Here is a 57308-nt window from a genome sequence, read left to right as displayed (position 1 = left end):
CATCGGGAGCATCAGCATCCCCGACTCCGCCACGGATGCGCCCAGGCCGTACCCGGTCGAGGTCGGCGTCTGCACGAACCGCGGGAAGAAGGCGAAGATCGCGAACATCGATGCGCCGATGAAGACGGCCGCCGCGTTCATGGACCAGACGCCGGGTTCGCGCATGAGCCGCATGTCGACGAGGGGATGCCGTGAGCGGAGCTCGACGATGATCCAGCCGGCGAGGAGCAGTGCGGCCGCGACGAACAGGCCGATCACGCCCGGCGACGACCAGCCCCACTGCGCGCCGGTGCTGAGCGGCAGGAGGAGGGCGACGAGCCAGCTGGAGAGCAGAACGGCCGCCCACGGGTTCACGCCACCGGTCGCCCGGGTGGGCGATTCGGGGATGAAGATCAGCGCGAGCACGGCGGCGGTCACCGTCAGGGCGACGGGGAGCAGGAACAGGCCGCGCCAGCTGAGCGCGTCGGCGAGGGGTCCGGCGAGCACCGTCCCGAGCCCGCTGCCGATGGCGATGATCGAGGCGATGGCGCCGATCGCGGACGGGAGGCGGCGCGCGGGGAACTCGTCGCGGATGATGCCGAAGGCGAGCGGGAACATCGCCCCGCCGAGACCCTGGATGACGCGACCGGCGATGACGACGCCGATCGACGGCGCGACGGCGGCCACGACGCTTCCGAGAGCGACGGCCAGGAGCGCGAGGACGAGGATGCGGCGCTTGCCGACGAGGTCGCCGACGCGACCGAGCAGGGGCGTCGCGACCGCGGCGGCGATGAGCCACGCGGTCATGGTCCAGGTGACGCCTGCGGTCGTGGTGTGCAGGTCGGACTGGATGACGGGGAGGACGGGGACGACGAGCGACTGGAGCGTCGCGAAGGAACCGACGCTGAGCGCCAGGATGGCGAAGGTCAGTCCGGGATGGGATCGAGACATTGTCCGGGGTTTCCGTTTCTCGAGAGGTGCCGAAAGGCGTAGAATTGGAGGGAGGCTCCGTTCGGAGGGTTCCTCCGGTTACGCTCATAACATTACCGGAGGGTGCCTCCGCTTCGCAACCTCGAGTTTTCGACCCCCCGAGGTCCGACCCGAAAGGACAGTTGCCGTGACCGGCACCGAGACCACAGCACCGAGCGTCGCCCGACCGCAGAGGGCGGATGCCCGACGCAACTTCGACGCGCTGCTCGCCGCCGCACGCGAGGCCTTCGCCGAGCAGGGACCGAACGCGTCGCTCGAGGACATCGCCCGCCGCGCCGGGGTCGGGATCGGGACGCTGTACCGCAACTTCCCCACGCGCGACTCGCTGGTGGAGGCCGTGTACATCGACGAGGTCGCCGCCGTCGTCCGCGCAGCGGAGGAGGCGGGATCGCTCGAGCCGTGGGAGGCCGTCCAGGCCTGGCTCCGCCGCTTCATCGCCTACGTCGGCACCAAGCGCGCGCTCATCGAGGGCCTCAACAAGGACTCCCCCGTCCTCCTCAGCTGCCGCACCTCGCTCTACGACGCCGGCGAGCCGCTGGTCCGCCGTGCGCAGCAGGCGGGTGAGCTGCGCTCCGACGCCACGATCGGCGACGTGATCCGCATGGTGTCCGGGATCGCCGGGGTCGCCTTCGACGACGACCAGCAGCGCGACCGCGTCCTCGCCATGGCCATCGACGGTCTCCGCCCCCGCTGACCCGGGCGCCCCGCCGGACGGCCCCGTACGCTTAGAGGATGGAGCTGGGCGTCTATGCGGTGATCGCTGTGGCGGTCATCGTCGGCGTGGCCGCATTCTCGCGGAAGCTCGGCATCGCCGCTCCGATCATCCTCGTCATCGTCGGCGTCACGCTGTCGTTCCTGCCCGGCGTCCCCGACATCGAGGTGCCGCCCGAGATCATCCTCGACGGCCTTCTCCCGCCGATCCTGTACGCGGCGGCCATCAGCGTCCCGCTGACCGACTTCCGGCGGAACCTCGCCCCGATCGCCGGCCTCTCCGTCGTGCTCGTCGTGATCACGGCCTTCGCCTCGGGCTTCGTGCTGTACACGATGCTGCCGGATCTCAACCTCGCGGCGGCCATCGCGCTCGGCGCGATCATCAGCCCGCCCGACGCCGTCGCGGCCACGTCGATCGGCCGCAAGCTCGGCCTCCCGCCCCGCCTCCTGACCGTGCTGGAGGGCGAGGGCCTGGTCAACGACGCCACCGCCCTCGTGCTCCTGCGGACGGCCCTCGCGGCCGCGCTCGGCGCCCTCGCGACTCCGTGGGCGGGCGTCGTCGACTTCATCTCGGCCGTGGTCATCGCGCTCGTCGTGGGTCTCGTCGTCGGCTTCGTCTCGGTCTGGGTGCGGTCCAAGCTCAGCGACCCGGTGCTCGACACGGCGCTCTCCGTGGTGGTGCCGTTCGCCGCGTTCGCGCCGACCGAGGCCCTGCACGGCTCCGGCGTCCTCGCTGTCGTCATCACCGGCCTCTACACCGGGCACGCCGCACCGCGTCAGTTCAGCGCGCAGGCGAGGATCAGTGACCAGATCAACTGGCGCACCATCCAGTTCCTGCTCGAGAACGGCGTCTTCCTGCTGATCGGGCTCGAACTGCGGACGCTGGTCGGCGACGTCGAGAACCCCGAGGTGCTGAGCGTGTGGAACGCCGTCGGCCTCGGGCTCATCGCCGTGCTCTCGCTCATCGTCATCCGGTTCGTGCTCATCGTCCCGCTCATCTTCGGCCTGCGAAGACGCGCGGAGCACGCCGAACGCTCCGTGCTGCGCGAGTGGCTGATGATCAGCTACTTCCGCGACCATCCCGTCCGCTATCGATGGCAGGCTCTGCGGAAGCAGCGGGCGGAGCAGCGATACGAACGGCATCGCACCGACCTGGAGGAGTACCGGCAGGAGGCGATCGACTGGAAGGGCGGCGTCGTCCTCGGCTGGGCCGGGATGCGCGGCGTCGTCACCCTCGCGGCGGCGCAGTCGCTGCCGAGCGACATCCCCTACCGCCCCCAGCTCATCCTCATCGCATTCACCGTCGCGTTCGTCAGCCTGGTGGTGCAGGGCGGGACGCTGCCCTGGCTGATCCGCACCCTCGGCCTCCAGGGCGCGGACGCCCGGGAGGACCGCCGGCTGCTCGCGCAGCTCCTCGACGACCTGAGCGAGGCCGGACTCGCGGTGCTCGACGACCCGGAGACCGCGGCCCAGACCACGACGACGATCGACCCTGAGGTGGTCGAGCGGGTGCGGCAGTCGTCGTACCTGCGCGCGGAGTCCGCGTGGGAGCGCACCCTGCTGAGCGACGCACCCCAGGACAGCCGCCCGCACCACGTCTACCGGACGCTGCGGCTCGCCGTCGTGGACGCCGAGCGCGAGCGGCTGCTGCTCGAACGCTCCCGCGGGTCGTATCCCTCCCGCGTCCTCACCGAGGCGCAGGCGCTGCTCGATCTCGAGGAGACCCGCCTCCGCTCCCGCTCGCGGTAGCGATTCCTGACAGACCTCTGCGAACGCCGGCCTGCCGCGTCACGACCGCCCCGTCCTCTCGTCTCAAGTGGATGAGACCCGCAGGGGGCGGGAGGAAGAGGAGCGTCATGGAGCTCACCGTGATTCGCAACCGCGACCGACGTCGCATGGTCGTCGCCGTCGAGGCCGAGACCGAGGGCGACGCCCTGCGCGCGATCAGCAAAGCCATCGGCCCGGTCACCGTCGCGCATGAGAAGCTGCCGGTCCGCCGGTCGCGCGCCGAACTCGGGCGGCGCCACGCCCGGGTCATCACGTATTTTTAGTTATTCAAAACATCGCGCTAGTGTCGAGTCATGGACACGGCACGGCTCGAGAGCGCACTGCGCGATGCCGGCCTGAAAGCGACACGTGGCCGGGTCGCGGTGCTGGAAGCGCTGACCGACCGGCCGCACGCGAATGCGGAGACCGTCTTCCGGACGCTGCTGCCGACCCTTCCGGGCACGTCGATCCAGAACGTCCACAACGTTCTGGGCGACCTGACCGCCGCGGGACTGCTGCGGCGGATCGAGCCGGCAGGCTCGGCCGCGCTGTATGAGCGGCGCATCGGAGACAACCACCACCACGTGGTGTGCACCGGATGCGGTGCGGTCGCCGACGTCGACTGCGTCGTCGGTCACGCGCCCTGCCTGCATCCCTCGGATGCGGGCGGCTTCGCGATCGACACGGCCGAAGTCACTTTCTGGGGTCTGTGCCCGTCCTGCCAGGAGCGCGCCGCGCGTGCTCAGCAACCCTGAACGCTCAGCACTCGCGAGCGCTCACCGACACCGGGAGAACAATGACGGACGACTACACAACGACCCAGACCGGAACCCCCGTCGCCAGCGACGCCCACTCGCTGACGGCCGGCCGCGACGGCGTCACCGCGCTGCACGACCGCTACCTCGTCGAGAAGCTCGCCCAGTTCAACCGCGAGCGCATCCCGGAGCGCATCGTCCACGCGAAGGGCGGCGGCGCGTTCGGCGAGTTCGTCGTCACCGGCGACGTGACGGCCTACACCAAGGCGGCGGTCTTCCAGCCCGGCACCGCCACCCGCACCCTCCAGCGGTTCTCCTCCGTCGCCGGCGAGCAGGGCTCGCCCGACACCTGGCGCGACGTGCGCGGCTTCTCGGTGAAGTTCTACACGACCGAGGGCAATTACGACATCGTCGGCAACAACACTCCCGTCTTCTTCATCCGCGACGGCATCAAGTTCCCCGACTTCATCCACTCGCAGAAGCGCCTCCCCGGATCCGGCCTCCGTGACGCCGACATGCAGTGGGACTTCTGGACGCTGTCGCCCGAGTCCGCCCACCAGGTCACCTACCTCATGGGCGACCGCGGTCTCCCCCGCTCATGGCGGACCATGCCGGGCTACGGCTCGCACACCTACCAGTGGATCAACGCCGCGGGCGAGCGCTTCTGGGTGAAGTACCACTTCCACTCGCTGCAGGGCAACGAGGAGATCACGGGCGTCGAGGCCGAGCAGCTGGCCGGCGCCGACGCGGACCACTACCGCCGCGACCTGTACGAGGCGATCGAGCGCGGCGACTTCCCGGCGTGGCGGGTGTCCGTCCAGGTCATGCCGTACGAGGACGCCAAGACGTACCGCTTCAACCCGTTCGACCTGACCAAGGTGTGGCCGCACAGCGACTACCCGCTGATCGAGGTCGGCATCCACACCCTCAACGAGAACCCGCAGAACTTCTTCGCCGAGATCGAGCAGGCCGCGTTCTCGCCCGCCAATACCGTTCCCGGCATCGACATCAGCCCGGACAAGATGCTGATGGCCCGCGTGTTCTCCTACCCGGACGCCCAGCGCTACCGCGTCGGCACCAACTACAACGAGCTGCCGGTGAACCGCCCGGTCGCACCGGTCCACAACTACTCGCAGGACGGCGCGGCACGCCACGGCTTCAAGCCCGCGGACGCCCCGGTGTACGCGCCCAACTCGTTCGGCGGTCCGTCCGCCCAGGCGGAGCGTGCGGGTGAGGGCTCGTGGGAGTCCGACGGCGCGCTCGTCCGCTCGGCGGCGACGCTGCACGCGGAGGACGACGACTTCGGCCAGGCCGGCGCGCTCTACCGCGAGGTGTTCGACGACGCGGCGCGAGCCCGGTTCCTCGACACGATCGCCGGCGCCGTCGGCGGTGTGAAGCGCGAGGACATCCGCGAGCGCGCCATCCAGTACTGGACGAACGTGGATGCGTCGCTCGGTCGTGCGCTGCGCGACCGTCTCGACTCGGCGGCGCAGACCCCGGACGAGGCCGCGGAGTACGTGGGCGTCGCCGAGTAGGCACGCCCCATCCCGAACGCAGCACGCCGTCATCCCGCTCGGGATGGCGGCGTGCCGCGTTTCGGAGACCGCTGCTAGAGCGTCGCCTCGATGGTCCGGTCGTAGACCGTGGTTCCGCCGACGCGGATACGGCCGTCGCCCAGCGGCTCGGTCGCCAGCTGCGACCCCTCGCCCTGCAGGATGCTGAGCGGCCGGCCCAGGCGTGCCGTCAGCGCGATGGCCGCCGCGCCGGTCGCCTCGTCCTCGATGATCCCCATGTCCGGCGCGAACATCCGCGAGCGCAGCGTCCCCGCCGCCTCGTCGATCCACGCGTAGGCGTAGTGGTGGCCGGAGGTGAACGCGAACGGGTCGAGCGCGTCCACGTCCTCCGGCGACTGCAGCTCGAGCCACTCGAAGGTGGGCGCCCACTCGGCCCGGGCGGTGATCCACGCGGTGTCGTCGTCGACGGTGGCCTCGACGTCCCCGGCGGCCTCACGAAGCACGTCGACCGGGGTCCGCTGATCGGACAGCCACCAGGCCGTGCCGACGCTCGGGTGGCCCGCGAACGGCAGCTCGCGCGCCGGTGTGAAGATTCGGATCGTGGCGGCACGCCCCGCCTCGTCCAGCGCATCCACGAACACGGTCTCGCTGAAGCCGAGCGCGTTGGCGATGTCCTGCTCGCGGGACGCCGTGGCCGGGGAGCTCGTGATGATGCCGAGCTCGTTGCCGTTACGGCCGCTCTCGTTCGTGAACACTCGAACGACGACTACTTCGATGGTCTCATCCATGGCATCAGCCTGGCAGAAGGCCTCCACTTCGTTAACCCGGCGGGTGCATAATCGCGCCATGACGATCGACGACCGCCAGAACGCCAGCGAAGAGGACCTCGCCGTCGAGCACGCCGCCGAGCGGCTCGCCGAGCGCTATCCGCAGGTGCCGCGCGAGCGCATCGACGAGCTGGTCGAGAAGCACCACGAGGAGTTCGAGGGGGCGCCGGTCCGCGACTTCGTCCCGGTCCTCATCGAGCACGACGTGAAGCAGGAGTTGAACGCAGAAGAGCGCGCCGACTGATCGGCGCGCTCTCCCCCGTCGTCCCGGTCAGGCCGGGATCAGCGTGTACTTCGTGCTGAGGTACTCGTGGATGCCCTCCAGGCCGCCCTCGCGGCCCAGGCCCGACTGCTTCACGCCGCCGAACGGCGCAGCAGCGTTCGACACGAGGCCCGTGTTGAGGCCCATCATCCCGGTGTCGATCCGGTCGATCATCCGCTGGCCGCGAGCCAGGTCCTGGGTGAAGACGTATCCGACGAGGCCGTACTCGGTGGAGTTCGCCGCGGCCACCGCCTCGTCCTCGGTCGAGAAGGTGGTGATCGCGAGGATCGGCCCGAAGATCTCCTCGCGGAGGATCTCGCTGCCGGGCTGCACATCCACGATCACGGTCGGCTCGAAGAAGGAGCCGTCGCCCTCCGGCGCGGCACCGCCGGTGAGCACGCGGGCGCCGCGGCCCACCGCATCCTCGACCAGGGCCGACATGGATGCGACGGCACGGTCGTCGATCAGCGGCCCGATGGTGACGCCCTCCTCGGTGCCGCGCCCGATCCGCAGCGCCTGCACCTTCTCGGTGACACGGCGGGCGAACTCGTCGGCGACCGACTCGTGGACGATGAACCGGTTCGCCGCCGTGCAGGCCTGGCCGATGTTGCGGAACTTCGCGAGCATCGCGCCCTCCACCGCCTTGTCGAGGTCGGCGTCGCCGAACACGACGAACGGCGCGTTTCCGCCCAGCTCCATCGAGGTGCGCAGGACGTTCTGGCCGGCCTGGGCGAGCAACGACCGGCCGACCGGGGTCGATCCCGTGAACGACAGCTTGCGCAAGCGCGGGTCGGCGATGATCGGTTCGGACACCGTACGCGCCGTGCTCGTCGGGATGACGTTCACGACGCCGGCGGGCACACCGGCGTCGGCGAGCAGCTGAGCGAAGAACAGCGTGGTCAGGGGCGTCAGCTCGGCGGGCTTCACCACGACCGTGCAGCCCGCGGCGAGCGCTGGCGCGATCTTCCGGGTGGCCATGGCGAGCGGGAAGTTCCACGGGGTGATCAGGAAGCACGGGCCGACCGGACGCTGCGAGACGACCATCGTGCCGGTGCCCTCGGGGTTCTGGCCGAAGCGGCCGGAGATGCGCACCGCCTCCTCCGAGAACCAGCGCAGGAACTCGCCGCCGTAGGTGACCTCGCCGTTCGCCTCGGCGAGCGGCTTGCCCATCTCGAGCGTCATCAGCAGGGCGAAGTCGTCCCGGCGCTCCTGCAGCAGGTCGAAGGCGCGGCGGAGGATCTCGGCGCGGACGCGGGGCGCGGTGGCGGCCCACTCGTCGGCGGCGGCGACCGCGGCATCCAGCGCGCGCATCCCGTCCGAAGGATCGGCGTTGGCGATGCGCTTGATGACGCGCCCGGTGGCCGGATCCTGCACCTGGATCGGGTCGCGGGAGCCCGCCTCCCAGCGGCCCGCGATGAACAGGCCGTCGGGCACGCGGGCGAGCAGCTCGGCCTCGCGTGCGGTCAGCTCCGCGGTGGTGTCGACGATGGTCATGCGCCCGCCACCGCCTCTGCGATGACGTCCAGTCCCTCGATGAGGAGGTGGTCCGGGATGCTCAACGGAGGGAGGAAGCGGATGACGTTGCCGTATGTGCCGCAGGTGAGCAGCACGACACCGGCCGCGTGGGCCGCGGCGGCGACCTTCGCGGTGAGCGCGGCATCCGGCTCACCGGTTGCGGGGTCGACGAGCTCGATCGCGACCATCGCACCGCGGCCGCGCACCTCGGCGACGCGGGCGTCCGCGTCGCGCAGGGCGCCGAGCTTCTCGAACAGGATGTCGCCGATCTGCCGGGCGCGCGCCGCCAGGTCCTCCTGCTCGTAGGTCTCGATCGCGGCGAGCGCGGCGACGCAGGCGAGCGGGTTGCCGCCGTAGGTGCCGCCGAGGCCGCCGACCTGCGGGGCGTCCATGATCTCGGCGCGACCGGTGACGGCCGACAGCGGGAGGCCGCCCGCGATCCCCTTCGCGGTGACGATGAGGTCGGGGACGATGCCGAACTGCTCGGAGGCGAACATGGTGCCCGTGCGGGCGAAGCCGGTCTGAACCTCGTCGGCGATGAAGACGACGCCGTTGGCGTTCGCCCACTGCTGCAGGGCGGGGAGGAAGCCGTCGGCCGGGACGATGAAGCCGCCCTCGCCCTGGATCGGCTCGATGATGAGCGCGGCCAGGTTGGCTGCGCCGATCTGCTTCTCGATCATGGTGACGGCGCGCTTCGCCGCCTCGGCGCCGGAGAGCCCGCCGTCGCGCAACGGGTAGCTGAGCGGTGCGCGGTAGATCTCCGGGGCGAACGGTCCGAAGCCGTTCTTGTAGGGCTGGTTCTTGGCGGTGAGGCCCATCGTGAGGTTGGTGCGGCCGTGATACGCGTGGTCGAACGCGACCACGGCCTGCTTGCCCGTGTAGTGGCGGGCGATCTTGACGGCGTTCTCGACGGCCTCCGCCCCCGAGTTGAACAGGGCGCTGCGCTTGGCGAAGTCGCCGGGGGTCAGCCGGTTGAGCGCCTCGGCGACGTCGACGTACGAGTCGTACGGGGCGACGGTGAAGCAGGTGTGGGTGAAGGCCGCGACCTGCGCGCTGACGGCGTCCACGACGCGCGGGGCCGAGTTGCCGACGCCCGTCACGGCGATGCCGGAGCCGAAGTCGATGAGGGAGTTGCCATCCACATCCACCAGCACGCCGCCTCCCGCTGCGACCGTGTAGACGGGGATGGTCGTGCCGACGCCGGCGGCGACGGCCTGGGCCTTGCGCTCGGCGCGCTTGCGCGACTCGGGGCCGGGGATCGGGGTGACGAGCCGGCGCTCCTGCGGGAGCGAGGGTCCGCCGACGGGGGTGTCGATGGCGGTGTCGAGGATGGTCATGTGTCGAATGTAAGAAGTCGGCGCGAACCGCGACCTGGACGCGACGTACAATCACAGCGTCGGGGATCGACACCCTGGCAGATGGAGCACGATGCCCGCCACCCTCACCCAGCTGCTCGCGCGCGGCGAGCTGGGCCTGCGCCTGCTGACCCCCGCCGGAGTGGGCGACCCGGATGCGTCCCTCGCCTGGGCGCACAGCTCGGACCTGCCCGACCCGACGCCCTTCCTGTCGCGCGGCCAGGTGCTTCTGGTGACGGAGCCGCCGGAGGACGCAGAGCCGTACGTCGGCCGGCTGGCCGAACACGGCATCGCGGCGCTCGGCTTCGGGACGGAGGTGGTCCGTGACGGGGCGCCGGCAGCGCTCGTCGAGGCGTGCACCCGGCACGGCCTCCCGCTGTTCGAGGTGCCCTACCGGACGCCGTTCATCGCGATCGCGCGTTTCGTGGCCGACCGCGTGGCGGCCGATGCGTACGCCCGCAGCACCTGGGCGCTGCGTGCGTCGCGCGCGATCTCGCTCGCGGCCCTGCGGCCGGATGCCCTCGGCGCCGTGCTGTCCGAGCTGTCGCGGCAGATCGAGCGACCGGTCGCGCTCGTCGGCGGCGACGGCGCCGTTGCGCGCAGTTACCCGTCGGGTGCGCTCGACGCGCGGGCACGCAAGGCGCTCGCGGACGCCGCCGACCCGCTGCTGCGGAGCGGCCGTCGCGCGGCGGGCACGGTCGGGACCGACGCCGGACCGTTCGCCCTGCAGACCCTCGGCGCCGCCGGGCGCCTCCGCGGCGTCCTGGCCGTCGGGTCGGACGGGTTGGATGCCGCCGCACAGCAGGTCGTGACCGGCGTCGTCGCCCTGGCCGGGCTGGCGCTCGAACAGTCGCGGGCCGCCGACGCGGCACGGGAACGCCTCCGCACGGCGGTGTGGCGCGCCCTGCTCGCCGGGGACCTGGGTGTCGCCGCGTCCGTCGCCGAGCCGGTGCTGGGGGCGCTCCCCGCCGCGCCGCTCCGCGTCGCCGTGCTGAGCGGCCCGGCGATCGCCGCCGCGCTCGACTGGCTCGAGAGCAACGCATCCGGCTTCTTCGCGCGGGAGGGTGCCGACCTGCTCGTGCTCGGCGACGACGACGCGGCCTCGGCCATCGCGGTGCGGTTCGACCTGCGCGGCGGGCTGTCGGCTCCGGGCGAGCTGGATGCGCTGCCCGCCGCTCTGGAGCAGGCGATCGCGGCGCGCGGCCGCGCAACCGCCGATGACCCCATCCCGTCGTTCGAAGACGTGGCCGGGGCCGGGATGCTGGCGCTGCTGCACACGCCGGACGCCCGCGCGGTGGCGCAGAGCGCGCTCCGCCCGCTGACCGCCGCGGATCCGTCGCTGCCGGGCGTCCTACGCACCTGGCTCGACTCGGACGGCGTGTACGACGTCGCCGCCCGGAAGCTCGGCATCCACCGCCACACTCTCCGCGCGCGCGTCGCCGAGGCGGAGCGGCTGCTCGGTCGCGACCTCACCTCCTTCGCCGCCCGCGCCGACCTCTACGCCGCCCTCCGCGCCTCCGCCTGACGCAAGCCAGCAGCTCCTGAGTTTTTCGGTCTCAAGCGACTCATTCGCCCGAAAAACTCAGGAGCTGTTGGCTTGGGTGCATCGTTGGAGAGAATGGGCGGATGAGCACACCCATCTCCGGTACCCACTTCGGCCTCACGGCGGGCGACTACCACGCGACCATCGCGTCGGTCGGCGCCACCCTGCGGACGCTCCAGTTCGACGGACGCGACCTCGTCGTCCCGTTCGAGGCCGACGAGGTGCGTCCCGCGTTCCGCGGCGCCACCCTCGCACCCTGGCCGAACCGGGTCGTCGACGGCCGTTACACCTTCGACGGCGTCGAGCAGCAGCTCGCGCTCACCGAGCCCACCCGCGGGCACGCCCTGCACGGACTGGCGGCGTGGCTCGACTTCGTCGCGGTCGATCGAGCCGCGGACAGCGTGACGTTCGCCGCGACCATCGAGGCGCAGGCCGGCTACCCGCACCGCGTGGAGGTGACGGTCGCGTTCTCCCTCGACGAGGAGGGCCTGCACACGGCGGTGACCGGCACGAACACCGGGCCGACGCGCGCCCCGTGGGGCACCGGCCCGCACCCGTACCTCGTCGCGGGCGACGGCCGAGTGGACGACTGGACGCTGTCCCTCCCCGCCGACCAGGTCCTCACCGTCACCGAGGACCGCCTGATCCCGACCGGCCTCGCCGACGTCGCGACCGAGCAGGACGGCGACTGGGACTTCCGCACGCCCCGGACCATCGGCGACACCTTCATCGACCACGCCTTCACGGGCCTCAGCCGCTCGGCGGACGGCGTGGCCGTCGTCCGTGTCACGACCGCGGAGGGCACCGGAGTGGAGCTCGCCTGGGGCGAGGACTGCCCGTGGGTGCAGATCCACACGGCCGACCAGCCCGTCCCCGAGCTGAACCGACTCGGACTGGCCGTCGAGCCGATGACGTGCCCGCCGGATGCCTACAACTCGGGCACTGACCTCATCGTGCTGGAACCGGGAGCATCGGCCACCGCATCCTGGACCATCCGCGCCGTCTAGCGAAGGCCGTCCAGGGGAAGAAGGTGCGCGCGGCCTTCCACGACGGGCCGCGCGCACTGCGATGCTAGGCGGAGCCGGCCGTCGGCAACGCTGTACGCGGTGTCGAGCGGGTCATCCCGCCGTCGACACTCCGTCGGATGCGCTCACAGGGACAGCCACGCGAAGCCGTACGGGCCGAGCACGCGGCCGTCCCAACCCTCCGCGAGCGGCGCCTCCGGCTCGCCACCCAGGTCGAGGTGACGGCCGAGATCGAGCTCGACGGACTCGTCGGACAGGTTGTGCACGGTGAGGAGCCCGTCCCGCCGCAGGGCGAGGACGGAGGGGGCGCCCACGTCGAGCGCCGTCCATCCGGCTGCACCCGCCCCCTTCTCCCGGCGGAGCTCCGCGATCCTCCGCACGAGGGTCAGCAGCGACGCCGGGTCGCCCTCCTGCGCCCGCACGTTCACCTCCCGGAATCCGTACGGCCCGTCGACCTGCGCCGGCAGGGTGAGGGGCGACTCCTCCGCGCTCGTGAACCCGCCCCACCGCGAATCGTCCCACTGCATCGTGGTCCGGGCGGCTCCGCGACCCTTGATGCTCAGGTCGTCGCCGACTCCGAGCTCCTGGCCGGCGAGCAGCAGCGGGACGCCCGGCAGCGCGTACAGGAGGCTCAGGGTCATGCGCACCCGCTGATCGGGCTGCATCATCGGCGCCCAGCCACGACGGATGCCGCGCCCGTAGATCAGCATGGACGGCTCGGGCGCGAAATGCTCGAACGCCTCCTTCCGCTCGTCGTCGCTCAACTGCTGCAGGTCGAGCTCGTCGGCGTTGTGCACGAAGTTGAGCCGTGCGTCGGGCGGAATGGTGTCGTCGAGACGCCGGAGGGCATCCACGAGCGGCTGCGCCCGACCCCGGGTGAGCGCGAGGATGAGTGAGTTGTTCAGTGTGAAGTCGATGACCGCCTCGAACCGGCCGCGTTCGACGAGGGCCGCCATGAGTTCGGGCGACTCGTCCGCCTCGGCGATGAGCGCCACATCCTGCTTCACCTCGCGGAGGCGTGCGCGCAGGCGGTCGAAGAAGGAGCCGTCGTCCACGTCGGTGTCCGGCCGGCCTTTGCCCTGCACGATCAGGAGGGCCGCATCGATGCGAAAGCCGTCGACGCCGACCTCCAGCCAGTAGCTCAGCACCCGGACGATCTCCTCGAACACGTCCGGATCCGTGGCGTTGAGGTCCGGCTGGAATTCGTAGAACTGGTGGTGGTAGTACCGGCCGGCCCGGGGCTCGTACGCCCAGACCGCGTCGTCCTCGCCCGGGAACATCGGATGGTCGCCCGGCTCGACCGAGTCGTCCTCGCTCCAGATGAAGAAGCGTCCGGCGGTGGAGTCCGGCGCGTCGACGGCCGCGCGGAACCAGGCGTGCCGGTCGGAGGTGTGGTGCAGTACCGCGTCGATGAGGACGCGCATCCCCCGCTCGTGCGCCGCGTCGAGGAAGGCGCGCAGGCTGTCGAGGTCGCCGAACCGCGGATCGACGGCGAGATGGTCGTCGACGTCGTAGCCGTTGTCACGGCGGGCGCTGGGATAGAACGGCAGCAGCCAGATCCAGGTCACCCCGAGCGAGGCGACGTAGTCGAGGTGCTCGATCGCCCCCGCGAAGTCGCCGAACCCGTCGCCGTCGCCGTCCGCGAACCGCGACAGGTCGAGTCCGTACACCAGTTCGCCGGGATCGCCGGCCCAGGCGCCCGTCCAGTCGTCGGTGGTGGCAGCAGTGTTCGTCATGCTCCAGTCATACGCCCCCCGGTTCGGCGGGGCCTCGATCAGGCATCACTCCCGTCGTCAGGCGGGCGGCGGCGCCGTGCTCTCGCGGATGACGACGGTCGGGCGCTCCGAGGAGAACTTCCGTACCTTGCCGCCCGCGATCACGCCCTCGAGCAGATCGTAGGCGCGGGAGCCGAGCCCGACGAAGTCCTGGTCCACCGTGGTCAGCGGCGGGCTCCACATCCGGGCGAGAGGATGGTCGTCGAACCCGACGACGCTGACGTCCTGCGGCACGCGCTTCCCCTTCTCCACGAGACCCCGGATGACTCCCATCGCGATCTCGTCGTTTCCGCAGAACACGGCGGTGACCGACGGGTCGTCGGCGAGGGCACGTCCGATCTCGCGCCCGGACTCCGGCTCCCAGGTGGCGTCGACCGGCGGGGGAACCGGGGCTCCGTGGACGGTCAGCGCCCGCTTCCAGCCGGTCGTGCGGCCGTCCTCCTTGCGCGACGGCGGTACTCGGACGTGATGGACGGTGGAGTGGCCGAGTTCGAGGAGGTAGTCGACGACCTCTTCCGCGGCGTCCGCCTCGGCGAGCACCGCCTGGGGAACCCCCGACTCCCGGACGCCGGAGATCGACACGGTCGGGATGGACTTCGGCAGCCGATGCAGCGCCGCCACTCCCGGCGGGTCGAATTTGAGGACAACGACGCCGGCGATCGGCTGGTCGAGGACGAGCGACACGGCCCCGTCGACGGTCTCATCGTCGGCGGACTCCACCACGGTGATGCTCACGGTGTAGCCGGCCGCGCGGGCGCGTTCCTCGATACCGCGGATGGTCTCGGCGTACCCGTATCGGGAGGTGTTGCCTGCGATCACGGCGATGAGCCGCGGCTGACGGGCCACCAGCGCGCGTGCGGCGGCGGAGGGACGGAAGTCGAGCTCCCGGATCGCCTCCATGACACGTGAGCGCTTCTCGTCGGACACGTACGCCGCGCCGTTGAGGACGCGCGACACCGTCGGGACCGAGACGCCGGCGCGGCGCGCGACGTCGCTGATCACGGGCGGTTTCGGCGCGTTGTTCGGCATCGCCCTCAGCATAGCCACGCGCCCCGCTCCGTCACTTCACGGCCCCGCTGGTGATGCCCGAGATGATGCGGCGCTGCATCACCGTGAAGGTGATCAGCAGCGGAAGGCTCATCAGGATGATGTAGGCGAAGATCAGGTGCCAGTTCTGCAGGTACAGACCGGCGCTGGCGACCTGGTAGAGGTTCAGCGGGAGGGTGTCGAGCCGTCCCCCGACCACGAACAGCGCGTAGAAGACGTCGTTCCAGATGTACAGGCAGATGAGGATCGTCGCCGTCGCGAGCGTCGGGGTCAGGAGCGGCAGGATGACACGGAAGAACACCTTCACCGGGCCGGCGCCGTCCACGCGCGCCGCCTCCTCCAGTTCCACCGGGATGGTGCGGACGAAACCCGTCACGAAGAAGATGACGGTCGACATGTACATGCCCATGTAGACGCCGATCATCCCGACGGCCGTGCCCGCGAGCCCCAGCTGGCGGAGTAGGAGCACGATGGTCACGACGGCGGGCGGGAGCACGATCCCGCTGATGCCGAGCGCGTAGACGAACGATATCGCGCGCCCGCGCCGTCGGCCCAGGATCCACGACGCCATCGCGCCGAGGAGGAGGACGCCGAACACCGACGGCACCATGATGAGCAGGCTGCCGAAGAAGGCGGGGACCATGCGTCCCTGGTCCAGGACGGTCGCGAAGTTCTGCAGCAGGTGCCAGCTGGTCGGCAGCGCCAGGCTGGGGTTGAGGGCCTCGGCCTGGTCTTTTCCCGCGGTCACGACGACCAGCCAGAAGGGGATGCCGAGCAGGAGCACGACCAGCAGGATGGCGACGATCGGCTGGACGACGCGCGACGGCTTCAGGGGCCGGCGGCGACGGCGGGTGGTGGAGGCGAGCGCGCTCACAGCACGTTCTCCCTTCTGCGGAGGAAGTAGATGACCGGGAAGGCCAGGACCGTCACCATGAGGAACAGGGTGAGGCTCATGGTGGTCGCCTGCGCGAACAGTCCCTGCCCGAACGTGCGGAAGATGAAGATGTTGAGCAGCTCGGTCGTTCCACCGGGGCCGCCTCCCGTCGTCGCCTGGACGATGTCGAAGCCGTTCATCGAGCCGAGCAAGGCGGTCGCGACGTTGAACGTCACGGCGGGGGCGAGGAGGGGGAACCGGATGGTGCGGAACGTCGTCCACCAGCCGGCGCCGTCGAGGCGCGCGGCCTCCAGGATGTCCTCGTTGATGGTCTTGAGGCCGGCCAGGTAGATCAGCATGGAGAGGCCCATCCACTTCCACGCGTGGATGAGGGCGACGACCACGATGGTCCAGGTGGTGCTGCCGAGCCAGGCGATGGACACGTGCTGGCCGGTGACGAAGCCGAGGATCTGGTTGAGCGCGCCCTCGGGCTTCAGCATCGCCTGGAAGATGTAGCCGACGGCGAGCGCCGACATCACGACGGGGACGAAGAAGGCGACGCGCGCGAAGCGGTTGATCGGGGTGTCGCGCTCCAGCACGAGCGCGAGGACCAGGCCGAACACGTTCTGGAACACGGCGACGAGGATGGCGTAGACGAGCGTGATCCGGAGGTCGTTCAGCAGGCTGCCGTTGGTGAAGAGAGCCGCGAAGTTGTCGGTGCCGACGAAGCCGATGTCGCTGTGGAAGCTGGACCAGTTCGTGAACGCGTACACGAAGTTGAAGATCGTCGGGACGAAGAAGAAGACGATCAGGACGAGGAGCGCGGGCACCAGGAACCAAGCAGGGTGGTCCTGCCGTCGGCGGCCTCGCGGTCGCGGCGCACTCGGGCGGGCCGTCGGCGCGGCCGCGCGGGCGGGCGGGGCGAGTTGGGCGGTCACGGTGTCTGCCTTTCTGCGAGTGGTCGGGGAGCGCCGGGGCGGGTGGGGAGTCCGCCCCGGCGCCCGTCGGCTAGAAGCCCTTGACTCCCTGCGCCTTCGCGAGCTGTGCGAACTGCGCCTGTGTCGCCTCTGCCACCTGGACCGGGGTCTTGGTCCCTTGGATCATGTCGGCGAGGTTCAGGTACAGGTCGGGGTTCGCGACGGCGAGCGCCTGCATCGAACCGACCGACCCGTCGAGGGATGCCGCCACATCGGTGAGGGCGGTGGGGACGCTGCTGGGGGTGTCGACGCCCTTGATCAGGGACACGGTCGACTGCGCCTTCACGAAGTCGGCGTACCCGTCTCCGAGCCAGTAGCTGAGGAACTGGCGGGCGGCGGCCTCCCGCTTGCTGTCACCCGTCTTGAAGGCGACGAGGGCGTTCGACTGATCCGGGATGTACGTGCCGACGTTGCCCTTCGGCGAGATCGGGAAGAATCCGATCTTCTTGTTCAGCTCCTCGGTATTGGAGGTGGCCTGCAGTTCGCCGAAGAATGAGTTGACCTGCATCGCCATGGCCGCCTTTCCGCCGAGCAGGGCGTTCCCCTGGTCGACGAATGTCGCGGTCTTGATGTCGGCGTTGAACAGCCCCTGCTGGATCAGCTTCTGATAGTTGTCGATCGCGCCCTGGATGGTCGGGTCGGTGAACTTCTCCTCGTTCTTGTTCACCTTGTCCCAGAGGCCGTCCTTGGCGGCGTCGGCCAGCTGCGCCTGCACCCACCACTGGGTGGCCCACTTGTCGCCGCCCATCTCGTAGAAGGGGTCGACTCCCTTGGCCTTCAGCTGCTCGGCCAGGGCGATGAACTCGTCCCAGTTCTTCGGGGTGGCGGTGATCCCGTTCTTCGAGAACACCTCCTTGTTGTAGTAGACGCCGATGACGGCCGGGGTGGTCACCAGGGCGGCGTAGCGCGTGCCGTCCAGCGTGCCCGTCATGTCGGCCAGGTTGCCGGTGTAGTTCTTCACCCACGGAGCGCCCTCCAGCGACTGCAGGTTCTGCGTCGCGTTGAGCGCCGTGAGCTCGGAAGCCGTGGGCTGCCAGAAGGCGAGGTCTGGCTTGTCACCCGTCGCGACCTTGGTCTGTACGCCCTGCTCGTACGGGTCGGGGATGGTGACGACCTTCACCTTCGCGCCGGTCAGTTTTTCGAAGCCCGTGATCACGCTCTCGGGGGTCTTGTTCGAGTTCTGCGCGGCCCAGATGGTGAGGTCGACGCCGTCGAGTTTGGTGTCCTGCGCCGGCCACGACGCGCTGCCCGCGCTGCCGCCTCCGGATCCGGGGTCGCTGCACCCCGACAGCACGAGCGCCGCGGCGGCGGCGATGGCCGCGATCGAGGCGGCTCCCTTCCAAGCGATCTTCATTGAACTGCTCTCCTTGAGTGACGTAGCGACGGTAGCGCTACTGGGTTCGGGTTGCGGAATGCGGTGCGGACGCGATGTTCGTCGCGGCCTGGAGGCGGAGGACCCGCGCGCCGACCTCGCCGGTGGGGCTGGTGACGGTGAGTTCTCCTGTCCCCGCGTCCCAGTGGGTCTCCCAGTCGGGAAGGGATCGCGGGAAGACGGTCGAGACCGTGAGCTCCCGTCCGGCGAACGCCGGAAGGGAGAGCCGGGTCTCGGGTGTCGCCGGGTCGCGGTTCCAGACGGTCACCAGGGCGCCGTCGTCGATCGCGAGCCCCAGCGAGGTCCACCCTGCGTCCCAGGTGGGGATGCCGAGCGGCCAGAAGGGGGTGGATGCGGTGAGCTCGCCGCGCAGCTGCTTGGCGACCCCGACCGCGTCGGCGACGAGCGCCAGTCGCTCGGCGTCCATCCGCGCCAGATGCCCGGACACGTAGTAGCGGCCGAGGAGTCCGGTGGCGAGGCAGAAGGCGACCTCCTCCATCGTCATCTCCGGCTGCGGATACGCCCAGCTCGCCGCCTGCTCCGGCAGCATCGCCGCGGGCGCGCTCGCCGCGATCGGCGGGTACTTGAGGAAGTCCTGCTGGTCGGAGGTGGACTGCATCTGCAGCCGGGAGAGCATGGCGTAGTCGGAGCGCATCGCCCCGGAACCGCAGTTCTCGAGCACGAGACCGGGGTGGCGGTCGAGCACGCCGTCGAGCCAGTCGAGGTGGGCGCGGTTGTGGGCCAGCAGTCCGGCGCCGACGCTGTCCGCATCCCGATCCGTCCCCGGCCCCGGGTTGATGTTGTAGTCGAGTTTGAAGAAGCCGATCCCGAACTCGTGCACGAGCCGGTCGACGACGGAGTCCAGGTGCTCGCGCGCCGCCGGATGGCGGAGGTCGAGGTGGTAGCGGTGGTGCTCGACCACGCGCTCGCCTTTGCGCTGCAGGAAGGCGCCGTCGGGCAGACGGTCGGCCATCGGGCTGTTCACCCCGATGACCTCGGGCTCGAGCCAGAGGCCGGGCACCATCCCGGCGTCTCGGATGTGGTCGATGACCTCCGAGAGCCCGCCGGGGAAACGTGTGGTGCTCGGCATCCACTCCCCCACGGTGTCCCACCATTCGCCGCTGTCGTCGTACCAACCCGCGTCGATGCAGAACACTTCGGCGCCGACGCGGGAGGCCGCGTCGATGAGCGGGAGCAGCTTCTCCGTCGTCGGGTCGCCGTTCAGGGTGTTCATGTAGTCGTTGAAGACGACGGGCATCGCGCTGTTGTCGGGATGGGGCCGCCGGTGTGCGCGCCGGTAGGCGGTCAGCTGGCCGATCGCCGACGTGACGTCGCGGGCGAGAGCCAGGGCGACGGTGACCGTGGTGAACGACTCGCCGGGCCGGAGTTCCTCGCTCCACTGGTGGTCGGTGTCGGTGGGCCCGGAGAGGGCGAGATAGCCGCTCGCGGTGTCCTCCCCCAGCTCCCAGCGCCAGGCGCCGTTGTGCTCGATCTGCCAGGCCCAGGCGGCTCCGAGCCGCGTCGACCGCACCGCGGCGACGGGCAGGTGCTTGCCGGTGGACCAGGTGCCGGAGGAGATCACGCTGAACTCTCCGCGCGGGTTGTGGTTGGTCAGCTGCTGTTCGAGGCGCGGGAAGCGGACGCCGTTGAGCGGCTCGCGCACCCACCGTCCTTCGCCCAGCCAGTCACTGAGCGCGTGGTAGACCTCCCACTCGCGGATGCTGCTGCGGCCGTTGCCGCCGAGATAGAGCGCGAGCGATGGGATGGAGCGGAGCACGACGGGTTCGTGACCGTCGTTGAGGACGGTGGCAGACGAGCGGAGCACCGACAGGCCGTCGGTGAGTTCGAGGAGCAGCTCGATGCGGAGGCCGGTCTGTACGTGGTCGAGCCGGACCCGCAGGGCCGATCCGGTGGCGGTGGCCGCCTCGTCGTGGCCGGCATAGCGGAGGTCGTGCCCGATCGCCGTGTGGACCAGCCGATCGCTGGCGAGCGAGTGCCCCTGGTTGACCGCGAGCACGTCGACCAGCGGAAGCCCCGCGGGCATGTCGAGCCGCAACCCGTCGTGCTCGACCGCGGCGATTCGGGGTGCGGAGTCGGCGGACCATTCGATCTCGACGGTCAGCTTCTCGGTGCCCCAGCTCAGGCGGTCGGTCATCGGTCTCCTCGTCATCGTGGATGGTGGCGGCCGGCTGCCGCGTCGGTTCATGATAGCGCTATCAGACCGCTGCGCAAGTCTTTTTCTGATAGCGCTATCAGCGCCACGGTCATTGGGCGATATGGATACTTGCAAGCCTTGGCGATATCGCTATCATGATAGCGGTTTCAGAGTGGCGCTCCACGGTGGAGACCCGACGCGAGCCCGGAACCGTCCAACCGATCCGTACGAAGGAGTACCGCGTGAACGGAACACACCGCAGGCGCCGCCTGCGCAGCATCCTCCCGCCCTCGATCGCCATCACTGCCGGGCTCGCCCTCGCGGTGAGCGGCCTCTCGGCCCTTCCCGCCGGCGCCGCCGGCGTCGACCACCTCGGTGTCGACTTCTCCCAGACCACCGGCGCCTTCCGGGGTGGCGCCACCGGCACGCTCTACGGCCTCGGCGACGACGGGGTTCCGAGCCAGTCCGTCCTGAACGGCGCCCACATCACCAACACGTCGCAGAAGCCGCCCTTCGGTGCTCAGCATCCCAACGGCGACGCGCTGCAGGTCGAGTCGTCCTTCTTCGCCGGCGGAGGCCAGGACCTCTACGTCTACGCGCAGGACATGTATCCGGACTGGCCCTACAACAGCGGCACACGGCCGGGCGACGCGAACGGCGACGGGGTCTGGGACTACCTCCCCATCCTCAAGAAGGTCGTCGAGGACGTCGCGACGACGTCGAAGCATCCCGAGAAGTACGTCTTCATCCCGTTCAACGAACCCGACGGCGGCAACTGGTACCCGAACTGGTCGACGCAGAAGGACCAGTTCCTCGCCGACTGGTCGGCCGCCTACCAGGTGATCCAGGGCGTCTACGCCGAGCACGGCCTCGGGCACGCCCGCGTCGGGGGCCCGGGCGATTCCGTCTGGCACCCCGACCGGAGCGCCGACTTCCTCGCCTACGCCAAAGCGCACTCCGAACTCCCGGACATCTTCATCTGGCACGAACTCGGCACGAACAATCTGGCAACCTTCCGAGGCCACCACGACGAGTACACGGCACTGCTCCAGCGGCTAGGTATCGCGCCCATCCCCGTCAACATCACCGAGTTCGGGATGCTGCGCGACATGGGCGTGCCCGGCCAGCTCATCCAGTGGATCTCGATGTTCGAGAGCGAGAAGGTCGACGCGCAGACGGCGTACTGGAACTACGCGGGCAACCTCTCCGACAACTCCTCGCGCAACAACGGCGCGAACGGCGGATGGTGGATGTTCAACTGGTACGGCGACCTCGCCGGCTCCACGACCGCGCAGGTCACCCCGCCGAAGCTGAACACGCCGGACTCCCTCCAGGGCCTCGCCGCCATCGACACCGGTGCTCGCACGGCCACCGTGCTGTTCGGCGGAGGATCCTCGGACGTGGCGGTCGACGTGAAGGGACTCGACGCATCCACCTTCGGCTCGACCGTCGACGTGCGCGTCCGCGCCGACCGCCTCAATGGCGCGGAGGGCGCCTCGCTCCAGCCTCCGGTGATCCTGTCGACGACCGCGGAGGTCACAGACGGCCGGCTCTCGGTGAACGTTCCGAACAGTGACCGGTACTCGGCGTACCAGCTGGAGATCACGCCGCGACTCACCGATCCGCAACCCATGTCGGCAGACCTGGTGAACAGCACGGAGGCCGAGAACGCGACTCTCGCGGACGCGACCGTCTACACGCAGGACCCGTCGCGCGAGTGGTCCTTCATGGCTTCTGGCGGCAAGGACGTCGGCTCGTTCAACCGCGCGGGCTCCTCCGCGACCTGGAACGTGACCGTGCCGACGACCGGCAACTACCGGCTGTCAGTGCTCAGCGGCACGAACGCGTCGCCCGGGCAGCACGCGCTGTTCGTCGACGGCGCCTTCGGCCAGCTGGTGAAGTACTCCGCCGATCTCGGCTGGGGATACCGCGGGACGGCGGATGCCACGATCCACCTGACCGCGGGCACTCACGCTCTGTCGCTGCGGGCGAGCGTCGACGGGACGACCCTACTTCCGGGTGCGGACATCACGCTCGACCGGTTCGACCTCCACGACGTCACCTCGGGTGAGCGGGCGACGTACCCGGCCGTCGACGCCCGCCTCTCCGGCGGGGCGACCCTCTCCTGGAAGCAGCCGGCCGCGCGGGGCTACGCCTCGGTGACGGGCGACGGCGCCGCCACCTTCTACGCGACCACTGCGGAGACGGGCTACTACGACGTGACGACGCACTTCGCGTCGACGGGTCGCGGGGCGACACCCTCCCTGGTCGTGAACGGCCGGACGGTGGCCCTTCCGGCCTCCACCGGGCCGGGCGTCTTCGATGCGACCGTGCGGCTGTTCCTCCCGCAGGGAGTGAACGAGCTCACCGTCCGCGCGACGGCGGGCACCGTGCTCGTCGGCGATGTGTCGACGATCCGGGGTGCGGCGCAGAAGGCGGCCGACGCGGATGCGGCTCTCGTCTTCCGCAGCGAGGCCGAGGCTCTCCCTCTGTCCGGCGCTGCGGTCGCGCAGACCGACCCGGCCGGCTCGAACGGTTCCGCGGATGCGCAGGGCGTGGTCCGCCACGTCGGCTACCTCGGAAACGGCCCGGCGAACACGCTGACCGTGCCGCGGCCGAGCGGCTTCGCGGCGGGCGACTACCAGCTGGTGCTCCGCGCAGCCAACGCCGACAAGTCGGCGGCGATCAATTACAACCCGCAGGTGATCAGCCGTTTCCTGGATGTGACGGAGGCCGGCGGAGCCACCACCCGCGCCGCTTTCCGCCACAACTACTCGTGGAGCAGCTATTGGGACAAGACGGTCCCGTTGACGCTCTCGACCGACGGCGGCGCGCTGACCCTGGGCAACGCCACGGCGTACGGGCCGAACGTCGACACTGTCACATTGGCGAAGTTCGTCGGTGCGGCACCGTCGATCGCGAAGCGCCAGACCGGGCTCGGTGCGAAGTAGCCGGCACCGGGAACAGACGACGGGCGGCGTCGGAGCCTCACGGCTCCGGCGCCGCTCGCGCGAAGTCGATTAGCCGCTGCTGCGCCTCCGCGTAGGAGGTCGCGGTCGGGAGGTCACGGCCGTCCCGCACGGCCGCCGCGACATCCACTGCCGCGTCGATCGCGACCCGGTACGGCAGGGAGCCGGTGCTCACCCGTCGCACCCCCAGCTCACCGAGGCGGTCGAGGCCGAGGCCCGGCACGACGAGCACGTTGAGGGGAAGCGTGATGGCCGCCGCCAGCTGCTCGATCGTCGCCGGGTCCGAGACGCCCGGCACGAAGATGCCATCCGCTCCGGCGTCGGCGTACCGCTTCGCCCGCTCGGCGACGGCGTCGACGGTCGCTTCCTCGTGAAACCAGTAGGAGTCGACGCGCGCGTTGACGAACACGTCGGGTGCGCTCCGCGTGACCGCCGCGATCTTGGCCGCGGGGATGGCGGGGTCCACGAGATGACCGCCGGCGGAGTCCTCCAGGTTCACACCCGCGACGCCCAGGCCTGCGACGAGGTCGGCGACCTCCTCCGGGTCGTCGCTGAAGCCGTCTTCGATATCGGCCGAGATGTACGCCGGGAGCGCGGTGATCCGCTCGACAAGGGCGAGCGTCGCCTCCCGGCCCGCACCCTCCGCGTCCGGGCGGCCCGATGCCGCGTTCACGCCGAAGCTCGTCGTGCCGATCGCCGGGAAGCCCGCCGCGGCGAAGGCGATCGCCGACCCCACATCCCAGGCGTTGGGCAGAAGGAGCGGCCGGTCGCCGCGATGGAGTTCGTGGAACGTCATCGGCTCCCCCTCACGGGACGCGCTGGAAAGCCGTACCGGCCCTCACCATCACGGGGCGAGGATAGCCCGCCGAGGGCAGCGGCGGCGATCCCCTCCTCCGCGGGAAAGGAGGAGATCTCGGGTGCTCGGCGCGTGCCGGCGCCCAACGGAGGTGATTCGCGGGCGCGCGCGGCGCAGACCCTCCGTCTGCGCCGCTCCGGAGTGACGGAGACGGAGGAGATGCGGGATGGCCGGCCCTAGTCCGCCACCCTCACGATCGTCTTGCCGTTCCGCGAACCGCGGCCGGCGAACGCGGCGGGGGCGCCGTCCAGCTCGACGACGTCCCCGATGAAGCTGCGCAACGCGCCGGCACGGACGCGGGCGACCAGCTGCTCCAGCTCGACGCGGCTCGGTTCCACGACGAAGAACAGTGCCGTGACGTCGGGCCGCTCCGACGCGGGCGGCGCGGCGATCGTGACGAACCGGCCGCCCGGTCGCACCAGCCCCAGGGCCCGGGCACCGACGTCGCCGCCGAGCACGTCGACGACCAGGTCCACGGATCCTGCCGTATCGAGCTCCTCCGTGTCCACGAACACGTGGGCGCCGGCTTCGGTCGCACGATCGCGGTGACCCGCCCGCCCGGCGCCGATGACGACCGCACCGGCCTCGCGCGCGAGCTGGACGACGAGCGATCCGACGCCTCCCGCGGCTCCGGTGACGAGCACCGTCTGTCCCGCCTGGATGCCGCCGTGCTGGAACAGCGCCTGCCAGGCGGTGAGACCGGAGATCGGGAGGCTCGCCGCGGTCACGAAGTCCACATCGGCCGGCAGCGGGGCCAGGTTCCTGGCCTCCACCGCGACGAACTCGGCCAGCGTTCCGTCGCGCGCCCAGTCGGCCAGCCCGAACACGCGCTGACCCACGGTCAGGCCGGTCGTGCCGTACCCGAGCCCGGTCACGACGCCCGCGAGCTCGTGCCCGGGGATGGCCGGGGTGCGGTCGTGGCCGGCCCGGTCCGTCCAGGTGGCCGGCCACTCCAGCTCGCCCGGGGTGAACCCGGCGGCGTGCACGCGGACGATGACATCGTTCTCGGCCGCGTGCGGCGCCGGGCGTTCCTCCACTCTCATTCCCGCGACTCCAGCGGCGGGATCGCTGACGGTGATCGCCTTCATGCCGGAAGGTTACTGCCCGACGGACCGCCGCTTGTTGTAGACGTCGAACGCGACCGCGGCGAGCAGGACCAGGCCCTTGATGAGCAACTGGTAGTCGCTGTCGATACCGAGGATCGACATGCCGTTGTTCAGCACGCCGATGATCAGACCACCGATGATGGCGCCGGTCACCGTTCCGATACCGCCCGTGACCGCCGCGCCACCGATGAAGACGGCGGAGATCGCATCCAGCTCGAACCCGTTGCCCGCGCTGGGGCTCGCCAGGTTCAGGCCCGCCGTGAACACGAGACCGGCGACGGCCGACAGCACGCCCATGTTGACGAACAGCAGGAAGGTGACGCGTTTGGTCTTGACGCCGGAGAGGGCGGCAGCGGCCAGGTTGCCGCCGATCGCGTAGATATGGCGGCCGAACACGGAGCGGTTCATGATCGCCGAGTAGCCGACGACCAGCACGGCCAGGATGATCAGCACGATCGGAGTGCCGTTGTAGCTGGCGAGCAGCACCGTCATCACGAGCACCAGGGCGATCAGGAAGACGAGCTTCACCACGAACCACCACAGCGGCTCGTCCTCGAGGTCGTACTTGCGCCGGACGGCGCGCTGGCGAAGCGATGACACCAGGATCGCGATGCTCGCGAGCAGACCGAGGATCATCGTCAGCGGCTCGTAGCCTGTGGTGCCGAACGCCGGCAGGAAGCCGGAACCGATCGCGCGGAACTCCTTCGGGAAGAACGAGATCTGCTGGTTGCCCAGAGCGATCTGCGCCGCGCCACGGAACGCGAGCATGCCGGCCAGGGTGACGATGAAGGCCGGAATGCCGAAGTACGCGATCCAGAACCCCTGCCACGCTCCCACGAGGGCTCCGAGCACCAGGCAGAACACGATCGCGAGCGGCCACGGCAGGTGCCATTCGGAGATGAACACACCCGCCATCGCCCCGATGAACGCCACGACACTCCCCACCGACAGGTCGATGTGGCCGGCGATGATGACCATCACCATGCCGATCGCGAGGATGAGGATGTAGCTGTTCTGCACGATCAGGTTCGACACGTTGATCGGCGCGAGGGTGATGCCGCCCGTCGCGATCTGGAAGAAGATCACGATGGCGATCAGGGTGATGAACAGCCCGATCTGACGCAGCTGGCTGGTCAGGTAGCTGAGGGCTTTCGTGAGCGATTTCATGCGGTGTTCTTCTCGCGTTCCTGGGTCATGAATTGCATGAGGTATTCGGCGGTTGCCTTCTCGCGCGGGACGTCGGCGGTGATGCGGCCCTCGCTCAGGGTGTAGATGCGGTCGCAGATGCCGAGCAGCTCCGGCAGCTCGGAGGAGATGACGATGATGCCCTTCCCCTGGTCCGCGAGCCGGTCGATGATCGTGTAGATCTCGTACTTCGCGCCGACGTCGATGCCGCGCGTGGGCTCGTCGAGGATGAGCACATCCGGGTCGGCGTACATCCACTTCGACAGCACGACCTTCTGCTGGTTGCCGCCGGACAGCTTCCCGGTGAGCGTCAGCACGTTCGGCGTCTTGATGTTCATCGTGCGGCGGTACTCCTCCGCCACCAGCGACTCCCGCTGGTCGTTGACGAACTTGAACCAGTTGACGAGCTTGTCGAGCGCGGCGATGGAGATGTTGCGCTGGATGTTGTCGATCAGGTTGAGCCCGAAGTGCTTGCGGTCCTCGGTCGAGTAGGCGATGCCGTTGGCGATCGCCTTGGACACCGTGCTGACCGAGATCTGCTGGCCGCGCTTGTAGACGCGCCCGCTGATCCCGACCCCGTAGCTGCGGCCGAAGATGCTCATCGCGAGCTCGGTACGACCAGCGCCCATGAGGCCCGCGATGCCGACGATCTCGCCGGCGCGCACGTGGAAGCTGACGTTGTCGACCACCGTGCGCGTGCGGTCGAGCGGGTGGTGGACGGTCCAGTCCTCGACCCGGAGCAGCTCCTCGCCGATGTGGGGCACGTGGTCGGGGAAGCGGCTCGCCACATCCCGGCCCACCATCCCCTTGATGATGCGCTCCTCGCTGGTGCCCTCTGTGCCCATCTCGAGCGTCTCGATCGTGCGGCCGTCGCGGATGATGGTCACCCGGTCGGCGATCGCCTTGATCTCGTTGAGCTTGTGGCTGATGATGATCGCCGTGATCCCGTGCGACTGGAGCTGACGGATCAGGTCGAGGAGGTGCGCGGAGTCCTCGTCGTTGAGCGCCGCGGTGGGCTCGTCGAGGATGAGGATCTTCACCTCCTTGGACAGCGCCTTGGCGATCTCGACCAGCTGCTGCTTGCCGACGCCGATGTCCTTGATCTTGGTGATCGGGTTGTCGTGGAGACCCACCCGGGCGAGCAGCTTGGCCGCCTCCAGGTTCGTCTCGTTCCAGTCGATGAACCCGCGCTTCTGCCGCTCGTTGCCGAGGTAGATGTTCTCGGCGATCGACAGGTAGGGCGACAGCGCCAGCTCCTGGTGGATGATGACGATGCCGGCCGCTTCGGAGTCGTTGATCGATCGGAACTCGACGGGTTCGCCGTTCATGACGATCTCGCCCTCGAAGGTCCCGTGCGGGTACACCCCCGAGAGCACCTTCATGAGCGTGGACTTGCCTGCGCCGTTCTCGCCGCAGATCGCGTGGACGGATCCCTCCTCGACGCTGATCGAGACATCCTGCAGCGCCTTGACGCCGGGGAAGGACTTCGAGATGTTGCGCATCTCGAGAATCGTGTTGGCCATGGTCTCCCTTGCTTGGCAAATGAGGCCCGGGCCGGCGGCGTTGTCACCGACCGGCCCGGACCGTCAGGCCGGACCTACTGAAGGTCGGACTCCTTGTAGTAGCCGCTGTCGACCAGGATCTCCTTGTAGTTGTCCTTGGTGACGACGACCGGCTGGAACAGGTAACTCGGGACGACCTTGACCTTGTTGTCGTAGCTCTTGGTGTCGTTCACCTCGGGCTTCTTGCCGGAGAGCAGGTCGTTGGCCATCTTGGCGGCCTCGTTCGCCAGCTTGCGGGTGTCCTTGTAGATCGTCGAGTACTGCGTTCCCGCGATGATCTGCTTCACGCTGGCGACCTCGGCGTCCTGACCGGTGATGATCGGGAGCTTCTTGCCGCCGGACCCGTAACCTGCGCCCTCGAGCGCGCTCAGGATGCCGTCGGAGAGACCGTCGTAGGGCGAGAGCACGCCCTGCACCTCGGTGCCGGTGGAGTACGACTTGGCGATGAGGTCCTGCATGCGGGCCTTGGCCGTCGCCGGGTCCCAGCGCAGGATCGCGACCTGGTTGAAGTTGGTCTGCCCGCTCTTGACGACCAGGGTGCCGTCGGCGATGTACGGCTTCAGGGTGTCCATCGCGCCGTTGTAGAAGAAGGTCGCGTTGTTGTCGTCGGGGCTTCCGGCGAAGACCTCGATGTTGAACGGGCCCTTCTGCCCGGTCGGCTTGCCGTCCTTGTCGAGGACTCCGAGGCCGGTGAGGAGTGAGTTGGCCTGGTAGACGCCGACCTTGTAGTTGTCGAACGACACGTAGTAGTCGACGTTCTTGTCGCCGGTGAGCAGTCGGTCGTACGAGATGACCTTGATGCCCGCCTTGGCGGCCGCGTCGAGCTGATCGGTGAGCGATCCACCGTCGATGGAGGCGATGATGAGCACCTTGGCGCCCTTGGTGATCATCGTGTTGACCTGCTGCACCTGGGTCGGGATGTCGTTGTTGGCGTACTCGAGGTCGACCTTGTAGCCGTTCTTCTGCAGGTCCGACTTGACCGCATTGCCGTCCGCGATCCAGCGTTCGGACACCTTCGTCGGCATCGCGACGCCGACCAGCGCGCCCTTGTTGTCGGTGCTCGACCCTGTTCCGCCGCCACGGCCTCCGGTGCACGCGGCGAGCGCGACGGCGATGCCGAGCGCGGCCGCAGCGAGTGCCACTTTCCTGAACTTCACTGTGATTCCTTTCGAGCGGTGAGGCGACCCGTGCGCCCACTGCGCACGAGCTCGCCGAGCTCGGAACTGTCACGCGTCCCCGTCGCAGCGTGCGACGGGGAGCTGCAGGAACGGCCGCTGCTGTGCGGCCCGATTGCTGCTGTCATGTGCGACTCCCTCGTCGTATGCTGGTCCGTACGCGATATATGTGACCGGTCCCAGAACGGGTTAGACGTTATGACCTGAGCCGGGCGTCAGTCAAGTGCTCCGCGGAAAAATATGATGAACACGTTCACCGAGCGTGGCAGCGCAGCCGCTCTCGCCGACGAGACAGGATGCATGGACAAGCACCCACCCGACGAGCAGCGCGCGCTCTCCATCCGGGACATCGCCCGGCTGGCCGGTGTGTCGCGTCAGACCGTGTCCCGGGTGCTGAACGGCGAGCGCTACATCAAGGCCTCCACCGAGGCGCAGGTGCGGAAGGTCATCGAGGAGCACTCCTGGCGGCCGAACAGCGCGGCGCGGGCGCTGGCCACCTCCCGCTCGAAGACGATCGGGCTGCTGGTCTCCGCCCGCTCGCACTACGGACCGTTCAGCGCGGCCGCGGCGATCGATGAGGCGGCGCGCGCACGCGGCTACGCCATCCTCTCGGCCACCCTCGCCCGCGAGGACGACGCCGCGATCTCGGAGGCGCTCGACGCGTTCGCTGCGCAGGGAGTGGACGGCGTCGTCGTGATCGCACCGCAGCAGCGCGCCCACGAGGCGCTCCAGCGTGTGGCCGTGCGGGTTCCCTTCGTGAGCATGCACTGGAAGGACGACAGCGACGGCCGTGTCGCGGCATTCGACCAGGAGGCGGGAGCACGGCTCGCGACACGGCACCTGATCGAGCTCGGCCACACCCGCATCCGGCATCTCGCCGGCCCGCAGGACTGGAACGAGGCGGAGGACCGCATGAACGGCTTCCTCGCCGAGCTCTCGGACCACGACCTGCCGGCGACCGCGCCGGTCCTCGGCGACTGGACGGCCGACCTAGGCTACGAGGTCGGACTGAAGCTGCTCGACCATCCCGATTTCACGGCGGTGTTCGCCTCCAACGACCAGATGGCGCTCGGCCTCATGCACGCCGCCGCCGACCTGGGGCTCTCCATCCCGGGCGACCTCAGCATCGTCGGCTTCGACGACATCCCGGAGGCGAAGCACTTCGCGCCGCCGCTGACGACCATCCGCCAGGACTTCGCCTGGCTCGGCGCGCACGCGATCGACGTGCTGGTCACGCAGATCGAGGGAGGGGATGCGTCGACGATCGCGGCGGAGTACCCGATCCCGCAGTTGGTGGTCCGGCAGAGCACCGCGCCGCCGCGTGTGCCCGGCTGACGCGGAATCGGCGTACCGTTGCCGGAGTGCGAGAGTTCGTAGCGCCGCCGACGGCGCACGCGGGTGCGCCCGCGGGTGCGCCTCACCATCCGCGCGCGCTGGCGGCCGCCGCCCTCGCCGCACTCGGCGTCGTGTTCGGCGACATCGGCACCAGTCCGCTCTACGCACTGAAGACGGTGTTCCTGCTCGACGGCGGTGCGGTGCGTCCGAACCAGGACGACGTCTTCGGGGTGATCTCGCTGATGTTCTGGAGCATCACGATCATCGTGTCGATCAAGTACCTCGGCATCCTGATGCGCGCCGACAACGACGGCGAGGGCGGGGTCATGGCGCTGGCCGCCCTGGCGCAGCGGCTCTACGCGAGCCGAGCGGGCAAGGCAGGCATCCTGCTCGTGATCGGCATCGTCGGGGTGTCGCTGTTCTACGGCGACTCGATCATCACGCCGGCGATCTCGGTGCTGTCGGCCGTCGAAGGTCTGCACGTGACCATCCCGGCGATCTCGCACCTGGTCATCCCGATCGCCGCGGTGATCATCGTCGTCCTGTTCGCCGTCCAGCGGTTCGGGACGGGCAAGGTCGGCGTGCTGTTCGGGCCGGTCATGGTGCTGTGGTTCGTCGTGATGGCGGTGGCCGGCGTCGTGATGGTGGTGCAGTATCCGGCTGTCCTCCTCGGCCTGTCGCCCACCTACGCCGTCGTCTTCATCGTCTCCCACCCGACCATCTCGTTCATCGCTTTGGGTGCGGTGGTGCTCGTGATCACCGGTGCGGAGGCCCTCTACGCTGACATGGGCCATTTCGGCCGCTCCCCCATCCGCCGGGCCTGGTTCGTGCTCGTCTTCCCCGCGCTGACGCTGAACTACCTGGGGCAGGCCGCGCTGATCCTCCACGACCCCGCCGCGCGCAGCAACCCGTTCTTCCTGCTCTTCCCCGAGTGGAGCAGGCTGCCCGTCGTCATCCTGGCCACGGCAGCGACCGTGATCGCGAGCCAGGCCGTCATCTCGGGCGCCTACTCGCTGTCGCGGCAGGCCGTCCAGCTCGGGTTGCTCCCGCCGCTCACGATCCGGCAGACGTCGGAGCGCGAGGGCGGCCAGATCTACCTGCCGGCAGTCAACATCCTGCTCTTCATCGGCGTGATGGCCGTCATGCTCGCGTTCGGATCGTCCGACCGGCTGTCCACCGCGTACGGGATCTCGGTCACGGGCGCCCTGGTCGTCGACACCCTGCTGCTGCTCCTCGTCGCCAAGCCGCTCTGGAACTGGGCGCCGTGGAAGATGATCCTCGCCGCCGTCGCGTTCGGCGGGCTCGAGCTCGCGTTCCTCGCCGGCAACCTCTCCAAGATCATCAACGGCGGGTGGGTGCCGTTGCTCATCGCTGCGGCCGTCATCCTGGTGATGACGACGTGGCGCCGCGGACGCCAGCTGGTGCAGCAGGACCGCAAGCGAAAGGAGGGATCGCTCTCCGAGTTCATCGACAACCTGCGCGAGCAGAACCTCCCCCGGGTGCCCGGCGTCGCCGTGTTCCCGCACCCCAACAAAGACACGACCCCGCTCGCTCTGCGGGCGAACGTCAAGCACAACCACGTCCTCCACGAGCACGTGATCATCGTGTCGATCAGCACGGCGCAGGTGCCGCACGTACCGACCTCGGAGGCGTTCACGTACGACGACCTCGGGTACGCCGACGACGGCATCGAGCACCTCAGCATCAGGTTCGGCTTCTCGGACAAGCCGGACATCCCGCGCGCGCTGCGTGCCGCCTGCCGCGCGGGCGCACTGCCGCTCGACCCCTCGGACTTCCCGCGTGCGTCGTACTTCATCTCGCGGGGCGCCATTCGCACCACCCGGACGAAGGGGATGGTGCGGTGGCGCAGATCGCTGTTCGTCGCGCTGGCGCACAACGCCGCCGACCCCGCCGCCCGCTTCGGCCTGCCGCCGCTCCGGACGGTGACGATGGGCAGCGACGTCGAGATCTGAGCCGCGATTCGTGCCGAATGTGCGTTTTGCGGGCGCGTAAGCGCACATTCGGCACGAATCTGCCCGACGGGAAAGGGATGCGACTACGCCGCGGCCTCTGAGCGCGACTCCGCGAGGCCCTGCGCGAGGGGCGTGGTCGGGCGGCCGATCAGGTCGGCCAGCGTGCTGCGCACGTCGGCCAGCTCCCCGTCGCGGATGTTGCCGTCGAGCGCGACGACGAAGCCGGCCGTGCCCTCGTCGAGTCCCGCCTCGGTGAGGATGCGCGTGTGCTCCTCCGGCGAGACCGACCGGTAGACGACCTCACGTCCCACCAGCTCGCCGATCGTGGACGCCAGCTCGTCGAACGTCCAGGCGGTGTCGCCGCTCAGCTCGTAGACCGCATCCTCGTGGCCCGGGGTCATCAGCGCGACGGCCGCGGCCTCCGCGTAGTCCTTGCGGGAGGCACTGGCGACCCGTCCCTCGCCCGCGCTGCCGACGATCTCGCCGGTCGCGGCGGCCTGGTCGATCAGGCCGGTGTAGTTCTCGGTGTACCAGTTGTTGCGGAGGATCGTCACGGGCAGCGACGACGCGGTGAGCAGTTCCTCGGTCGCCTTGTGCTCCGGCGCCAGCACGAGCGCCCCGTCGGTCGCGTGCGGTGCGCTCGTGTAGACGAGCCGGCCGACGCCCGCGGCCTCGGCGGCTTCGATCGCATTGCGGTGCTGCTGAACCCGCTTTCCCACCTCCGAGCCGGACACGATCAGCACGGCGTCCGCACCGGCGAAGGCCTCCGTGAGCGTCTCGGGCTTCTCGAAGTCGATGACGGCGGTCTGGACGCCCCGCGCTGCGAGCGGGGCGAGCCGCTCGGCGGAACGGCCGGCCGCGCGGATGTCGGAGGCGGCGACGCCGCGGGCGAGCAGGGAGTCGACGGTGAGGCGGCCGAGGTGGCCGGTGGCGCCGGTGACGACGATGGTCATGATGGGTTCCTTTCGATCGGACATCGGAGGCAACTCATCTCCGCATCCATTACTTCCCCATCGCAGGTACCCACTTTTTGGTAAGTTACTGACGTGGACACCAGTCTTGCGTCACTCAACGGCTTCGGCTTCACCGACGGCGTGCTCCCATCGGCGTGCCCGACCCGGATCGTCCTCAACCACGTCACCAGCACCTGGGGTGTGCTGGTGCTCGTGGCGCTCTCGCAGAGCGACCTTCGCTGGGGGGAGCTGCGCCGGACGGTGCAGGGCATCAGCGAGAAGATGCTGGCGCAGACGCTCCGCACCCTCGAGGCCGACGGCTTCGTGCTCCGCACGGCGCAGCCGACCATCCCGCCCCGGGTGGACTACAGCCTCACCGCCCGCGGGCACGAGCTGACCGAGCACCTGCTGCCCCTGATGACGTGGATCGCGGCGAACGCCGACGACATCCTCGCCGACGAGGAAGCCGAGCAGCCCCAGCAGGCCTGATCCCGACGACTCTCGGTACGGTCAGCGGGTGCGCAGCCGCTGCGTGATGAACAACACCGCCCGGTCGACGGCTTCGTCCGCCTCGTCGAGCATCCCCACGAAGGCCGGGAAGACGTGGGGGACGTCCGCGACCACATCGAGGATCACGTCGACGTCCGCCTCTCGCGCCCGGTCGGCGAGCCGCACGGAGTCGTCGAGCAGCAGCTCGTTGGTGCCGACCTGCAGCAGCATCGGCGGGAACCCGCTCAGGTCGCCGACGATCGCGGGGGCGAGCAGCGGCTGGTGCGGATCCTGGCCGTCGAGGTAGAGCTCGCCGGTGCGGCGCATCCCCTCGGCGGTGAAGAAGGGATCGATCCCCTCCTTCGTCGCCATCGACCCTCCGGAGCGCGTGTGGTCGAGCCCCGGCGAGAAGGCGACGATGCCCGCCGGGACCGGGAGACCCGCATCCCGCGCCGCGAGGGTCGTCGTGACCGCCAGCCCTCCGCCCGCGGAGTCGCCGGCCAGCACGATCGACGCGGCGTCGGCGCCGTCGTCCAGCAGGGCCCGATAGGCGGACAGGCAGTCGTCGATCGCCGCGGGGAAGGGATGCTCGGGCGCGAGTCGGTAGTCGAGGGAGAGCGCCCGCACCCCGGTCCGCTCGACCAGATGCGCCGTCAGCGCCATCGCCGTCTCCGGCGAACCGAGCGAGAACGAGCCTCCGTGGAAGTAGAGGATCGTGCCGGCGCGCTGCCCCGTCGACGGCTCCACGAGGACCGCCGGTCGGCCGGCCACCTCGGTGGGGGTCCGGCGGACGGAGGAGGGGATGGGGAACTGGCTCATCAGCCGGGCGAAGCCCTCTCGCATGCTCTCGACCGAGGCCGGTCCGTCCGGCTGCGGCGCCTCCCGCAACTGCCGGTCGAGTGCTCGTCGCTGTTCCCTGCTCATGTTCTCTCCTCGTCGCCAACTACTTGCCGCGGCATGTATCTCATAGAATGTATGCCGTGGCAACTAAAAGTGCAACCGATGGCCTCATCCAGCTGTTCGACGACCTGGTCCGGTGCGAGACGCGGCTGTACAACGCGATCGGCGAGACACTGCGCCGAGAGCACGGCATCGCGACCTCGCAATACGAGTTCCTCCGCTACTTCCGCGACCACCCCGGCTCCCGCATCGCGGATGTCGCCACGAACTTCGCCGCGGGGATCGGCGCGATCAGCAAAGGTGTCGACCGCCTCGAAGCCCGCGGCTGGGTCACCCGCCATCCGAATCCGGCGGACGGGCGCTCCTCCCTGGTCAGCCTCACGCCCGCGGGCGCGGACCTGGTCGCCGAAGCCGAGAGCACGTTCCGCGAGCGCCTCGCCGAACTCGTGTCCCCCGCGATGACGCCGTCGGACATCGATGCGACTGGCCCGGTCCTCGCGCGGCTCCGCACCGCACTGGAGAGCAGCCGGGTCGGACTGCCGGTCGGCTAGCCGAGCAGGTCAGCTCGCTCCGGGATCGACCGGCGCGCCGTCAGGTGAGCGGTGCAAGCCAGGTGGCCGTCAGGTCCGCGATCCGAGCCTCATCGGCGTCCTTCAGCGGCGCGAGGTCGAGGAAGTGCCGGGCGATGGTGACGCCGAGGATGCTCGAGACGATCGCCGCCGCGCGCAGCTCGGCGTCGTCACCCGAGAACGTGCGGGCCAGGTTCTCGGTGCGCTCCTGGAGATACTCGCGCATCACCGCAGCCGCCTCGGCGGAGGTGAGCATCGACCGCATGAGCGCTTTGGTCGCAGGCGACAGGTCCGTCAACCGGGCCTCGAGCACCTCCGCCAGGTGGGCCGGCACCCCTTCGGCCGTGAGATCGGCGGCCGGGCGGACGGCGAGCGCGAACAGCCCCTGCTTGGAGCCGTAGTGCTGCAGCACCAGGGACGGATCCACGCCGGCGCGTCGCGCGATGCCCCGGATGGTCGCTCCTTCTGCGCCATGCGCACCGAACTCGGCCTGGGCGGCCTCGAGGATCCGGGCGGCGGTCGCGGCGCGGCGTTCGGCGCGCGAGGGGGAGGCGTCCATGCGTTCACTCTACAGGCGGTGAGCGAATGTGCTACCGTCACTCAACAGGCGATGAGCGAATCGCTCTGAGCGCCCGGACTTCGAGAACACAGACAGGAGATGCCATGAGCGGGACCACGCAGGCCACGACCCCAGGTCTGGTCGGCATCGAGGAGCACTGGACCTTCGACGGGATCGATGCAGCACTCCGCGCGCAGCCGCTCGGACTCCGCGACGAGAGCCTCGCACTCAACGACCACGGCGGTGCGCGAGGCCGGCTCGCCGACGTGGACGCCGACAGGATGGCGACGATGGATGCGCAGGGCGTCGCGCTGCAGGTGCTGTCGCTGGCGCCGCCCGGAGCACAGGGCCTCTCGAGGGCGGATGCCGCGGTGCTCAGCCGCGAGGCCAACGACGCTGCGGCCTCGATCGTGAGCGCGCATCCCGACCGGTTCCGGGCGATGGCGACCCTGCCGCTGGCCGACCCCGCGAGCGCGGCCGGGGAGCTCGAACGGGCATCCACCCGCGGCCTCACCGGCGCAATGGTCTACGGCCGCACCGGCGATATCCTGCTCGACGACCCCCGCTTCGACGACCTCTGGGCGGTCGCCGCCCGGCTACGGCAGCCGATCTTCATCCACCCGCAGATCCCGCCGGCCTCCGTTCGCGCCGCCAGCTACAGCGGTTTCGGCGACATCGCCGACCTCGCCCTCGCCACCTTCGGGTGGGGCTGGCACCTCGAAGCGGGCACGGCGGCCCTCCGGCTGATGACACGCGGCGTGCTCGATCGGCACCCCGACCTGCAGCTCGTTCTCGGCCACTGGGGCGAACTGCTCCTGTTCTGGCACCAGCGGGCGGACGGACTCGCGCGCGCCGCCGGGCTCGAGCGGTCGATCACCGAATACCTGCAGCAGAACGTCTGGATCACGGCATCCGGGATGCTGGACCCGGCCATGCTCCACCATGCGCTCGCGGTGACGACGCCGGACCGCATTCTGTTCTCCACCGACTACCCGTTCCAGCTTCCGACCTCCGACGAGATCGAGGTCTTCCTCGATGCGTTGCCCGACGAGACCGCTCGGGACGCGTTCGCATCCGGCAACGCGAGAGCCCTGTTCGGCATCGGATGACACCCGCCGTCGCATAGGGTGACCCCGTGACCAGCCAGAGCCTCGACCACCTGCGCACGTTCGTGACGGTGTGGCGGACCGGCTCGCTGACCCGCGCCGCCGACCTGCTGGGCATTTCGCAGCCGACCGTCTCCGCGCACATCCATGCGCTGGAGCGGTCGCTCGGATACGCCGTCTTCACCCGGGGGCCGGCCGGCGTCTCGGCCACACCCAAAGGCACCGAGCTGGCCCGCGAGGTGGCCGCGCACCTCGACGCGATCGAGGATGCCACCGCCGGGGCCGGCGCGCCCGGCCCGCCGCGTCGATCGGTGCACATCGGCGGCGCTGCCGACATCCTCTCCCTGCTGGTCCTGCCGCGCATCGCCGAGGCGCGGGACGAGGTGGATGCGACCCTGCGGTTCGTGTTCGGCCTCGCCGACGACCTGCTCGACCAGCTGGCCGCTCGATCCCTCGACATCGTCGTGAGCGCGGTGCCCCCGCGCCGCCGCGGCATCACCAGCGTTCCCGTGTACGACGAGGAGTTCGTGCTGGTGGCAGCGCCGCGGTGGACGGGCACGACATTCGACGAGGTGCCCGTGGTCGCGTACGCCGAGAACCTGCCGATCATCCGGCGCTACTGGCGCAGCGAGTTCGGGAAGCGGCCGGAACCCGCGACGATCGCGGCGATCATCCCGGATCTCCGCGGCATCCGCTCGGCCGTGCTCGCCGGCGCCGGCCTCTCCGTCCTCCCCCGCTACCTCGTGGAGGGCGACCTGGCGGAGGGATCGCTGGTCGCCCTCCACTCCCCCGAGGTGCCGCCGCTCAACACGCTGTACCTGGCGACGCGCGGTCGGGAGTGGGAGAGGGATGCGCAACTCGGCGCCGCGGCGGAGTTCCTCCGGCGCTGCCTGCGGTGACCATCCCAAGATTTCCGATGCCCGGGTGCGGTCGCACCGATCGGGAGCGACCGCGGCGGGCCGCGACAATCGGGGAGTCGAAAGGACCCCCATGTCGAACATCCTGATGGTCGTGACCGCGGCCGACTCCTTGACCCTCGCGGACGGCTCCGCGCATCCCACCGGCTTCTGGGCCGAAGAGCTGGTCGTCGCGCACCGCGACCTGACGGCTGCGGGGCACACGATCACCATCGCGACGCCCGGCGGCCGCATCCCGACCGTCGACCCCGGATCGCTCACGGTCGAGATCGTCGGCGACCAGGCGAAGGTCGACGACTTCCGCGCCTACCTCGCCCAGATCGCGGACGACCTGGCGCATCCTCTCGCGCTCGACTCGGCGGTCGCCGCCGACTACGACGCGGTCGTGCTGCCGGGCGGCCACGGCCCGATGGCCGACCTGGCGTTCGATGCCGCACTCGGCTCCCTCCTGACCGAGGCGGATGCGCGCGGGACGCTGATCGCGCCCTTCTGCCACGGCCCCGCCGGCCTGCTCAGCGCCGTCGACGCGTCCGGCGCGTTCGCCTTCGCCGGCCGGCGCCTGACGGTCTTCACGGACGAGGAGGAGCGCACGGGCGGTCTGGGCGAGAACACCCCGTGGCTCGTCGCCTCGACCCTGCGCGAGCGCGGTGCGCTCGTCGAGGACGGCGACGCGTGGACCTCGCACGTCGTTCGGGACGGCAATCTGATCAGCGGCCAGAACCCGCAGTCGAGCGAGGCGGTCGCGAAGGCGCTGGTGGAGGCGCTCGCCTCCTGACACGCGCATGCTGACACGCGCATCGTGACGGCGCGGTACCGCGGGTGCATCGCATCCGCGGTACCGTTGCTCCGCACCCCCGCCGATCAGGAGCCTGCCGCATGACCTTCGTCGCCGATCCCGCCCGCTACGACTCCATGCCCTACCGGCGCGCCGGCCGCAGCGGACTGCTGCTGCCCCCGCTGTCGCTCGGGCTCTGGCAGAACTTCGGGAGCACCCGCTCCTTCGAGACGCAGCGCGCGATCGTGCTCCGGGCGTTCGACGCGGGGATCACGCACTTCGACCTGGCGAACAACTACGGGCCTCCCCCTGGCGCCGCCGAGGAGGTGTTCGGCCGCATCCTCGCCACCGATCTGAAGGCGCACCGGGACGAGATCGTCGTCTCCACCAAAGCCGGTTACCTGATGTGGCCCGGCCCGTACGGCGACCACGGATCGCGCAAGTACCTCCTGTCGTCGCTCGACCAGAGCCTCACGCGCCTCGGACTCGACTACGTCGACGTCTTCTACCACCACCGGCCCGACCTCGAGACACCGCTCGAGGAGTCGATGGGTGCCCTCACCACCGCCGTCGAGCGAGGCAAAGCGCTCTACCCCGCGATCTCGAACTACGGCGCAGAACGCACCACCGCGGCAGCCGCCCTGCTGTCCGGTTCCGGCACGCCGTTGCTGCTGCACCAGCCGCGCTACTCCCTCTTCGACCGCTCGCCCGAAAACGACGTGCTGGATGCGGTCGAGCAGGCGGCCGCCGCGGCCATCGTGTTCTCGCCGCTCGCCCAGGGCCTCCTGACCGACCGCTACCTCGGCGGGGTGCCGGAGGGATCGCGCGCGGTCACCAGCGCCTTCCTCCACGAGTCCGACCTCACCGAGGACGTCCTCGCCCGGGTGCGTGCCCTCAACGACATCGCCGCCGGGCGTGGCCAGACGCTCGCCCAGCTCGCCCTGCAGTGGGTGCTCCGCAACCCGGTCGTCGTCTCGGCGATCATCGGTGCGAGCAGCGTGCAGCAGCTGGAGCAGAACCTCGGCGCGCTCGACGGCCCGGAGCTGACGGACGACGTGCTCGTCGCGATCGACGCGGCGCTGGGCTGACGAGGCGGGCGCCCAGAAGCCGGTCTGACCTGAGCGAGATGGCGCCGAGCGCAACAGACTACTCGGCTGGGAGATCCGAGAGCATGGCAGAAAACCACTCGGTTGTCATCGAAATTTCTTCATCATCGCCGTTCGGCTCAAGTACGCAGAGCCAGACCCTCACGAGTCGACCCTCGCGGCTTGATACATCCTGGCCGGGAGGATACTTCTTGAGAAACGACCAGGCGAGCTCCTTGGCCGCCATCAGCTGAGCGGGGTCGCCACCTGCCCCATACCAGTACCGGTGGGCCACCTCCCGGACAGGGACGACTTCTGCGGGTACCGGAAACTGTTCGAGTCGAGCAGTGAGCACCCGCATCAACCCGATCCACAGCGACGAATGGTGTCGTGACGCAAGGGTGTGTGCTTCCGCGACCAAGTCCTCGGGTTTCACTTCGCCCACTGTCCTACTCAAGCGGATTCGGCACCCGTCGTAGCCGCGTTTCGGTCGTGAGCCCGTCTTCGGGGATGGAGGGATCAACCCACTGGGCGCCCGCGTTCAACCACCGCGCCCGAAAGCGAGTCACACCCTCCGCCGTCGCGTCTTGGTAGCCATACTCCACGCCACAGCACGGGCAGGATTCCCACGATGGATCCACGCCGCTGTTGCCCCAGGGAGGTTCTGGGGATTCGTATCCACAGACTCGACAGTATGCATTCTCGCCCTCTTTGCCCGGCTGCCACGATTCGAGGAGTGGGCGAAGAGCGAAGCCGAACGTGCGGGCCTGAACGCGCATCTCGCCCCAGTCGCCCTCGAGGTCATAGTGCTCACCCGAGCGTGTCAGGGAATCGATATTGCCGTAGTCGATTTCACCCGATGCATCCACGGTTGGAGGTCTCATCGCACTCCATTCGACGCCGCTGACATCCCCGAAGGTGAGGGTGGCTGGTCGATAGCAGTGTGCCTGCCCCGGCGTCGGTGGGCGGTATTCGGGGTGGTGCCGCATGAGAACTGCCTCCAGCTCGAACTCAATCCGTCCTGGCACGACTTCGATGGAAAGCACCCAGCTGTCTTCGAGATAGATCGCCTCCAGTCCAGGAAGCCTGCTGTACGGTTCGTTGTTCATGGCAAATCCCATTCGATCGGCACGCGGTTTCCGGCCTTGCGATGGACAAACACCTTCCGAAACCTATGCGATGACCCCACGCGGCCACTCCTCTTTGCCCGGCTGCCACGATTCGAGGAGCAAGCGAAGGCTGTCGGCCGCGCGGGAGGCAGCCCTCCTCACGTGGCGCCATTCCGGCGCTGTGACGAGTGAATACACGGTCCAGAACCCTCGCTTGCCTGGCGAACTCATCCGGTTCAACAGATCGTCTATCTCGTGCAACTGAGCCGCCAGAGCATTCGGATAGAGGGGGAAGTCCATCGTGGCTGGAGCAAAGGCTGCATCGAAGTCCAGGGCGAGCTCGTCGACCGAGACGTCGCCGAGTTGTTTGAGCCGACGGCGCTGCTGACGCGCAGATCCGGACAGATGCTCCAGCTCCTCGAGCAGCCGCCGGCCGCGAAGCACTTCATGTTCCATCGGATCAGTCCCCCTGCATCACCATTCTGACCTACGGCGCGCCTGCTATCGCCGGTTCGTCTCCCGCGCGCGCTGCACTCTCAGAGGGAAAGCCAGCAGGCTGACGGCGGTGAGCAGCACGGCCGTCACGACGATGACGACGAACGCTGCGGTGTAGTCGGCACGAAAAGCTCTCACTCGTGCCGCCCAGACGACCCCGGCGAGCGCCGCACCGACGATCGCGGACCCGATCCGTGACGCCAGCGGCGCTCGTTGCCCCCATACCCCGTCGACACCGTAAGCAACGGCACTGCAGACCAGGGCACACGCGGGAGCAACGAGAAGAACGTCGAAGAGCACGAAAACCGGAGATACCCGCCCAGCCCGACGGCAGCCGTCACGCAGGCCGCGGCGACCGCGACGAACTCGAAGCAGATCAGCAGCGGGACGAGGCCCGGTAAACGCACTCTCAGGGCGCTCCTCTGGCGCGACGTTGTACTCACGCCTCGGCGGCGACCGGCTCCTCGTCGTCGGCAGCGTCCGCGGCGACCAGTGCCGGCGGCGTCGACTCTCGCTGGATGACGCGGAACGGCACCGCGATCTCCTCCGGCTCGAGGGTGTCCGCGTCTTCCTCGATCCGCCGCACCAGCAGTTCGACGGCCCGGCGGGCGATCTCGTCGCGTCCGGGGTCGATGGTCGAGAGGGTCGGCATCGAGTAGTGCGTCTCGTCGATGTCGTCGAAGCCGATGAGGGCGACGTCGTCGGGGACGCGGAGACCCGCCTCCTGAAGCACGCGGAGCGCGCCCAGCGCGAGGGTGTCGTTGAAGGCGACGACCGCGTCGAACTCGAGGCCCGTCTCCAGGAACGCACGCATGGCACGGGCGCCGTCGGCACGGTGCCAGGTGCCGGCGGGGACGACGAAGCGCTCGTCGTAGGCGACGCCCGCAGTCTCCAGCGCCTCGCGGTACCCCGCGAGCCGCAGTCCGGCCGAGCCGATCACCTCGCCGGGGTGCGCGCCGATCGCGAGCACCCGACGGCGGCCGCCGGCCAGCACCAGCTCGGTGGCGGCACGGGAGCCCTCGACGTTCTGCATGGTCACGTGGTCCTTCGGACCGTTGAAGATCCGCTCGCCGAGCAGCACCATCGGCGTGTTCACCTCGGCGATGGCGTCACGGTCCGACTCGTCCAGGCCGAGCACGCTGTACAGGATGCCGTCGACCATGCGACCGCTCCGGTTGCGCAGCACGGACAGCTCGCTGGCGCGGTCGTTTCCGAACTGCTCGATCAGCACCGACAGCCCCCGCTCGCGCGCAGCCCGCATCACCGAGTCCGCGAGCTCAGCGAAGTACGCGTTCCGCAGCTCCGGAATGAGGAGGCTGATCACGTTGGTCCGCCCGGACCGCAGGCTGCGCGCCGACAGGTTGGGCGTGTAGTCCAGCTCTGCGATGGCCGCGAGGACGCGCTGACGTGTGCTGTCCCGAACGTACGGGTAGTCGTTGATGACGTTCGAGACCGTCTTGATCGACACCCCGGCAAGCCGGCTCACGTCGTGCAGCGTCGCTGCCATTCGTCCTCCTGGTGGGCTGTCGTCCCACTGTACAACGTTGGATATCCGGAGGGCGATGGCCGCGGAGGCCTCGGTTCGACGGGCTACGCGGAGTACACCGTGCGCCCGGCGACGATGGTCTGAACGACCCGGGCACTCAGCAGCGACGCGGGCTCCTCCGCGAAGACGTCCGCGTCGAGCACCACGACGTCCGCCGCGTGGCCCGGCGCGATCCGCCCGCGCCAGGAGCCGTCTCCGATGGAGGCGGCGGCATCCCTCGTGGCGTGGGCGACGGCGCGCTCGAGAGGCAGCGCGTACTGCGGCTGCACCGCGCCGACCGAAGGCACCAGGGCAGACGCGCGCGTGGCGGCGACGTACATGTTGGCCAGCGCGTCGTGCGGCGCCGTCGGCGAGTCCGTCGAGAACGCGAGAAGCGCTCCAGCATCCTCGTACTCCGGCCACGGGAAGGCGCGTTCGACCCGGTCGTCGCCGAGCATCTGCATCCAGTTGTCGAAGATCGCCGGATCGGCGTGGACGGGCTGCATCGACGCCGTCACACCGAGGCGCGCCATCCGCTCGGCCGTCCCGGGTGCGGCGTACTCCAGGTGCTCGATGCGGTGACGCCTCGGGAGTTGGCCGTTCTCGGCTACCGCGCGCTCCAGCGCGTCGAGGGCAATCTGGCTCGCGTAGTCGCCGATGGCGTGCTGCGCGATCTGCAGTCCGGCGGCGTCGGCCGCGACCACGACCGGCGTCAGGCGCTCCAGCGGCCAGATCGGATCGGCGTTCGAGCCGTTCGCGTACGGCTGGCGCATCGCGGCCGTGCAGGCATCGATCACGCCGTCCAGGATGAGCTTGATCCCGATCAGACGGAGCCAGGGAGTGGCTGGTTCGGCCGCCACGCGCGCGGCCTCCGCGACCTGCGCCAGGTTCTGCTCGTCATCGCCCGTGTTGGTGACGAGCCAGTGCGCGGCGATGCGGATCGGCAGCTCTCCTCCGCGGCGGTCCTGTGCACGGCGGAGGGCCTCGAGCCCGTAGGCGTCCATCGCCATGTCGACGGCGCCCGTCACTCCGGCAGCGGCGTAGGCGGCGAGAGTCCGCTCCACCTGGGCGTCCCGGTCGGCGTCCGTGGTCGCGGCGTCCCGCTGCGCCCAGGCGTACTGGGTCGCTGCCGTCTCGAGGAGCAGACCCGTCGGCTCTCCGTCGGCGTCGCGCACGATCTCGCCGCCGATCGGATCGGGCGTCTCGCGGGTGATGCCGAGCTCGGCCAGCGCCGCCGTGTTGAGCCAGCAGGAGTGGTAGTCGTTCGCATCCAGGTAGACCGGGATATCGCGCACCGCCGCGTCGATCATGCCGGCGGTGGGCGCTCCCCCGGGCACCGCGTCGAACAGCCAGCCGCGCCCGCGCAGCACCGTCGCGCCGGGGTCCGCCTCCCGCGCTTCGCGCAGCAGCGACTGGATGCCGTCGAGGTCGCGGGCACCGGTCAGGTACACCTGGCCGAGGGCGGCGCCCATCATCAGCAGGTGCGTGTGCGCATCCGTGAACCCCGGCAGGACGACGCGGCCGCCGAGGTCGACGACACGGTCGGCCGCCGGCGTGGCGTCGCCATCGCGCCCGACCCAGACGATCCGGTCGCCGGCGACGGCGAAGGCGTCCGCCCAGGCGGCGCGCGGGTCCGCGTCCGCGGTGAAGACGCGGGCGTCGCGGTACAGGGTGGTCTCGGCGGGGTCGGTCACGGCCGTTCCTCCTTCCCGAGCCGGGTGCGGCTCAAGAGGGCGTACACGGTGGCGGCGACGATCATCCCGAGCGGCACCGAGAGGTCGATGTGGCCGATCGACGCGGCGATCGGACCGCTCCACACGTCGGTCGACAGGCAGACGGCCGTGACGAAGCCGCCCAGGACGAGCGCCGCCACACCCGGGATGCTCCACCCGCCCGTGAACCAGAACGCCGCGCCGCGCCGGGTGTCGAACAGATCGACGCTGTCGTACACGTAGCGGCGTCGAAGCACGTCGACCACGAAGATCGCCATGGCGGGGCCGGAGACGATGACGAGGAACTGCAGCATGAGGTTGGCGGCCTGGAGCAGGCTCGACGAGAGCACCAGGTAGATGGTGAGCGCCGTCCCGACCACGCCCACGATGATGGCGGCCGGGATGCGCTTGAGCCGGAATCCGATCGCCTGCAGCGCCATGCTCGAGGTGTAGGTGGTCATGGCGTTCAGCGCGATCGTGTTGAGGACGACTCCGATGACGAGCACCGGCCCGAGCCACTCCGGCAGCAGGTCGAAGAGCGCGACGTCGATGCCGGCGTCGAACGCGCTCGCCTTCAACCCGGTGGCCAGCAGCACTCCGACACTGGTGAACACGATGAACGGGAGCGCGCCGCCCAGCGCGGTCGCGGCGGCGATGTCCGCGGGCCGGGTCGTGCGCGGCAGGTAGCGCGCGATGTCGGGGCTGTTGATGAACGACAGCGGTGTGGACGCGAGGATCGTGAAGCCGATCGAGACGGCCGACCACAGCTCCACTCCCCCGAGCGGCTCGGGCGCGGTGTACTGCCAGTCCACGGTCGGGAGGATGAAGCCCGACACCACGATGAAGATGACGAACAGCACGATCGCGAGGATCGGATAGATCCGGAGGATCAGCCCGTGACCGAAGATCGCCACCAGGATGGTCACCGCCGACACCACGATCGTGACGCCGATCGGCACCCATACCGGGTCGTCCAGGCCGACGCGGCGCAGCAGGTCGGCGCCCATGAAGGAGGACGCGAGCCAGGTCAGCGACAGGAAGACCGCGCCGATGAACCAGCCGACGAAGGCGACGAAGAGCTTGTTGCCGAGGATGCCGTACATCGCGCGCGTCACGACCGAACCGGAGGTTCCGGCGGCGGGCCCGCTCGCCGCGATGACCCCGGGGAAGACCCACAGCAGGGAGGCGGCGACGATGACCGCGATCGCCTGCCAGATCTCGAGCCCGAGCAGGATGAGGGTCGCGCCGATGGTGAAGTTCAGGATGCTCACACCCGGGGCGGCCCAGACGAAGAAGAGGTCCCGGGCGCGCCCGTGCCGCTCGGCATCGCCGATGACCTCGATGCCACGCGTCTCCGGCTGCGTGGAGGCGTCGACGAACTGCTCCTCGCGGGCTTGCGTTCCGGACATGATGCCTCTTTCCTGACCGAGCACCGTTGCTGTTGGTCATGTGCCCAATAAGCTGTTGGTCAGTCATTCAATAGCATGGGACCCATGGAGTCAAGCGCATCCCCTCCCCGCTCCCGGAAAGCACCGGAGGAGCGACGGGAGGAGATCCTGTCCGAGGCCGCATCCATCGCCCTCGACGAGGGGCTGGAACGCATCACCCTGCGCGCCGTCGCCACCCGCCTCGGCGTCCGCCCCGGCCTCATCTCCCACTACTTCCCGGCGGCGGAGGACCTCGTCGAGGAGGCCTTCGTGCGGGCGGCGACGATCGAACGCGAGCGGTTCTTCCCCGCCGACGGCTCACCTCTGGAGCGACTCGCGCACTTCGTCCACCACATCGAGACGGGCGCCTCGCTCCCGCTCGCCCGGCTGTGGCTCAACGCCCGGCACCTGTCGCGCTTCATCCCGAGCCTCGAGACCACACTGCAAGAGCAGGATGCGCTCGACCGCGCCCGCCTGCGCGCGATCATCGAGGACGGCGTCGCGTCCGGCGACTTCGCCGCCGTCGACCCGGAGGCGGCCAGCATCCGCATCCTCATCGCGGTCGACGGCGGCGGCTCGTACGTGAACAGCACCGACGACCTCAGCCACCCGGCGCACGTGCACTTCGTCGCCGACGTCACCGAGTGGACGCTCGGCCTCGCTCCGGGAACGCTCGGCGCCGTCGCGAAGAGCTGACTCACTCCTCTCGGACGAGCGCCACCCCCTGCGGCTCCAGTCGAAGACCGGCCGCCGACCCTCCCGTGAGGATCTCCGTGCCGGACAGGTCGAGCGTCACCGCCTCCTGACCGTGGTTGATGGCGGCGAGGAACGCGCCGCGGCGGACGAACTCCACGCCCGGGATGCGCGGCAGCCGCTCCACCGCGGCCTCGGTCAGGATCGACTCCAGCAGCAGTCCGAGCGGTTCAGCATCGAGCCGGGTCGCGACGTACCAGGCCTGCCCGGAACCACGGGCGTTGTGGGTCACGGCCGGATGCCCGTCCAGGGCTCCTCCCTCGAAGACCGCCTCCACGTCGGCCGATTCGACGCGCACGTACTCCGACCAGAGCGACGCGGAGGCCCGGCCGCCGATGCGGTCGCCGCGGACACCGACGGCGGGCGGCTCGCCGCCGCCGAGCGCGGCGAGATCCGGCGCGGCAGGCGGGGCGAACTCCTCCACCCAGAGCCCGAGCGTCTCGCGCAGCGCTCCGAGGTATCCGCCGGTGCGCACGTGGAGGTCGGGGTCGAGGATGCCGGTGAGATAGCCGACGACCAGCGATCCCCCTCCCGCCGCGTACGCGTCGAGCGCCTCCAGCTGGGCGTCGCTCGCGACGAACAGCGACGGGACGACGACGGCCCGATAGCCGGAAAGATCGCCCGTCGCCTGGACGAAGTCCACCGTCACGCCCGCCGCGGTCAGCGCGATGTGCCAGCCCAGGACGTCGGCGAGGTACGAGATCGTGGTCGGCGACGCCTTCTGCTCGATTGCCCACCAGGAGTCCCAGTCGAAGACGATGGCGACCTGAGCGGGAACGGGTCGCCCGAGCAGGCCATCGACCGACGACAGCGTCGCCAGTTCGGAGCCGAGCTGCTCGACCTCGCGGAAGATGCGCGTGTCCGTGCCACCGTGGGGCAGCATCCCGGCGTGGAACTTCTCCGCGCCCGCGACCGCCTGCCGCCACTGGAAGAAGAGGATGCCGTCGGCCCCGCGCGCGATGCTCTGGTACGACCACGCCCGCATCTGCCCCGGGAGCTTCGCGGCGTTCCGCTCGCGCCAGTTCACAGCGCCGGGTGACTGCTCCATCAGCAGCCAGGGCGCGCCGCCGCCGAGCGAGCGCATCAGGTCGCGCTGCATCGCGCCGTAGGCCGGGGCGAGCGGATCGGCGGGGTCGGGGTACGAGTCGTCGGAGACGATGTCGACCTCCTGCGCCCACGTCCAGTAGTCGACTGGCTTGAAGAAGCCCATGAAGTTGGTCGTGATCGGAACGTCCGAGTGCGAGCGGATGATCGCCGCCTCTGCGCGGAAGCAGTCCAGCAGCTCGTCCGAGCTGAAACGGTCGAAGTCCAGTACCTGGGTCGGGTTCTTGAAGGTCGGGGCGGCACGCGGCGGGAGGATCTCGTCGAAGCCGGCGTAGTGCTGCGACCAGAAGGCCGTGCCCCACGCGCCGTTGAGCGCCTCGATGGTGCCGTACTTCTTCTCCAGCCAGACCCGGAACGCCGCCGCCGACGCATCGCAGTAGCAGTGGCTGACGTGGCAGCCGTACTCGTTGTTGACGTGCCAGAGCGAGAGCGCGGGATGGTCGGCGTAGCGTTCGACGATCCGCTCGACCAGCCGCGCGGCGTAGCGCCGGTAGACCGGCGAGCTCGGGCAGTAGGCCTGCCGGCTCCCCGACGAGAGCGTGACGCCGTCGACCGTCACCGGCAGCATCTCGGGATGCTTCAGCGCCAGCCACGGCGGCGGCGAAGCGGTCGCCGTGGCCAGGTCGACGCGCACTCCGCCCGCGTGAAGGAGGTCGAGCACCTCATCCAGCCAGGCGAAGTCGAACTCGCCGTCCCTCGGTTCGATGCGCGCCCACGAGAAGATGCCGACCGACGCGATGTTCACGCCCGCCCGGTTCATCAGGCGCACGTCCTCGCGCCACACCTCCTCCGGCCACTGCTCGGGGTTGTAGTCGCCGCCGTACCAGAATCCACTCACTCTTTGACACTCCCGCTCGCTAGTCCGGTCGTCCAGTATCGCTGCAAGAACAGGAACGCGATGACCAGAGGGATGATCGACACGAGCGAACCCGTGATGACGACGGAGAACAGCGCCTGCGATCCCCCGCCCGCCGCGCTCGTCGCCTGCTGTTGGGCGAGCCCCACCGTCAACGGGTAGAGCTCGGAGCTGTTCAGCATGATCAGCGGCAGGAAGTAGTTGTTCCAGGTGCCGACCAGCGCGAACAGGAACACCGTGACGATTCCCGGTCCGAGGAGGCGGAGACCGACCTGCCAGAAGATGCGGAACTCGCCCGCGCCATCCACTCGGCCGGCCTCGATCATCGAGTCGGGGATGGCATCCGCCGCGTACACCCGCATCAGGAACACGCCGAACGGGCTGACCAGCGACGGCACGATGACCGCGGCCGGGGTGTTCGTGATGCCGATCTGGCTGAACATCAGGTAGGTCGGGAGGGCCAGCGCGGTCAGCGGGATCATGATCGCGCCGAGCACCACGCTGAACATCAGCACGGAACCCGGGAAGCGGTACTTGGCGAACGCGTATCCCGCCATGGTCGCGAGCAGCGATGCACCGATCGCGCTCACCAGCGCGTAGACGAGCGTGTTGATGGCCCAGTGCAGGTAGATCCCGTTCTGGGCTGTGAAGACCGCACCGATGTTCGTGAACAGGTCGAAGGTGCGTCCGAAGGCGAACCCGAAGGTCGTGAACAGGTCGGCGTTGCTCTTCGTGGATGCGATGAACAACCAGACGATCGGGAGCACGAAGTACAGCGCGCAGATCCAGAGCATCACGGTGAGCAGGGTGCTGCGCTGCGTCTCCCGGTTGTAGGCCCGTGCGCCGCGGCGCCCGGTCCGGCGGCGCGGCGAGGCGTCGTCGACAGTCGGCAGCGGGCTGCCGGTGGCGGTCTCAGTCATTGCGGGCCTCCTTCCGCTGGGTCGAGAGCTGGACGACGTACGACACGACCGCGATCACCAGGCCGAGCAGGAAGGCGATGGCGGCGGCGTAGTTGACGTCCTGGTTCGTGAACGCCAGGTTGTACGCGTAGTAGTTGGGCGTGTAGCCGTTGTCGATCACGTTCGGCGCGAGCGCGTGCAGCAGGCTCGGCTCGTTGAACAGCTGGAACGTGCCGATGATCGAGAAGATCACCGTCAGGATGATCGCGGGACGGATGCCGGGGATCTTGATGCTCCACGCCACCCGCCACTGGCTGGCGCCGTCGATCTCGGCCGCCTCGAACAGCTCCGTCGGGATCGAGCGGAGCGCCGCGTACATGATGATCATGTTGTAGCCGACGAAGGCCCACGTGACGATGTTCATCATCGAGCCGAGCATGTTCTGGTCGCTCAGCAGGTCAGGAGCCCCGAGGCCGACCGCACGGAACAACTGGGCGATCGGGCCGAAGTCGTTGCCGTACAGGTAGCCCCACATCAGCGTCGCGACCACGCCGGGCACGGCGAACGGCAGGAAGATCAGGAGCCGCAGGGCGACAGAGCCGCGAACGCGGCCGCTGTCGAGCGCGAGCGCGAAGAACAGCGACAGCGCCAACATGATCGGCACCTGGATGACGAGGAAGAGCGCCATGCGCCCGACGCCCGCGAGGAAGTCCGGGTCGGTGAACGCGCGGACGTAGTTGGCGAAGCCGGCGAAGGTCTGGCCGCCGATCAGCTGCGTCGTGAAGAGGCTGAGGTAGCCGGAGTAGAACAGCGGCAGCAGCAGCATGACGATGAAGACGATCATGAAGGGCGCCACGAACAGGTACGCGGCGATGTTCAGCCGGCGCTGGTTCGCGTTCCGCCGAGGCCGCTGCTTCTCCGTGTGCTCGCGCGTGCGCACCCTCCCGGGTGCGACGGACTGGGTCATGGTGAACTCCCTTGTTCGAGCCGAGGGTGCGGGCCGGCGGCGGATGCGCATCCACCGCCGGCCCCGACCCCTACTTGTTGACGGAGAAGCCCTGCTGGGTCCCGTAGCTGACCAGCGCCTTCTGCCAGGCGTCGAGCCCGGCGGAGAGATCGCCCTTCGCAGCGAGCGCCTTGCCCATCGTCTCGGTGTAGCTCGAGTAGGCGTAGTCCATGTAGGGCAGCCAGTCGAACTTGGTGTCGACGGTGGTGGAGATGTTCGCGAACAGCTTGTTGACCTCCTGGCCGCCGTAGAACTCGGCCTTCTGGTCGACGAACGCCGGGTCCTTCAGCGTGGAGTTCAGCGTCGGGAAGAGGAACTGCTTGTTGGCGAACATCAGCGTCGACTCCGGGTCGTTGTTGATGAACTTGGCCAGCTCGTAGGCCGCGATCGGGTTCTTCGTGGTCTTCAGGACCGCGTCGGAGGACCCGCCCCAGTTGCCCGAGGCCGGCTTCGTTCCGGGTGTCTGCGGCAGCTCGGCCGCACGCCAGAGTCCGGAGGTCTTGGCCGCGGTGCCCTGGAGGAACACCGGAGCCCACGCCGCGGTCAGCCAGCCGGCGTACTTGCCGTTGGCGAGACCCTGGTACCAGCTGTCGGTGAAGTCCGGGTCGGTGGAGACGTATCCCTTCTGGATGAGGTCCTGCCAGTACGACGCGACCTTCTTGGCCTCTGCGCTGTTGACGTCGACCGTGACGCCCTTCTTGCCGTCGTAGCCGAACGGCTTCACGCCGGCCTGCCAGAGGAGGCCGAGCATCTGACCCGCCTGGCTGGAGGCGAGGTTCGACATGTAGACGCCGGTCTTCTCCTTCACCGTCGCGGCGTCGGTCGCGTACTGGTCCCACGTGGTCGGGGGCGTGGTGACCCCGGCCTTGTCGAGGATGTCCTTGCGGTACAGGTTGCCCATCGGGCCCGAGTCCTGCGGCACGGCGTAGACGCCGTTGTTCTGCTTCACCTGGTTCCACACCCACGGCACGTACTGGTCGCCGAGGTCGTTCGCGCCGTACGGCGTGAGGTTCAGGAGGCTGTCGGTGACGGTGAACGACGAGATGTACTGGAACTCGATCTGCGCGACGTCCGGGGCGCCCTTGCCCGCCTTCAGTGCCGTCCGCAGCTTCTGGTAGTGGGGAGCGCCCTGGCCGACGTTCTCGACCTTGACCTTGATCGCGGGGTACTTCTTCTCGAAGAGCGCGACCTCGTTCTTGATGTCGGGCACCCACGTCCAGAAGGTGAGGGTGGTCGGCGTCTTCATCGCCTTGTCGATGTCGGACTGCGAGACCGGCTTGGTGTTGTCGGCGGTTCCGCCTCCACCGCCGGTGCAGCCGGTCAGCACGAGGGCGACGGCCAGGAGGCCGGTGCCCAGCGCCACTGCTGTTCTCGGTGCTTTCTTCCTCATGAGCGTTCTCTTTCTCTTGGTGTTCCCGGTCACGCCTGTGAACCGGCGACCTCGAACACGGCGACGCCGCGCGGTTCGAGGGTGAAACGGGACCCGGCGGCGAACCGCTCGCCGGTGTCCAGGTGGATGCTGTCCGCCGGCACGGTGACCACATGCTCGGTCGCGGACCAGTTGTGCACGAAGGCGACGTCGTGGCCGCCGGTTCGCCCGGTGCTGACGGTGACGGGCGACGCGGTCTGCCAGCGCGCGGCGGCGGTCTCGGGGACCAGCCAGCGAGCGAGGCTGCGGGCGAGCTCCCGGTTGGGGACCGTTCCGACGTAGGTCACGCGCCCCGCACCGAACGGCGTGGTCGTGATGGCCGCGTCGGCTCCGAGCTCGGTGGGCTCGTACGACACGAGCGTTGTGGCCCCTTCGACGTTGAGCACGTCGACCCAGGCCGTCGCCTGCGCGCCCGGCTCGAGGTCGAATCCTTCGTCTGCGACCGTGACCACCAGCGGCTCGGCGAGGTTGCTGTACTCGTCGTACCAGACGCCGGCGGCGTCATGCAGCCGATCGGGGGCGACGGCGCGGCGGGCACGGGCGAGCTCATCGCCGTACCCGGTCCGGATGCCCAGCACGAGGTGTCCGCCCGCTTCGGCGTAAGCGCGGAGCGCGTCGAGGGTCGCGTCGTCGGCGACGTACTCGGCGGCCGCGACGAGGATGGGGTGCTCGGCGACGAGGTCGGCCGCGGACCGCTGTACGAACTGCCGGGTGTGCTGCACCCTGACCTGCGCGCCGACCTCGCTGAAGCCGCGGTAGAACGCATCGGCGATGCGGGCGTAGGAGCTGCCGTCCGGTCCTCCGTCGTCGGTCGCGAGCGGCGGATACGTCTCGAACGACCACAGGGTGTCGGTGGAGTGCAGCATGAGCACGTCCGCATCCGGCACGAACCCGTCGAGCGCGTCGCCCAGCCGCCCCAGGCTCGCGCCCAGTTCGGCGACCTCGCGGTAGATGCGGCCGGGCACCTGGCTGTGCGGGAGGACGCCGCCCCAGTACGTCTCCACCCCGAAGTGGAGGGTGTGCCAGTGCCAGTACTCGATCATCCGGGCGCCGCGGCTGATCAGCGCATACGCTGCCTGCTTGATCTGGCCGGGGAACGGCGGCTGGTTCTGCCACGGTCCGCCGATCGACTGGGCATTGGTCTCGGTGACGAGGAACCGCTCCTGCGCCGATGAGAAGGCGCGGTCGCCCCACTGGAACAGCGCCCACGGGCCGGTGTGCCACCACTGGGCGCGGCGCGGGAGGTCGACGTCGGCCGAGAGGCCGTCCTGCATCAGGTAGTAGGGGTTGCCCGCGGTGATGTCGAGGGAGGAGACGAGCTCGTCGTCGGAGATCTGCGGCCGGGAGTACGAGATGCAGGTCGTGACGAACTGGTCGTCCCTGGCGTACTCGCGCACGATCTCGGCCTGCCACGCGATGAGGTCGGTGGCCTGCTCGCCCTGGAAGCGGCGCCACTCCAGCTGGTACTGCGGCATCAGGTTGCCGCCCGGGCGCCACAGCTCCGACCATTCGGCGATGCGGTGCGACCAGTAGACGAGCCCCCACTCGTCATTGAGGCGCTCCACCGTGCCGTAGCGCCTCCGGAGCCAGGAGACGAACGCCTGGAAGGTCGTCTCGTTGTGCGGGAGGTTGTTGCCCGGCTCATTGTCGACCTGCCAGCCGATCACGGCCGGGTGGTCGGCATAGCGCGCGACCACCTTCCGGATGATGCGCTCTGCGTACCAGCGGTAGACGGTCGACGACTGGTCCATCTCCTGGCGGGCTCCCCAGCCGATGGCGTGCCCGCGCCCGTCGATCGCCGCGATCTCGGGGTGGAGCGTCTGCAGCCACGGCGGGATGGCGTAGGTCGGCGTCCCGAGGATGACGGCGATGCCGCGGGCGTGGGCTCCGTCGAGCACCGGCTGCAGCCAGTCGAGGTCGAATTCGCCGTTCCGCGGCTCCCAGGTGGACCACACCGACTCGCCGACCCGGATGACGGTGAACCCCGCCTCCGACATGAGGTCGAGGTCCCGATCGAGCGTCCCCTCCTGCTGGTACTCGGCGTAGTAGGCGGCTCCGAAGAGCACACCGGGGAACGGGGGGTTCTGCGTCATCGTCGACCTTCCGCATCGTTGCGTCCTGCTGTGTTGTCGACAACATCCTGCAGCGCGTTCACTCGATGTTGTCGACAACATTTCCTGCTCGCGATGCTACACAGACCGGCGCTCGGCGCACAACCACCGAGACCGGATGGTTACTTTCCGGCTGCCCGAGCTTCGGCCGTCGAGCCCCTCTGCACCAGCTCCGGCAGGCGGTAGCCCGGCACGTCGGCTGTGTCTGCGCCCTCGATCTTCGCGATCAGCACGTTCATCAGGTACGCGCCCTCGCCCTCGAAATCGAGGCGGATGGTCGACAGCGACGGCAGGTGGAAGCGCGACTCGGGGGCGTCGTCCATCCCGATCACACTGATGTCGTCCGGCACCCGGCGGCCGCGCTCCGCCAGGCCGAAGATCAGGCCGATCGCCATGCTGTCGTTGGCGAGCGCGACCGCCGTCACGTCGTCCGGAAGCTGCTGTGCGGCGCGGTAGCCGGCCTCGGCCGACCAGTCGCCCTCGTACTCCCACACCACATCGAGGTCTCGTTCCGCAGCCACGGCGAAGAAGCCGCTGCGCCGCTCCCCCGCCGCGATCCAGACACCCGGCCCGTTCACGAAGGCGACGCGGCGATGCCCGAGGTCGGCGAGATGCGCCGCCGCGAGCCGGCCGGGATGTGCTCGCGGGTTGGTGCCGGAGGACGAGAGCCCCTCCCCCGAATCGATCGAGATCGGGACGTCGAGTCCGCGATTGGCGACGGCCTCGCGCACCACGTCGGTCTGGGCCGTCGCGAAGACACCCGCGATCTGGTGCTCCATCACCACATCCAGTGCCGCATCGACCGAGTCGGCGTCCTCCCCGTCCATGGATGCGATGTCGAGCACGTAGCCGCGGCTCCGCGCCGCTGTCGTCGCCCCAGCGATGATGCGCCCGGGGCCGGAGAGCTCCATCCGGTGGGCGAGGATGCCGATCCGGTTGGACTGCCGCGAGCGCAGCCAGCGGGCGGCGCCGTTCGGCCGGTAGTTCAACTCGTCGATCGCGGCTTGGACTTTCTCCCGCGTCGCGGGCCGGATCCCCTCGAAGCCGTTGAGGAACCGGGTGACCGTCTGGTGCGAGACCCCCGCGTGGCGTGCCACATCGTAGATGGTGGCGCGTTTCATGGAATGAAGTGTAGCCACACCGCGCGAGGGCCCCGCCCGGTCAGTACTCGATGCGCCCGAAGCGGTTGTGGAACTCGCCGGTCGGGCCATCGGCACCGAGGGTGGCCAGCGCGACCGTGGCGTCCGTCCCCTCCTGGACGGTCTGGTGCCCGCTGTACCCGTTGAACTCCGTCGCGGTGTAGCCCGGATCGCTCGCGTTCACGCGGAAGCCGGGCAGTCCCTTGGCGTACTGCACGGTCAGGGCGATGACCGCCGCCTTGGATGCCGCGTAGGCGATGCCGAGCACCGGATGCTCGTCGTGCCCGGGCGTCGACAGCCAGCGCGGCCAGCCCACGCCCGAGGCGACGTTCACGATGACCGGTGCCGCCGAGCGGCGCAACAGGGGGAGGCAGGCCTGGGTGACCCGGGCGACGCCGACGACGTTCGTGTCGAGCGTCTGCCGCATCGCCTCGATGTCGAGGTCGTCGGCACCCTGCCGTCGGCCGCCGAGCACGCCGGCGTTGTTGACCAGCACATCCAGTTCCGGCAGGGAGGCGACCGCCGCATCCACGCTGCCCTGATCGGTGACATCGAGGGCCAGCGGGATGGCGCCCAGCGCTCGCGCCTCGTCTCCTGCCGCGATATCGCGCATCCCGGCGTAGACCGTGTGCCCGGCTGCGGTGAGTCGGCGGGCGGTCTCGAGGCCGAGGCTGCGGTTGGCTCCTGTGATCAGTGTCGTCGTCATGACCTCGATCCTGCGCGCCCGCCGCGGGGATGCCCAGGCACCGGCCTTCGGGGGTACCGTCAGTACCAGGGTCGGTCGGGCGGGCGACCGGACGTACGATGAGGCCATGAGCGAGTTCGCGGCGGTGCTGCGGTCGTGGCGCGACCGGGTCGACCCGGTCGAGGTGGGGCTCCCCGCCGGCCCGGGCCGACGGACGCCGGGCCTGCGCCGCGAAGAGCTCGCCGCCCTCGCCGGCGTGAGCGTCGACTACATCGTGCGCCTGGAGCAGGGTCGCGCGACGAACCCGTCGCCCCAGCTGCTCGGCGCGCTCGCCCGCGCTCTGCGGCTCTCCGCCGAGGAACGCGACCACCTGTTCCGGGTGGCCGGTGCGGCGTCGTCGCCGGCGGGCAGCATCCCGAGGCACCTCACGCCGGGCGTGCAGCGCATCCTCGACCGGATCGGGGATGTGCCGCTCGCGGTGTTCACGGCGTCGTGGGACTTCCTCGTCTGGAACCCGTTGTGGGCCGCACTGCTGAAGGATCCGTCGGAGATGACGGGACTGGACCGCAACCTGGTCTGGCGGCACTTCACCCACGGCCACTCGGGGGTCGAGTTCGACGACATCCACGCCGAGGAGTTCTCGGCCGACCTCGTCGCCGACCTCCGCCAGGCGCACGGCCGCTACCCCGCCGACCGCGACCTCGACCGCCTGATCGGCCGGCTGCGTGCCGCCTCGCCCGACTTCGAGCGCCGCTGGGCCACGGCCCGCGTGGCCGCGCACCGTTCGAGCAGGAAGACGATGACCGAGACGATCGTCGGCCCGATCACCGTCGACTGCGACGTGCTGACCGTGCCCGACGGAGACCTGCGCATCGTCGTCTACACCGCAGTGCCGGGCAGCGAGGATGCGGCCAAGCTCGACCTGCTCCGCGTCGCAGGCGTGGAGCGGTTCGCCCCAGCGCCCTGACCTCCCACGAGATTCGTGGGGGGTGTGGGGGTTGGGGGGGGGCAAGCCCCCCGACGGGACCGTAGAGGGGGCGGGGGGGAAAGGGCGCGGGCCCCCCACGGGCGGGGGGTGGGGACGGGGTGGGGGGGCGCCCC

The 57308-nt window shown here is 69.6% G+C and carries 51 protein-coding genes (1 of these 51 running past the window's edge); 19 read left to right on the top strand and 32 right to left on the bottom strand.

Going from position 1 to position 57308, the window contains the following annotated elements; all coding sequences use genetic code 11:
• A protein-coding gene (locus ABIC47_RS07325) for an MFS transporter (protein ID WP_354478858.1) crosses the window boundary here: on the bottom strand, positions 1–930 show its 5' portion. It extends 657 nt beyond the left edge of the window; only the first 930 of its 1587 coding nucleotides appear in the window; the start codon lies at positions 928–930; its stop codon lies off the left edge, out of view.
• 166 nt (positions 931–1096) lie between these two features.
• Here ABIC47_RS07325 and ABIC47_RS07320 point away from each other — a divergent pair, with 166 nt between their 5' ends.
• From ABIC47_RS07320 to ABIC47_RS07300, 5 genes are all read left to right on the top strand, one after another.
• The gene (locus ABIC47_RS07320; RefSeq protein ID WP_018189674.1) at positions 1097–1663 is read left to right on the top strand and encodes a TetR/AcrR family transcriptional regulator; all 567 of its coding nucleotides are present in this window, start codon (positions 1097–1099) and stop codon (positions 1661–1663) included.
• Between the two features lie 38 nt (positions 1664–1701).
• A complete protein-coding gene (locus ABIC47_RS07315) occupies positions 1702–3429 on the top strand; it encodes a cation:proton antiporter (RefSeq protein ID WP_354478855.1) in 1728 nt (575 codons plus the stop codon).
• Positions 3430–3536: 107 nt separating this feature from the next.
• The gene (locus ABIC47_RS07310) at positions 3537–3731 is read left to right on the top strand and encodes a hypothetical protein (protein WP_018189672.1); all 195 of its coding nucleotides are present in this window, start codon (positions 3537–3539) and stop codon (positions 3729–3731) included.
• Positions 3732–3761: 30 nt separating this feature from the next.
• On the top strand, positions 3762–4202 hold the full coding sequence (locus ABIC47_RS07305; protein WP_018189671.1) for a Fur family transcriptional regulator: 441 nt from the start codon (positions 3762–3764) through the stop codon (positions 4200–4202).
• Positions 4203–4243: 41 nt separating this feature from the next.
• Positions 4244–5737, top strand: coding sequence for a catalase (locus tag ABIC47_RS07300; RefSeq protein ID WP_018189670.1), 1494 nt, complete (start codon positions 4244–4246; stop codon positions 5735–5737).
• A gap of 74 nt (positions 5738–5811) precedes the next feature.
• Here the strand turns inward: ABIC47_RS07300 and ABIC47_RS07295 are convergent, their stop codons facing one another.
• Positions 5812–6504: a PhzF family phenazine biosynthesis protein gene (locus tag ABIC47_RS07295; RefSeq protein WP_354478852.1), complete on the bottom strand. Its 693-nt coding sequence runs from the start codon at positions 6502–6504 to the stop codon at positions 5812–5814.
• A 58-nt stretch (positions 6505–6562) separates the two neighbouring features.
• Here ABIC47_RS07295 and ABIC47_RS07290 point away from each other — a divergent pair, with 58 nt between their 5' ends.
• The gene (locus ABIC47_RS07290) at positions 6563–6787 is read left to right on the top strand and encodes a three-helix bundle dimerization domain-containing protein (RefSeq protein WP_018189668.1); all 225 of its coding nucleotides are present in this window, start codon (positions 6563–6565) and stop codon (positions 6785–6787) included.
• 27 nt (positions 6788–6814) lie between these two features.
• Here the strand turns inward: ABIC47_RS07290 and ABIC47_RS07285 are convergent, their stop codons facing one another.
• On the bottom strand, positions 6815–8299 hold the full coding sequence (locus ABIC47_RS07285; protein ID WP_354478850.1) for an NAD-dependent succinate-semialdehyde dehydrogenase: 1485 nt from the start codon (positions 8297–8299) through the stop codon (positions 6815–6817).
• Positions 8296–9657 carry a 4-aminobutyrate--2-oxoglutarate transaminase gene (gene gabT / locus ABIC47_RS07280; RefSeq protein WP_354478847.1) on the bottom strand — a complete coding sequence of 454 codons (1362 nt, stop codon included), beginning with the start codon at positions 9655–9657 and terminating at the stop codon, positions 8296–8298. Before gabT ends, ABIC47_RS07285 begins: the two co-directional genes overlap by 4 nt.
• 91 nt (positions 9658–9748) lie before the next feature.
• Between gabT and ABIC47_RS07275 the strand changes: the two genes are divergently transcribed.
• The gene (locus tag ABIC47_RS07275) at positions 9749–11200 is read left to right on the top strand and encodes a PucR family transcriptional regulator (protein ID WP_020075712.1); all 1452 of its coding nucleotides are present in this window, start codon (positions 9749–9751) and stop codon (positions 11198–11200) included.
• 101 nt (positions 11201–11301) lie between these two features.
• Positions 11302–12225, top strand: a complete 924-nt coding sequence (locus ABIC47_RS07270) for an aldose 1-epimerase family protein (protein WP_354478844.1) — start codon at positions 11302–11304, stop codon at positions 12223–12225.
• 143 nt (positions 12226–12368) lie between these two features.
• On the opposite strand, the gene ABIC47_RS07265 is transcribed toward ABIC47_RS07270, so the two are convergent.
• The 6 genes from ABIC47_RS07265 to ABIC47_RS07240 form a co-directional block, all read right to left on the bottom strand.
• Positions 12369–13979, bottom strand: a complete 1611-nt coding sequence (locus ABIC47_RS07265) for an alpha-amylase family glycosyl hydrolase (protein WP_354478841.1) — start codon at positions 13977–13979, stop codon at positions 12369–12371.
• Between the two features lie 57 nt (positions 13980–14036).
• Positions 14037–15047 (bottom strand): LacI family DNA-binding transcriptional regulator, encoded by a 1011-nt coding sequence (locus ABIC47_RS07260; RefSeq protein WP_354478838.1) that lies wholly within the window; start codon positions 15045–15047, stop codon positions 14037–14039.
• A gap of 31 nt (positions 15048–15078) precedes the next feature.
• A complete protein-coding gene (locus ABIC47_RS07255) occupies positions 15079–15939 on the bottom strand; it encodes a carbohydrate ABC transporter permease (protein WP_354478835.1) in 861 nt (286 codons plus the stop codon).
• The gene (locus ABIC47_RS07250; RefSeq protein WP_354478832.1) at positions 15936–16877 is read right to left on the bottom strand and encodes a carbohydrate ABC transporter permease; all 942 of its coding nucleotides are present in this window, start codon (positions 16875–16877) and stop codon (positions 15936–15938) included. The genes ABIC47_RS07255 and ABIC47_RS07250 overlap by 4 nt, the downstream gene beginning before the upstream one ends.
• Before the next feature lie 70 nt (positions 16878–16947).
• A complete protein-coding gene (locus tag ABIC47_RS07245; protein WP_089880598.1) occupies positions 16948–18270 on the bottom strand; it encodes an ABC transporter substrate-binding protein in 1323 nt (440 codons plus the stop codon).
• A 37-nt stretch (positions 18271–18307) separates the two neighbouring features.
• Positions 18308–20443: a glycoside hydrolase family 36 protein gene (locus tag ABIC47_RS07240; protein WP_089880595.1), complete on the bottom strand. Its 2136-nt coding sequence runs from the start codon at positions 20441–20443 to the stop codon at positions 18308–18310.
• A 242-nt stretch (positions 20444–20685) separates the two neighbouring features.
• Here ABIC47_RS07240 and ABIC47_RS07235 point away from each other — a divergent pair, with 242 nt between their 5' ends.
• Positions 20686–23394: a CBM35 domain-containing protein gene (locus ABIC47_RS07235; RefSeq protein WP_354478827.1), complete on the top strand. Its 2709-nt coding sequence runs from the start codon at positions 20686–20688 to the stop codon at positions 23392–23394.
• A gap of 37 nt (positions 23395–23431) precedes the next feature.
• On the opposite strand, the gene ABIC47_RS07230 is transcribed toward ABIC47_RS07235, so the two are convergent.
• The 5 genes from ABIC47_RS07230 to chvE all read right to left on the bottom strand — a co-directional run bounded on the left by ABIC47_RS07230 (position 23432) and on the right by chvE (position 29278).
• A complete protein-coding gene (locus ABIC47_RS07230) occupies positions 23432–24208 on the bottom strand; it encodes an isocitrate lyase/PEP mutase family protein (RefSeq protein WP_354478824.1) in 777 nt (258 codons plus the stop codon).
• Positions 24209–24444: 236 nt separating this feature from the next.
• On the bottom strand, positions 24445–25356 hold the full coding sequence (locus ABIC47_RS07225) for an NADP-dependent oxidoreductase (RefSeq protein ID WP_354478821.1): 912 nt from the start codon (positions 25354–25356) through the stop codon (positions 24445–24447).
• 9 nt (positions 25357–25365) lie between these two features.
• Complete coding sequence (mmsB, locus tag ABIC47_RS07220; RefSeq protein WP_354478818.1) at positions 25366–26541, bottom strand: multiple monosaccharide ABC transporter permease; 1176 nt, start codon at positions 26539–26541, stop codon at positions 25366–25368.
• On the bottom strand, positions 26538–28082 hold the full coding sequence (gene mmsA, locus ABIC47_RS07215; protein WP_089880585.1) for a multiple monosaccharide ABC transporter ATP-binding protein: 1545 nt from the start codon (positions 28080–28082) through the stop codon (positions 26538–26540). The genes mmsB and mmsA overlap by 4 nt, the downstream gene beginning before the upstream one ends.
• A 74-nt stretch (positions 28083–28156) precedes the next feature.
• Complete coding sequence (gene chvE / locus ABIC47_RS07210) at positions 28157–29278, bottom strand: multiple monosaccharide ABC transporter substrate-binding protein (RefSeq protein WP_029042853.1); 1122 nt, start codon at positions 29276–29278, stop codon at positions 28157–28159.
• A gap of 318 nt (positions 29279–29596) precedes the next feature.
• Between chvE and ABIC47_RS07205 the strand changes: the two genes are divergently transcribed.
• Together ABIC47_RS07205 and ABIC47_RS07200 are read left to right on the top strand one after the other, a co-directional pair.
• The gene (locus ABIC47_RS07205) at positions 29597–30631 is read left to right on the top strand and encodes a LacI family DNA-binding transcriptional regulator (RefSeq protein WP_354478813.1); all 1035 of its coding nucleotides are present in this window, start codon (positions 29597–29599) and stop codon (positions 30629–30631) included.
• A gap of 26 nt (positions 30632–30657) precedes the next feature.
• Entirely contained in the window at positions 30658–32604 is a 1947-nt protein-coding gene (locus ABIC47_RS07200; RefSeq protein ID WP_020075725.1) for a potassium transporter Kup, read from the top strand.
• Between the two features lie 83 nt (positions 32605–32687).
• On the opposite strand, the gene ABIC47_RS07195 is transcribed toward ABIC47_RS07200, so the two are convergent.
• Positions 32688–33557 carry an SDR family oxidoreductase gene (locus ABIC47_RS07195; RefSeq protein WP_354478809.1) on the bottom strand — a complete coding sequence of 290 codons (870 nt, stop codon included), beginning with the start codon at positions 33555–33557 and terminating at the stop codon, positions 32688–32690.
• A gap of 93 nt (positions 33558–33650) precedes the next feature.
• On the opposite strand from ABIC47_RS07195, the gene ABIC47_RS07190 reads away from it, so the two are divergent.
• Entirely contained in the window at positions 33651–34046 is a 396-nt protein-coding gene (locus tag ABIC47_RS07190) for a winged helix-turn-helix transcriptional regulator (protein WP_354478806.1), read from the top strand.
• Positions 34047–34067: 21 nt separating this feature from the next.
• Here the strand turns inward: ABIC47_RS07190 and ABIC47_RS07185 are convergent, their stop codons facing one another.
• A complete protein-coding gene (locus ABIC47_RS07185) occupies positions 34068–34970 on the bottom strand; it encodes an alpha/beta hydrolase (RefSeq protein ID WP_354478804.1) in 903 nt (300 codons plus the stop codon).
• A 56-nt stretch (positions 34971–35026) separates the two neighbouring features.
• Here ABIC47_RS07185 and ABIC47_RS07180 point away from each other — a divergent pair, with 56 nt between their 5' ends.
• Complete coding sequence (locus ABIC47_RS07180; RefSeq protein ID WP_354478801.1) at positions 35027–35497, top strand: MarR family winged helix-turn-helix transcriptional regulator; 471 nt, start codon at positions 35027–35029, stop codon at positions 35495–35497.
• Between the two features lie 40 nt (positions 35498–35537).
• On the opposite strand, the gene ABIC47_RS07175 is transcribed toward ABIC47_RS07180, so the two are convergent.
• A complete protein-coding gene (locus ABIC47_RS07175) occupies positions 35538–36074 on the bottom strand; it encodes a TetR/AcrR family transcriptional regulator (protein ID WP_354478798.1) in 537 nt (178 codons plus the stop codon).
• Between the two features lie 104 nt (positions 36075–36178).
• On the opposite strand from ABIC47_RS07175, the gene ABIC47_RS07170 reads away from it, so the two are divergent.
• The 4 genes from ABIC47_RS07170 to ABIC47_RS07155 all read left to right on the top strand — a co-directional run bounded on the left by ABIC47_RS07170 (position 36179) and on the right by ABIC47_RS07155 (position 39960).
• Entirely contained in the window at positions 36179–37183 is a 1005-nt protein-coding gene (locus tag ABIC47_RS07170; protein WP_354478795.1) for an amidohydrolase family protein, read from the top strand.
• Positions 37184–37209: 26 nt separating this feature from the next.
• Positions 37210–38079, top strand: coding sequence for a LysR family transcriptional regulator (locus tag ABIC47_RS07165; RefSeq protein WP_354478792.1), 870 nt, complete (start codon positions 37210–37212; stop codon positions 38077–38079).
• A 91-nt stretch (positions 38080–38170) separates the two neighbouring features.
• Positions 38171–38872, top strand: coding sequence for a type 1 glutamine amidotransferase domain-containing protein (locus tag ABIC47_RS07160; protein ID WP_354478789.1), 702 nt, complete (start codon positions 38171–38173; stop codon positions 38870–38872).
• Between the two features lie 101 nt (positions 38873–38973).
• The gene (locus ABIC47_RS07155; RefSeq protein WP_354478786.1) at positions 38974–39960 is read left to right on the top strand and encodes an aldo/keto reductase; all 987 of its coding nucleotides are present in this window, start codon (positions 38974–38976) and stop codon (positions 39958–39960) included.
• Between the two features lie 58 nt (positions 39961–40018).
• Here ABIC47_RS07155 and ABIC47_RS07150 read toward each other — a convergent pair whose 3' ends face one another.
• The 7 genes from ABIC47_RS07150 to ABIC47_RS07120 form a co-directional block, all read right to left on the bottom strand.
• Entirely contained in the window at positions 40019–40402 is a 384-nt protein-coding gene (locus ABIC47_RS07150) for a hypothetical protein (RefSeq protein ID WP_354478783.1), read from the bottom strand.
• Between the two features lie 4 nt (positions 40403–40406).
• Entirely contained in the window at positions 40407–41066 is a 660-nt protein-coding gene (locus tag ABIC47_RS07145) for a hypothetical protein (protein WP_354478780.1), read from the bottom strand.
• Between the two features lie 63 nt (positions 41067–41129).
• Positions 41130–41522, bottom strand: a complete 393-nt coding sequence (locus tag ABIC47_RS07140; protein WP_354478778.1) for a hypothetical protein — start codon at positions 41520–41522, stop codon at positions 41130–41132.
• 45 nt (positions 41523–41567) lie between these two features.
• Positions 41568–41699, bottom strand: coding sequence for a hypothetical protein (locus ABIC47_RS07135; protein WP_354478775.1), 132 nt, complete (start codon positions 41697–41699; stop codon positions 41568–41570).
• Positions 41700–42000: 301 nt separating this feature from the next.
• Positions 42001–43068 carry a LacI family DNA-binding transcriptional regulator gene (locus tag ABIC47_RS07130; RefSeq protein ID WP_354478772.1) on the bottom strand — a complete coding sequence of 356 codons (1068 nt, stop codon included), beginning with the start codon at positions 43066–43068 and terminating at the stop codon, positions 42001–42003.
• Between the two features lie 83 nt (positions 43069–43151).
• Positions 43152–44780 (bottom strand): amidohydrolase, encoded by a 1629-nt coding sequence (locus tag ABIC47_RS07125; RefSeq protein WP_354478769.1) that lies wholly within the window; start codon positions 44778–44780, stop codon positions 43152–43154.
• Positions 44777–46207: a purine-cytosine permease family protein gene (locus ABIC47_RS07120; RefSeq protein WP_354478766.1), complete on the bottom strand. Its 1431-nt coding sequence runs from the start codon at positions 46205–46207 to the stop codon at positions 44777–44779. The genes ABIC47_RS07125 and ABIC47_RS07120 overlap by 4 nt, the downstream gene beginning before the upstream one ends.
• Positions 46208–46291: 84 nt before the next feature.
• On the opposite strand from ABIC47_RS07120, the gene ABIC47_RS07115 reads away from it, so the two are divergent.
• Positions 46292–46921, top strand: a complete 630-nt coding sequence (locus ABIC47_RS07115) for a TetR/AcrR family transcriptional regulator (protein WP_354478763.1) — start codon at positions 46292–46294, stop codon at positions 46919–46921.
• A gap of 1 nt (position 46922) precedes the next feature.
• Here the strand turns inward: ABIC47_RS07115 and ABIC47_RS07110 are convergent, their stop codons facing one another.
• The 7 genes from ABIC47_RS07110 to ABIC47_RS07080 all read right to left on the bottom strand — a co-directional run bounded on the left by ABIC47_RS07110 (position 46923) and on the right by ABIC47_RS07080 (position 56228).
• Positions 46923–48920, bottom strand: a complete 1998-nt coding sequence (locus ABIC47_RS07110) for a beta-galactosidase (protein ID WP_354478760.1) — start codon at positions 48918–48920, stop codon at positions 46923–46925.
• A complete protein-coding gene (locus ABIC47_RS07105; protein ID WP_018189632.1) occupies positions 48917–49858 on the bottom strand; it encodes a carbohydrate ABC transporter permease in 942 nt (313 codons plus the stop codon). The genes ABIC47_RS07110 and ABIC47_RS07105 overlap by 4 nt, the downstream gene beginning before the upstream one ends.
• Positions 49851–50804 (bottom strand): carbohydrate ABC transporter permease, encoded by a 954-nt coding sequence (locus tag ABIC47_RS07100; RefSeq protein ID WP_354478756.1) that lies wholly within the window; start codon positions 50802–50804, stop codon positions 49851–49853. Before ABIC47_RS07100 ends, ABIC47_RS07105 begins: the two co-directional genes overlap by 8 nt.
• A 70-nt stretch (positions 50805–50874) precedes the next feature.
• Positions 50875–52233 carry an ABC transporter substrate-binding protein gene (locus tag ABIC47_RS07095; protein WP_231371112.1) on the bottom strand — a complete coding sequence of 453 codons (1359 nt, stop codon included), beginning with the start codon at positions 52231–52233 and terminating at the stop codon, positions 50875–50877.
• 29 nt (positions 52234–52262) lie between these two features.
• Positions 52263–54365, bottom strand: a complete 2103-nt coding sequence (locus ABIC47_RS07090) for a beta-galactosidase (RefSeq protein ID WP_354478752.1) — start codon at positions 54363–54365, stop codon at positions 52263–52265.
• A 140-nt stretch (positions 54366–54505) separates the two neighbouring features.
• On the bottom strand, positions 54506–55504 hold the full coding sequence (locus ABIC47_RS07085; protein ID WP_354478749.1) for a LacI family DNA-binding transcriptional regulator: 999 nt from the start codon (positions 55502–55504) through the stop codon (positions 54506–54508).
• Between the two features lie 40 nt (positions 55505–55544).
• Entirely contained in the window at positions 55545–56228 is a 684-nt protein-coding gene (locus ABIC47_RS07080; protein WP_354478746.1) for an SDR family NAD(P)-dependent oxidoreductase, read from the bottom strand.
• 106 nt (positions 56229–56334) lie between these two features.
• On the opposite strand from ABIC47_RS07080, the gene ABIC47_RS07075 reads away from it, so the two are divergent.
• Positions 56335–57174: a helix-turn-helix domain-containing protein gene (locus ABIC47_RS07075; RefSeq protein WP_354478743.1), complete on the top strand. Its 840-nt coding sequence runs from the start codon at positions 56335–56337 to the stop codon at positions 57172–57174.
• Positions 57175–57308: the final 134 nt, after the last annotated feature.

Source organism: Leifsonia sp. 563 (assembly GCF_040545055.1).
Taxonomy (GTDB): Bacteria; Actinomycetota; Actinomycetes; order Actinomycetales; family Microbacteriaceae; genus Leifsonia.
Note: the sequence above shows the minus strand (reverse complement) of the source record. Positions and strands in the feature narration are given on the sequence as shown.

Bases quoted from the DNA above. Each gene is read 5' to 3' on its own strand.
- ABIC47_RS07075 (WP_354478743.1), top strand. From the start codon at position 56,335: ATGAGCGAGTTCGCGGCGGTGCTGCGGTCGTGGCGCGACCGGGTCGAC.
- ABIC47_RS07315 (WP_354478855.1), top strand. From the start codon at position 1,702: ATGGAGCTGGGCGTCTATGCGGTGATCGCTGTGGCGGTCATCGTCGGC.
- ABIC47_RS07140 (WP_354478778.1), bottom strand. From the start codon at position 41,522: ATGGAACATGAAGTGCTTCGCGGCCGGCGGCTGCTCGAGGAGCTGGAG.
- ABIC47_RS07100 (WP_354478756.1), bottom strand. From the start codon at position 50,804: ATGACCCAGTCCGTCGCACCCGGGAGGGTGCGCACGCGCGAGCACACG.
- ABIC47_RS07295 (WP_354478852.1), bottom strand. From the start codon at position 6,504: ATGGATGAGACCATCGAAGTAGTCGTCGTTCGAGTGTTCACGAACGAG.
- ABIC47_RS07265 (WP_354478841.1), bottom strand. From the start codon at position 13,979: ATGACGAACACTGCTGCCACCACCGACGACTGGACGGGCGCCTGGGCC.
- ABIC47_RS07090 (WP_354478752.1), bottom strand. From the start codon at position 54,365: ATGACGCAGAACCCCCCGTTCCCCGGTGTGCTCTTCGGAGCCGCCTAC.
- ABIC47_RS07240 (WP_089880595.1), bottom strand. From the start codon at position 20,443: ATGACCGACCGCCTGAGCTGGGGCACCGAGAAGCTGACCGTCGAGATC.
- ABIC47_RS07285 (WP_354478850.1), bottom strand. From the start codon at position 8,299: ATGACCATCGTCGACACCACCGCGGAGCTGACCGCACGCGAGGCCGAG.
- ABIC47_RS07080 (WP_354478746.1), bottom strand. From the start codon at position 56,228: ATGACGACGACACTGATCACAGGAGCCAACCGCAGCCTCGGCCTCGAG.
- ABIC47_RS07130 (WP_354478772.1), bottom strand. From the start codon at position 43,068: ATGGCAGCGACGCTGCACGACGTGAGCCGGCTTGCCGGGGTGTCGATC.
- ABIC47_RS07115 (WP_354478763.1), top strand. From the start codon at position 46,292: ATGGAGTCAAGCGCATCCCCTCCCCGCTCCCGGAAAGCACCGGAGGAG.
- ABIC47_RS07175 (WP_354478798.1), bottom strand. From the start codon at position 36,074: ATGGACGCCTCCCCCTCGCGCGCCGAACGCCGCGCCGCGACCGCCGCC.
- ABIC47_RS07300 (WP_018189670.1), top strand. From the start codon at position 4,244: ATGACGGACGACTACACAACGACCCAGACCGGAACCCCCGTCGCCAGC.
- ABIC47_RS07155 (WP_354478786.1), top strand. From the start codon at position 38,974: ATGACCTTCGTCGCCGATCCCGCCCGCTACGACTCCATGCCCTACCGG.
- ABIC47_RS07185 (WP_354478804.1), bottom strand. From the start codon at position 34,970: ATGAGCAGGGAACAGCGACGAGCACTCGACCGGCAGTTGCGGGAGGCG.
- gabT (WP_354478847.1), bottom strand. From the start codon at position 9,657: ATGACCATCCTCGACACCGCCATCGACACCCCCGTCGGCGGACCCTCG.
- ABIC47_RS07095 (WP_231371112.1), bottom strand. From the start codon at position 52,233: ATGAGGAAGAAAGCACCGAGAACAGCAGTGGCGCTGGGCACCGGCCTC.
- ABIC47_RS07225 (WP_354478821.1), bottom strand. From the start codon at position 25,356: ATGAAGGCGATCACCGTCAGCGATCCCGCCGCTGGAGTCGCGGGAATG.
- ABIC47_RS07310 (WP_018189672.1), top strand. From the start codon at position 3,537: ATGGAGCTCACCGTGATTCGCAACCGCGACCGACGTCGCATGGTCGTC.
- ABIC47_RS07170 (WP_354478795.1), top strand. From the start codon at position 36,179: ATGAGCGGGACCACGCAGGCCACGACCCCAGGTCTGGTCGGCATCGAG.
- ABIC47_RS07275 (WP_020075712.1), top strand. From the start codon at position 9,749: ATGCCCGCCACCCTCACCCAGCTGCTCGCGCGCGGCGAGCTGGGCCTG.
- ABIC47_RS07085 (WP_354478749.1), bottom strand. From the start codon at position 55,504: ATGAAACGCGCCACCATCTACGATGTGGCACGCCACGCGGGGGTCTCG.
- ABIC47_RS07270 (WP_354478844.1), top strand. From the start codon at position 11,302: ATGAGCACACCCATCTCCGGTACCCACTTCGGCCTCACGGCGGGCGAC.
- ABIC47_RS07120 (WP_354478766.1), bottom strand. From the start codon at position 46,207: ATGTCCGGAACGCAAGCCCGCGAGGAGCAGTTCGTCGACGCCTCCACG.
- ABIC47_RS07305 (WP_018189671.1), top strand. From the start codon at position 3,762: ATGGACACGGCACGGCTCGAGAGCGCACTGCGCGATGCCGGCCTGAAA.
- ABIC47_RS07195 (WP_354478809.1), bottom strand. From the start codon at position 33,557: ATGACCATCGTCGTCACCGGCGCCACCGGCCACCTCGGCCGCCTCACC.
- mmsA (WP_089880585.1), bottom strand. From the start codon at position 28,082: ATGGCCAACACGATTCTCGAGATGCGCAACATCTCGAAGTCCTTCCCC.
- ABIC47_RS07230 (WP_354478824.1), bottom strand. From the start codon at position 24,208: ATGACGTTCCACGAACTCCATCGCGGCGACCGGCCGCTCCTTCTGCCC.
- ABIC47_RS07145 (WP_354478780.1), bottom strand. From the start codon at position 41,066: ATGAACAACGAACCGTACAGCAGGCTTCCTGGACTGGAGGCGATCTAT.
- ABIC47_RS07160 (WP_354478789.1), top strand. From the start codon at position 38,171: ATGTCGAACATCCTGATGGTCGTGACCGCGGCCGACTCCTTGACCCTC.
- ABIC47_RS07260 (WP_354478838.1), bottom strand. From the start codon at position 15,047: ATGCCGAACAACGCGCCGAAACCGCCCGTGATCAGCGACGTCGCGCGC.
- ABIC47_RS07245 (WP_089880598.1), bottom strand. From the start codon at position 18,270: ATGAAGATCGCTTGGAAGGGAGCCGCCTCGATCGCGGCCATCGCCGCC.
- ABIC47_RS07105 (WP_018189632.1), bottom strand. From the start codon at position 49,858: ATGACTGAGACCGCCACCGGCAGCCCGCTGCCGACTGTCGACGACGCC.
- ABIC47_RS07205 (WP_354478813.1), top strand. From the start codon at position 29,597: ATGGACAAGCACCCACCCGACGAGCAGCGCGCGCTCTCCATCCGGGAC.
- ABIC47_RS07290 (WP_018189668.1), top strand. From the start codon at position 6,563: ATGACGATCGACGACCGCCAGAACGCCAGCGAAGAGGACCTCGCCGTC.
- mmsB (WP_354478818.1), bottom strand. From the start codon at position 26,541: ATGAAATCGCTCACGAAAGCCCTCAGCTACCTGACCAGCCAGCTGCGT.